Origin of the sequence: Pectobacterium sp. IFB5596 (assembly GCF_021432585.1) — a bacterium.
GTDB classification, from domain to species: Bacteria; Pseudomonadota; Gammaproteobacteria; order Enterobacterales; family Enterobacteriaceae; genus Pectobacterium; species Pectobacterium punjabense.
Genome location: NZ_LXFY01000012.1, coordinates 346,030 through 403,700 on the forward strand (window position 1 = coordinate 346,030; position 57,671 = coordinate 403,700).

General features: G+C 52.2%; 34 protein-coding genes (1 of these 34 running past the window's edge). 17 read left to right on the forward strand and 17 right to left on the reverse strand.

Features of this window, described 5'->3' with window-relative positions:
* Positions 1-925 carry the 5' portion of a tRNA preQ1(34) S-adenosylmethionine ribosyltransferase-isomerase QueA gene (queA, locus tag A6301_RS11350; protein ID WP_234257794.1) on the reverse strand. 143 nt of this gene lie to the left of the window's left edge, so the window shows 925 of its 1,068 coding nt (coding positions 1-925); it begins with the start codon at positions 923-925; its stop codon lies beyond the left edge, outside the window.
* 132 nt (positions 926-1,057) lie between these two features.
* On the opposite strand from queA, the gene A6301_RS11355 reads away from it, so the two are divergent.
* The 3 genes from A6301_RS11355 (at position 1,058) to A6301_RS11365 (ending at position 4,201) form a co-directional block, all read left to right on the forward strand.
* Positions 1,058-1,639 carry an ACP phosphodiesterase gene (locus A6301_RS11355; protein WP_107168819.1) on the forward strand — a complete coding sequence of 194 codons (582 nt, stop codon included), beginning with the start codon at positions 1,058-1,060 and terminating at the stop codon, positions 1,637-1,639.
* Between the two features lie 474 nt (positions 1,640-2,113).
* A complete protein-coding gene (locus A6301_RS11360; RefSeq protein WP_025918784.1) occupies positions 2,114-2,716 on the forward strand; it encodes a peroxiredoxin C in 603 nt (200 codons plus the stop codon).
* Between the two features lie 210 nt (positions 2,717-2,926).
* Positions 2,927-4,201 carry a mechanosensitive ion channel family protein gene (locus A6301_RS11365; RefSeq protein ID WP_234257795.1) on the forward strand — a complete coding sequence of 425 codons (1,275 nt, stop codon included), beginning with the start codon at positions 2,927-2,929 and terminating at the stop codon, positions 4,199-4,201.
* A 171-nt stretch (positions 4,202-4,372) separates the two neighbouring features.
* Here A6301_RS11365 and proY read toward each other — a convergent pair whose 3' ends face one another.
* The 6 genes from proY to phoB form a co-directional block, all read right to left on the reverse strand.
* Complete coding sequence (gene proY, locus A6301_RS11370; protein WP_205541479.1) at positions 4,373-5,749, reverse strand: proline-specific permease ProY; 1,377 nt, start codon at positions 5,747-5,749, stop codon at positions 4,373-4,375.
* Positions 5,750-5,890: 141 nt separating this feature from the next.
* Positions 5,891-7,210, reverse strand: a complete 1,320-nt coding sequence (brnQ, locus tag A6301_RS11375) for a branched-chain amino acid transport system II carrier protein (protein WP_205541477.1) — start codon at positions 7,208-7,210, stop codon at positions 5,891-5,893.
* A 482-nt stretch (positions 7,211-7,692) separates the two neighbouring features.
* Entirely contained in the window at positions 7,693-8,799 is a 1,107-nt protein-coding gene (locus A6301_RS11380; protein ID WP_107168815.1) for a cobalamin-independent methionine synthase II family protein, read from the reverse strand.
* A gap of 241 nt (positions 8,800-9,040) precedes the next feature.
* Positions 9,041-9,979: a PstS family phosphate ABC transporter substrate-binding protein gene (locus tag A6301_RS11385; protein ID WP_234257796.1), complete on the reverse strand. Its 939-nt coding sequence runs from the start codon at positions 9,977-9,979 to the stop codon at positions 9,041-9,043.
* 15 nt (positions 9,980-9,994) lie between these two features.
* Positions 9,995-11,317 (reverse strand): phosphate regulon sensor histidine kinase PhoR, encoded by a 1,323-nt coding sequence (gene phoR / locus A6301_RS11390; RefSeq protein WP_205541471.1) that lies wholly within the window; start codon positions 11,315-11,317, stop codon positions 9,995-9,997.
* Between the two features lie 27 nt (positions 11,318-11,344).
* On the reverse strand, positions 11,345-12,034 hold the full coding sequence (gene phoB, locus A6301_RS11395; RefSeq protein ID WP_005975981.1) for a phosphate response regulator transcription factor PhoB: 690 nt from the start codon (positions 12,032-12,034) through the stop codon (positions 11,345-11,347).
* 295 nt (positions 12,035-12,329) lie between these two features.
* On the opposite strand from phoB, the gene sbcD reads away from it, so the two are divergent.
* Entirely contained in the window at positions 12,330-13,556 is a 1,227-nt protein-coding gene (sbcD, locus tag A6301_RS11400; RefSeq protein ID WP_234257896.1) for an exonuclease subunit SbcD, read from the forward strand.
* Positions 13,553-17,236 carry an AAA family ATPase gene (locus A6301_RS11405; protein ID WP_234257797.1) on the forward strand — a complete coding sequence of 1,228 codons (3,684 nt, stop codon included), beginning with the start codon at positions 13,553-13,555 and terminating at the stop codon, positions 17,234-17,236. The genes sbcD and A6301_RS11405 overlap by 4 nt, the downstream gene beginning before the upstream one ends.
* An 18-nt stretch (positions 17,237-17,254) precedes the next feature.
* Here A6301_RS11405 and mak read toward each other — a convergent pair whose 3' ends face one another.
* Positions 17,255-18,166 (reverse strand): fructokinase, encoded by a 912-nt coding sequence (gene mak / locus A6301_RS11410; protein WP_234257798.1) that lies wholly within the window; start codon positions 18,164-18,166, stop codon positions 17,255-17,257.
* 289 nt (positions 18,167-18,455) lie between these two features.
* Here mak and rdgC point away from each other — a divergent pair, with 289 nt between their 5' ends.
* Positions 18,456-19,385 carry a recombination-associated protein RdgC gene (gene rdgC / locus A6301_RS11415; RefSeq protein WP_234257799.1) on the forward strand — a complete coding sequence of 310 codons (930 nt, stop codon included), beginning with the start codon at positions 18,456-18,458 and terminating at the stop codon, positions 19,383-19,385.
* Between the two features lie 92 nt (positions 19,386-19,477).
* Here the strand turns inward: rdgC and A6301_RS11420 are convergent, their stop codons facing one another.
* From A6301_RS11420 to A6301_RS11440, 5 genes are all read right to left on the reverse strand, one after another.
* The gene (locus tag A6301_RS11420) at positions 19,478-21,268 is read right to left on the reverse strand and encodes a methyl-accepting chemotaxis protein (RefSeq protein WP_107168808.1); all 1,791 of its coding nucleotides are present in this window, start codon (positions 21,266-21,268) and stop codon (positions 19,478-19,480) included.
* A 472-nt stretch (positions 21,269-21,740) separates the two neighbouring features.
* Complete coding sequence (gene ppnP, locus A6301_RS11425) at positions 21,741-22,025, reverse strand: pyrimidine/purine nucleoside phosphorylase (RefSeq protein WP_010298499.1); 285 nt, start codon at positions 22,023-22,025, stop codon at positions 21,741-21,743.
* A gap of 140 nt (positions 22,026-22,165) precedes the next feature.
* Complete coding sequence (aroL, locus tag A6301_RS11430; RefSeq protein WP_107168807.1) at positions 22,166-22,687, reverse strand: shikimate kinase AroL; 522 nt, start codon at positions 22,685-22,687, stop codon at positions 22,166-22,168.
* 259 nt (positions 22,688-22,946) lie between these two features.
* A complete protein-coding gene (locus tag A6301_RS11435; protein WP_205942468.1) occupies positions 22,947-23,996 on the reverse strand; it encodes a type II asparaginase in 1,050 nt (349 codons plus the stop codon).
* A 195-nt stretch (positions 23,997-24,191) separates the two neighbouring features.
* A complete protein-coding gene (locus A6301_RS11440; protein WP_234257800.1) occupies positions 24,192-25,838 on the reverse strand; it encodes a multidrug ABC transporter permease/ATP-binding protein in 1,647 nt (548 codons plus the stop codon).
* A 709-nt stretch (positions 25,839-26,547) separates the two neighbouring features.
* Between A6301_RS11440 and A6301_RS11445 the strand changes: the two genes are divergently transcribed.
* From A6301_RS11445 to A6301_RS11460, 4 genes are all read left to right on the forward strand, one after another.
* Positions 26,548-41,172: an Ig-like domain-containing protein gene (locus A6301_RS11445; RefSeq protein WP_234257801.1), complete on the forward strand. Its 14,625-nt coding sequence runs from the start codon at positions 26,548-26,550 to the stop codon at positions 41,170-41,172.
* Positions 41,173-41,308: 136 nt separating this feature from the next.
* Positions 41,309-42,721, forward strand: coding sequence for a TolC family outer membrane protein (locus A6301_RS11450; protein ID WP_234257802.1), 1,413 nt, complete (start codon positions 41,309-41,311; stop codon positions 42,719-42,721).
* Between the two features lie 39 nt (positions 42,722-42,760).
* Entirely contained in the window at positions 42,761-44,899 is a 2,139-nt protein-coding gene (locus A6301_RS11455; protein WP_107168803.1) for a type I secretion system permease/ATPase, read from the forward strand.
* 11 nt (positions 44,900-44,910) lie between these two features.
* Positions 44,911-46,080 (forward strand): HlyD family type I secretion periplasmic adaptor subunit, encoded by a 1,170-nt coding sequence (locus tag A6301_RS11460; RefSeq protein ID WP_107168802.1) that lies wholly within the window; start codon positions 44,911-44,913, stop codon positions 46,078-46,080.
* A gap of 93 nt (positions 46,081-46,173) precedes the next feature.
* Here the strand turns inward: A6301_RS11460 and A6301_RS11465 are convergent, their stop codons facing one another.
* Positions 46,174-47,382 (reverse strand): glycoside hydrolase family 28 protein, encoded by a 1,209-nt coding sequence (locus A6301_RS11465; RefSeq protein WP_234257803.1) that lies wholly within the window; start codon positions 47,380-47,382, stop codon positions 46,174-46,176.
* A 577-nt stretch (positions 47,383-47,959) separates the two neighbouring features.
* On the opposite strand from A6301_RS11465, the gene pelI reads away from it, so the two are divergent.
* Complete coding sequence (gene pelI, locus A6301_RS11470; RefSeq protein ID WP_107168800.1) at positions 47,960-49,003, forward strand: pectate lyase PelI; 1,044 nt, start codon at positions 47,960-47,962, stop codon at positions 49,001-49,003.
* Positions 49,004-49,091: 88 nt separating this feature from the next.
* Here pelI and uxuA read toward each other — a convergent pair whose 3' ends face one another.
* Positions 49,092-50,288, reverse strand: coding sequence for a mannonate dehydratase (gene uxuA, locus A6301_RS11475; RefSeq protein WP_107168799.1), 1,197 nt, complete (start codon positions 50,286-50,288; stop codon positions 49,092-49,094).
* 283 nt (positions 50,289-50,571) lie between these two features.
* A complete protein-coding gene (locus tag A6301_RS11480; protein WP_205541453.1) occupies positions 50,572-51,306 on the reverse strand; it encodes an FCD domain-containing protein in 735 nt (244 codons plus the stop codon).
* Between the two features lie 256 nt (positions 51,307-51,562).
* Between A6301_RS11480 and A6301_RS11485 the strand changes: the two genes are divergently transcribed.
* The 6 genes from A6301_RS11485 (at position 51,563) to A6301_RS11510 (ending at position 56,844) form a co-directional block, all read left to right on the forward strand.
* On the forward strand, positions 51,563-52,756 hold the full coding sequence (locus tag A6301_RS11485; protein ID WP_234257804.1) for a carboxylesterase: 1,194 nt from the start codon (positions 51,563-51,565) through the stop codon (positions 52,754-52,756).
* Positions 52,757-52,909: 153 nt separating this feature from the next.
* Positions 52,910-54,154 (forward strand): SpoIIE family protein phosphatase, encoded by a 1,245-nt coding sequence (locus A6301_RS11490; protein ID WP_234257805.1) that lies wholly within the window; start codon positions 52,910-52,912, stop codon positions 54,152-54,154.
* Positions 54,155-54,167: 13 nt separating this feature from the next.
* Positions 54,168-54,722, forward strand: coding sequence for a SiaB family protein kinase (locus A6301_RS11495; RefSeq protein ID WP_205541446.1), 555 nt, complete (start codon positions 54,168-54,170; stop codon positions 54,720-54,722).
* A gap of 1 nt (position 54,723) precedes the next feature.
* Positions 54,724-55,176, forward strand: a complete 453-nt coding sequence (locus A6301_RS11500; RefSeq protein WP_107168794.1) for a DUF1987 domain-containing protein — start codon at positions 54,724-54,726, stop codon at positions 55,174-55,176.
* Positions 55,163-55,870: a GGDEF domain-containing protein gene (locus tag A6301_RS11505; RefSeq protein ID WP_107168793.1), complete on the forward strand. Its 708-nt coding sequence runs from the start codon at positions 55,163-55,165 to the stop codon at positions 55,868-55,870. The genes A6301_RS11500 and A6301_RS11505 overlap by 14 nt, the downstream gene beginning before the upstream one ends.
* Positions 55,871-55,950: 80 nt before the next feature.
* Entirely contained in the window at positions 55,951-56,844 is an 894-nt protein-coding gene (locus A6301_RS11510) for a LysR family transcriptional regulator (protein WP_234257806.1), read from the forward strand.
* Here the strand turns inward: A6301_RS11510 and A6301_RS11515 are convergent.
* Positions 56,841-57,566 carry a sulfite exporter TauE/SafE family protein gene (locus A6301_RS11515; RefSeq protein ID WP_234257807.1) on the reverse strand — a complete coding sequence of 242 codons (726 nt, stop codon included), beginning with the start codon at positions 57,564-57,566 and terminating at the stop codon, positions 56,841-56,843. The genes A6301_RS11510 and A6301_RS11515 overlap by 4 nt on opposite strands.
* Positions 57,567-57,671 lie beyond the last annotated feature (105 nt).

Here is a 57,671-nt window from a genome sequence, read left to right on the forward strand (position 1 = left end):
TGATTAACGTCGATTCAGGCAAATGGAAATTAGTTACTAGCGCATCAATAACGCGGTAGTGATAACCCGGATAGATAAAAATTTTGGTATCGTCGAAAAATGGTGCAATCAGCGCATCCTGACTGGCCTGAGCGGCACTTTCCAGTGAACGTACCGAGGTGGTACCCACCGCGATCACGCGATTTCCCTGCGCCTTACATGCCAGAACAGCATCGACGACATCCTGCGGTACTTCAGCATATTCGGCGTGCATAATGTGATCTTCGATCGTATCGACGCGTACTGGCTGGAAAGTCCCGGCACCAACGTGCAACGTGACGAATGCCATTTCAATGCCTTTCTCGCGTAGCGCAGCTAACATCGGCTCATCAAAATGCAAACCTGCCGTCGGCGCCGCTACCGCCCCCGGACGCTGGCTATACACCGTCTGATATAGCTCACGGTCAGCGTCTTCATCAGGCCTATCGATGTAAGGTGGCAACGGCATATGGCCGATAGCATTCAGGATCGATAGAACATCGCGGGAGTCATCAAAATGCAGCTCAAATAGCGCATCGTGACGAGCCGCCATCGTGGCCTTGACGCTTTCATCATCGCCCAGCAACAGCTCCGTGCCCGGCTTTGGCGCTTTTGACGCGCGAACGTGCGCCAATACCCGACGTTCGTCCAGCACGCGTTCCACCAGCACTTCCAGTTTGCCGCCGCTGGCTTTACGACCAAACAGACGAGCAGGAATCACGCGCGTATTGTTGAACACCAGCAGATCGCCGGGATTCAGTTTATCCAGCAAATCGGTAAACACGCCGTGCGTCAGATTTCCCGTCGGCCCGTCCAGCGATAGCAGGCGGCACCCACTGCGTTCTGCTTGTGGATAATGGGCAATCAATGATTCAGGAAGTTCAAACGAAAAATCGGTAACACGCATGGCAATTCACTTAGCTGTTAATACATTAAAAATGGGCGGCCTAGTCTAGAGCCGCAAGCGCATGGCTGCAAGAAATAAGCATCTGAGTCGTGGAATGCATTATACCCAATAGAAAAGGTATATACTGTCACGATGAATTTTCTTGCACACCTTCATCTGGCCACGCTGGCCGACAGTTCCCTATTAGGTAATCTGATGGCGGACTTTGTTCGCGGCAACCCACAGGACAGCTACGCTGACGAGATTGTCGCGGGTATCCGACTGCATCGCCGCGTTGACTCGCTGACCGACAGCCTGCCAGAGGTCAAACAGGCACGTCAGTATTTCAGTGATGAATTTCGCCGCGTCGCTCCCATTACGCTAGATGTGCTGTGGGATCACTATCTTGCACGTCACTGGCTACAGCTGGTGCCCGATACGCCTTTACAGACCTTTATCGATGGCGCACAGTCACAAATCGAGCCTCATCTGGCACAAACTCCTGAACGCTTTCAGAACCTGAATCGCTATTTGTGGCCGGAACGTTGGATGACACGCTATGCGGAACTGCCGTTTATCGCCGATGTGCTGCACAGAATGTCAGTACGACGCCCGAAGCTGGCCGCGCTGTCCGGCTCGTTTCAGGACATCGAACAGCACTATCACCAATTTGAAATACTCTTCTGGCAATTTTATCCACGCATGATGCAATTAGCGAAAACGCAACGGCTGTGAGATCACAACTTTTCCGTTTTTCTACGCCACCTATACCTTAAATAATTCGAGTTGCGTGACAAAACGTGAGCGTTTTGAACAACGCTCTGCGTTGGTCCTTTAGGACAAGGCCATACGGCCTTGTAACGCGGCAACTGCGCGAGTCCCCAGGAGCTTACTCAGGTAAGTGACTGGGGCGAGTAAGGACAAATCGGCTTGGCCGATTTGAACGCCGCTTGCGGCGGCCCTTCAGGGCAAGGCTCAGAGATGAGCCGAGTATTGCCAACGCACAAGCAGCTTGAAGTATGACAGGGATATTGTCCTTTCGATTAAAAGGGTTAATATAATTTATTGAAAGGAAATAGCGATGAGTTCAATAGACAAAAGCTATCTCATTGATTGGTCTCTTTGCCTGTATTCACTCAGACAGAATCCCTATACTGATCGCTGTTTTTTATATCTTCCGATCATTAACCGCTATCTACAGGAGTAATTATGGTCCTGGTAACTCGTCAAGCCCCAGACTTTACCGCAGCTGCCGTTTTAGGCAGTGGCGAAATCGTCGAAAATTTCAACCTGAAGAAGCACATCAACGGTAAAGCAGCCGTGATTTTCTTCTGGCCGATGGACTTTACCTTCGTTTGCCCATCAGAACTGATTGCTTTCGATCACCGCTATGCCGAGTTCAAGAAACGTGGCGTAGAAGTGGTTGGTGTTTCTTTCGATTCCGAGTTTGTTCACAATGCATGGCGTAAAACCCCTGTAGACAAAGGCGGCATCGGTGAAGTGCAATATGCGATGGTTGCTGACATTAAGCGCGAAATCCAGAAGGCCTACGGCATTGAGCACCCAGAAGCCGGTGTTGCACTGCGTGGTTCTTTCCTGATCGACAAAAGCGGTGTGGTTCGCCATCAGGTCGTTAACGATCTACCGCTGGGTCGTAACATTGATGAAATGCTGCGTACCGTTGACGCACTGCAATTCCACGAAGAGCACGGCGAAGTCTGTCCGGCACAGTGGGAAAAAGGGAAATCAGGTATGGGCGCGTCACCAGATGGCGTAGCGAAATACCTGTCTGAAAACGCAGACAAGCTGTAATCCCTCATCGTTGCCCTCATGGGCAATGTGATAATCAAGCCAGTTGCTATGCGACTGGCTTTTTTTTCGCGATGTTTCTCTCATCGATCTTCTCACTGCTCTCCTTCGCGATCCCAAAAAATACAAAAGGTTGACTCGCTGCGCTAAATCCTTAGCCTTAACGTCACATCGTGTTAACGCACGACAGATTGATGGAATAAAGGAGAACACATGCAACAAAACCTCGCGCTGTGGCTAAGAGAAGCAGAGATACAACACGCTGGCATCATTGCATTACTGATTGTTCTTGGGCTGATATTGCTCATTTCTGCCGTCATTCACCTGATTTTGCATCAGGTTGTGTTGAAACGGATGGTTCTACGCTCACTCAATAAACCAGGAAAGAGCGAAGGACACGGGTGGAAGCAGGCGCTGACGCAGCACAACTTGTTTAACCGGCTCGCCTTCCTGCTGCAAGGGGTGATCCTGAATATTCAGGTCTTTGTGTGGCTGCCTTCGCAAAGTGAAACCCGTGAAGCGCTCATCATCTGCTCTCAAGTGTGGATCATGATTTTTGCGCTGCTGTCTCTGTTCTCGCTACTCGATGTGCTGCTCAATGTTTCCGCACGAACCAAAGTCGCCGCTCAATTGCCGCTGCGCGGTATCTTCCAGAGTCTGAAACTGATCGCCACCATCGTCATCAGTATCATGGTGGTATCACTGCTCATCGGGAAATCACCGCTGATTCTGATTAGTGGTTTAGGTGCCATGGCCGCCGTGCTGATGTTGGTGTTCAAAGATCCGATTATGGGACTCGTGGCAGGAATCCAGCTTTCCGCTAACGATATGTTGACACTGGGAGACTGGCTCGAAATGCCGAAATATGGCGCTGACGGTGCCGTTATCGACATCGGGCTGACAACGGTAAAAGTGAAAAACTGGGACAATACTGTCACCACCATTCCCACCTATTCGCTGGTGTCCGACTCCTTCAAAAACTGGCGTTCGATGTCGGAATCAGGGGGACGGCGCATAAAGCGTAGCATCAATATCGATACCACCAGCGTACATTTCATGACGGAAGACGAACAGGCGCGATTGCTGCGCAGCAAGTTACTATCGGCTTATATTCAGAATAAGAAGAGTGAGTTAGAGCAGCACAATGCACAGTCCGATTCTGACCTGACATCACCGCTGAACGGTCGTCGTCTAACCAATCTGGGGACGTTCCGCGCCTATCTTCAGGTTTACCTGCGTACCCATCCGGGGATTCATAAAGGAATGACGCTAATGGTACGGCAGCTTGCACCAACGTCTGAAGGGGTACCGCTGGAAATTTATGCGTTTACCAACACCACCGCCTGGGTCGACTATGAAAGTATTCAGTCTGACATTTTCGACCATATCTTTGCGATTCTGCCCGAGTTCGATCTCCGCATTCATCAGACACCAACTGGTCACGATATGCGAATGATGGCGCAGCAGATGACGGCTCCGAAAGCCTAGAAATAGGCTCAAAAAAAGCCATCCAACGGAAATAATGCCATCGTTTAAGCATAGAGATACACGGGGCGACCACAGGGGTGAGGTGTTCCTGCGGAAACCTCCCCCTGTGTTTCCCCTAATAACGGGCTGTGGTGACCAGCATTACTCCAACCGGAGCGCCAAGCGGCTAACTTAATTCTGTGCCGCTACCGCGTTCTGACGCTTCTTCTTCCAGACATAGCCCACTAAAAGCAGCACTATCCAGATAATACCGACATACAGCGACACGCGCGTGTCCGGGAAGTAGCCAATTAATCCGATGATGAAGAACAGGAAGATAATGCCGAACACAGAGGTCGCGATACCGCCGCGCAACGGGAACGCCAGCGCCTTCACTTCATCCGGGCTCAGACGGCGACGGAAGGCGATCTGGGAAAACAGAATCATGATCCACACCCACACCGTCGCAAAGGTAGCCAGTGAGGCAATCACCAGGAAAACCTTGCCGGGCATAATGTAGTTCAGGTACACCGCCACTAGCAGCGCCATCATCATCACGACCACCGTTACCCACGGAATGCCACGTTTGGAAATGCGGCTAAACACTTTCGGTGCATGCCCCTGCTCCGCCATCCCGTGTAGCATACGGCCGACGCCGAAGACGTCACTGTTAATCGCCGACAGCGACGCGGTAATCACAACAAAATTCAGAATACCTGCCGCCGCCGTAATACCCATATGCTGGAACGTTAACACAAACGGGCTACCGTTGGTGCCTACCTGATTCCACGGGTAAATCGACATAATGACGAATAGCGTACCGACATAGAACACCAGAATACGCCAGGGTACAGAGTTAATCGCGCGAGGGATGGATTTATGCGGGTCTTTGGCCTCACCGGCGGTGATCCCAATGATCTCCACGCCGCCATAAGCAAACATCACCAGCTGTAGCGATAGAATCATCCCCATTACACCATTACTGAAGAATCCGCCATTGCTCCATAGATTATGGATACCGGTAGGTTCTCCGCCGTTGCCAATCCCCCAAACGATAATGCCGATTCCAGCAACGATCATGATGATAATGGTGGCAACTTTGAAGAAAGAGAGCCAAAACTCCAGTTCACCAAACGCTTTTACATTCATCAGGTTGATGGCACCGATGATGAGCACCACGCTCAAGACCCACACCCAATGCGGCACCGCAGGGAACCAGACGCCCATGTAGATACCAAACGCGGTCACATCGGCAATGGCGACAATCAGCATCTCAAAGCAGTAGGTCCAGCCGGTGATATAGCCCGCCAGTGGACCGAGATAATCCTGCGCATAGCGAGAAAACGAGCTGGATTGCGGGTTATGCACCGACATTTCACCCAAGGCGCGCATGATGATATATGCGACAATCCCACCAATCAGGTAAGCCAGCAACACGCTGGGGCCAGCCATTTGGATCGCGCTAGCGGAGCCATAAAACAGGCCGGTTCCGATCGCCGAGCCAAGGGCGATAAAGCGGATATGCCGCGTGCTTAACCCACGCTTGAGCTTGGAAGATGGTTGTTCCATTGATAAGCAACCCTGTCTTAATAAGAGAAAAACATTACAAAAAGAAAAACCACAGGCAAATACCTGTGGTGCAGAAACCTAACGCCGTGCTGGAACAGTAGGATACCCCTACCGCCCCAGCGCTATCAGGTCTTAACGATATTATTGATGTACCGTAACTTCCTGACGACCACACAGTCTGTCGTAAATCACTGCAACCAGTAAAATCAGCAGCGACGGTGGCAACCAGGCCAATCCTTGCTCACTCAGTGGCAGATTGAGGCTCCACTCTGGCAACAGCGATTTGAAAGCCGATGATTTTACACCATCAATCATGCCAAATAACAGGCTGACTAGCATGACGGGAGCCACAATACGCGAAGCGCTATTCCACCAACGCAGCGTAAAACTCAGTAAAACCAGAATGATACACGGTGGGTAAATCGCCGTCAGTACAGGAATGGAAAGTTGGATTAAATGGCTCAAACCCAAGTTGGACACCACCATCGAGAACGTTCCCAACACAAATACCAGCGTGCGATAGGACAACGGCAGATATTGTGCAAAGAATTCAGCACACGCACAGGTCAATCCCACCGCCGTCACCAGACACGCGATAAAGATTAGCAACGCCAGGAAGCTGCTTCCCATGTTACCGAACGTGTGTTGCACATAAGCATGGAGGATCTCTGCCCCGTTCAGCGCCTGCGGCACCAGTTCGCCGCTGACAGAACCAAGCTGGAACAGGCTCAAATAGACCAACGTCAGGCCAATACCTGCAATTAACCCAGCCCACACGGTATAACGCGTCAGCAGTACTGAGCTTGTCACTCCACGTGAACGCGCCGCATTGACGATCACGATACCAAAGACCATTGCGCCCAGCGTATCCATCGTCAGATAGCCGTTAACGAAACCATTGGAAAACGGCAGATGCTCATATGCCTCTGTCGCGGGAATTGGCGTACCCGCAGGCCACAGCACTGCGGCAATACCCAATACCGCCAGAGCGATGATCTTCAACGGCGCCAGCACATGGCCGACCGTATCCAGCAGTTTGCCCGGATACAGAGAAATCGCGATGACAATAGCAAAATAAATCAGGCTATAAATCAACAGAGGAGACGCGCCATTACCAACCAAAGGAGCCAAGCCGACTTCAAACGAAACGGTTGCCGTACGCGGCGTCGCGAACAGTGGCCCAACAGCCAGATAGCACACGGTAGCCAAGACTACACCGGCCTTTTTACCAATCGGCGAGCTTAACGCATCAACGCCGCCGCCAACCCGAGCAAGCGCAATGACAGTTAGTACAGGTAGGCCAACCGCTGTCAGCAAGAAGCCGATTGCCGCAGTCCAAACATGCTCTCCTGCCTGCAATCCCACCATAGGCGGGAAAATAATATTTCCAGCCCCCACGAATAAAGCAAAGGTCATAAAACCTAATGCCACAATATCTTTGGAAGTTAAACGATGGCTCATAGTTATGTCGTGTTGCCTGTATCAAATCGATAAAAAGGAAATCGTGTCGTTTATCGCCGCCAGAAGCCATCCGCAAATGAGTAGCCCGAAGCATGATGCCAACACTCTGGCGACGCGAAAGATGGCGGTCATATACTAGGAGTTATTTTTTGAACAGCCATATTGGGTGCTAAGTAAACCGTTTATAGCGTAAAAAGACAAGCGGAGATCTAAAAACCAGAGTATCTATCCTTTCTATACTAAAAAATAAGGATATAAATTGGTTTATACTGATTTGCATGACACATGATTTGCGCATTTATCGATATTTCATTGCGATAAAACTGACAAAAAACGACATAAAATGCGTTGTTCGATCATAAAAAAAACATATTGCACAAAAACGTCGCAGATAGAAAGCGGGATAACAGCCACAAAAAAGGCCGGATCGTACGATCCAGCCTCGGTATATCCATTATAGGGATAAGGTTACTTCATCGGTGTCACCACACGCGATTAGCAATATCCACAACAAGCCTCAGCTTATTCCACTGCTGCTCTTCCGTCAGGCTGTTGCCCTCTTCCGTTGAAGCAAAGCCACACTGCGGGCTCAGGCAAATCTGGCTGAGATCGACATACTTTGCCGCTTCCGCGATGCGTGCCTGCACAACCTCAGCGTCTTCCAGCTCGCCGTTCTTCGTGGTGATCAGCCCTAGCACAACCTGCTGATGACCCGGTTTCACAAAACGCAGCGGTTCAAAGCCCCCCGCTCGCTCGGTATCGTATTCCAGGAAGAATGCATCGACGTTCACCTCACCAAACAGAATTTCTGCAACAGGTTCATACCCGCCTTCAGAAATCCAGGTCGAACGGAAATTGCCACGACAAACGTGTAAACCGATAACCAGATCGGCTGGTTTATCAGCCAGCGCTTTATTCAGGACATCGGCATAGGTCCGTGCCAGCTGTGCTGGATCTTCACCACGTTCTCGGATCTGGCGTTTTTGATCGTCAGAGCACAAATAGGCCCACACGGTGTCATCCAGTTGTAGGAAGCGGCAACCCGCATCATAAAATGCGTGGATCGCATCGCGCCAGGTTTGCGCCAAATCGTCAAAGTAGTCAGCCAGATCGGGATAAACTGTCGCATCAATCGCTTTTCGTCCGCCGCGGAAATGCATAACGCTTGGGCTAGGAATCGTCATTTTAGCAACTGCATCACCAGAAATGCTGTTCAGGTAGCGGAAATGATCGAGCATTGGGTGTTGGGGATTAAAACTCACTTTATCCACGACACGAATCGCATGGGATTTGGTCTGAATACCGTTGAATTGAATACCGTGATCGGCTTCGTAACGCTCTACACCGTGCAAGTCGGCAAAGAAGTCAAAGTGCCACCAGGCACGACGCAGCTCACCGTCCGTCACTATCTTCAAGCCCGCTTCACGCTGCTTGTCTACCACCCGCAGAATCTCACGATCTTCAATATTCCGCAGCGCGACATCATCAATCTCGCCCGCCTGATGCTGAAGACGAGCCTGCTTAATCGCAGCCGGACGCAAGAAACTGCCGACGATATCGGCACGGAAAGGGGATAAGGTATTCGCCATCTGTCGCTCCTGACATGTTACCAGCACCTATCTTTAGGAAAGAAACGTACTGGCAGATAGTTTCAATATGAAATATTTGCCCAGAGGGATAGTTACATTTAATCTTATTTAGCCATCTGGACGTCTAAATTTAAAGCTATCCTGTCACGTGGCGAATCACAGGGCAATAGAAGATTTTTCACATCACATGAATAAAATTCACGTAGCGTGAAAATAGCGCAAATTCATGATGGAAGAGACATTATTCAGGCAAGCCAATCTGCTGTCTCGCCTGACGACGCGTTTCTTCTGGCAGCGGCAAATAACCATCCTGATTCACCAGCGACTGCCCCGTTTCGGACAGCACACGGGCTAAAAATGCCGCTGTCAGCGCTTCCAGGGGTTGACTGGGCGCTTTGTTGACATAGACATAGAGATAACGGGTGTAGGGATACAAACCGCTGCGGATATTTTCCGTCGAAGGATAAATATAATCGGTGCCTTGAGCAGCTAATGGCAACATCTTCACGCCGCTAGTACGAAAGCCCACGCTGGCGTAACCAATCGCATCAGTTGATGCCGCAACCGCTTGTACCACGGACGCCGAACCGGGTAATTCATTAACTTGAGGAAGGAAATCGCCGCGGCATAGCGCTTTTTGTTTAAAGAACCCATAGGTTCCTGAGGCAGAATTTCGCCCATAGCGTAGTAACGTCCGTTTCTCCCAGCTACCGCGTAAGCCGAGGTCGCCCCACTGTTTTATCGGCTGCTGATTACCACAGCGCTGCGTAATCGAAAAGATAGCATCCAACTGTGACAAGTTTAATCCAGACAGAGGGTTATCCTGATTAACCAACACGACTAGCGCATCCATCGCCACAGGCACCGCCAGCGGTGGATAACCGTAGTGCTGAACAAACGCCTCAATTTCGCTAGCTTTCATCGCCCTGCTCATCGGCCCAAGCTGGGCTGCCCCCGACGCCAGAGACGTCGGCGCAGACGATGAGCCAGCAGCCTGAATCTGTAAATTCACGTTCGGATAATGCTGACTGAAATCCGCCGCCCAAAAAGCCATCAGATTTGCCAACGTGTCCGACCCCGCGCTGGAGAGATTACCCGCCAACATCTGGCGGGGCTGCGCGGAGCAAAGCGCACTGAGCAGCAGTAAAAAAGCGACCGCGATACGTGTGGCGACTATCATGAATAACGTTTTCCGTCAGGCTGAAGGTTTCGCCGTATTTTCAGCCACAGAGGCCGGGACAATCAACCGATTCGGCAACGTAAAGACAAAACGCGATCCCAGACCATCTTCACTCATGATCTCCAGACGGGAATCGTGGTGGCTAAGTGCATGCTTAACAATCGCCAGCCCCAACCCGCTGCCGCCGGTTTGCCGCGAACGCGCCTTATCCACGCGATAAAAACGTTCAGTCAGGCGCGGCAAGTGCTCAGCCGCAATCCCCGGCCCGTTATCGCTGACCTGAAATTGCGCACCTTGTGGGATCTTCTGCCAGCAGACTTCGATACGCGTTCCTGCTGGCGTATGGTTGACCGCGTTATACACCAGATTGGATACCGCACTGCGCAGTTGTTCTTCATTACCAAACACGCGGAGGTTTTCATTTACACGAAAGACGATCTCATGACGCCCCTGACTCAGGGTCTGCGCTTCACGCTGTAATACGCGCAGCATTAACGGAATATCGACTTTTTCATTCAAATCAATCGCCGTCGCAGCCTCAATCCGCGACAAGGTCAGCAGTTGTTTGACCAGCCCGTCCATGCGTCGAGTCTGTTCCTGCATCGTATTCAACGCCTTCCCACGTAGCGCAGCATCCAGCGTTTCTTCCTGCATCATTTCCAGATAGCCTTGCAACACCGTCAGTGGCGTACGCAGTTCATGGCTAACATTGGCAAAAAAGTTACGTCTGGCACCTTCGAGTTGATGCATTTGCGTAATGTCACGCACTACCATCAGAAGTTGCCCTTCGGAATACGGCATCACGCGGAATTCAACATGGTGGGAATTATTCAACTGCAACGTGAGAGGACGGCTAAAATCTTGCCCCTTCATGTAATTAGTGAATTCAGGATAGCGCAATAAGTTGAGGATATTCTGACCGTTATCCTCCGGCCAGCGGAAATTGAGTAGGTGCTGTGCCAGATGATTACACCAGAAGATCGTTCCCTCTTCGGTGGTGATCACTACGGCATCCGGCAATGATTCAGCGCCACTGCGAAACCGTTTGATCAAGAGCGCCAGTTCCCGGCGACGGCGTCGATTACGCAACTGCATCTGATAGAGCCCATAAAACAATGGCTCCCAGCTCCAGCGACCAGGCGGTGGCGTCATACTACGGTCAACCCACAGCCAATAAGAGAGTTTGAGCTGGTTATAAAAATTCCAGCAAAGTAAGCCTAATACGGCGACCAGCAGAAACCAGGGCAGATAGCCAAAAATCAGCCCCAGCAGTAAAGCGGGCAAACAAAAAAAAGCTAGCTCCAATGCCAGCCTTTTCCAGGATAAACGTTCTAGCACGTTAATGTTTCTCCGGTTACGATCACCTCAGTAACGCGTTGAAAAACGGTAGCCCGTTCCCCGAACGGTTTGCACCATTTTGTCATGTCCGCTGGTTTCCAGCGCTTTACGCAGGCGACGAATATGGACGTCGACAGTACGATCCTCAACATAAACGTTAGTGCCCCAAACGTGATTCAGCAACTGTTCCCGGCTATAAACACGTTCAGGATGCGTCATAAAGAAATGCAGCAGTTTAAATTCTGTCGGCCCCATGTCTAACGCGTGCTCTTCGGTCGTCACGCGATGGGAAGAAGGGTCAAGGCTCAGGCCACGCATTTCAATCACTTCTTCCACCGCCATCGGTGAAATTCGGCGCATCACGGCTTTGATACGCGCCACTAATTCTTTGGGTGAAAACGGTTTGGTAATGTAATCATCCGCCCCCACTTCAAGCCCACGCACGCGGTCTTCTTCTTCGCCACGCGCGGTCAACATCATTACCGGAATATCACGCGTCAGCGCTTCGCGCTTCATATGCTTGATGAATTGCAGGCCCGAACCGCCTGGCAGCATCCAGTCCAATAACACCAGCTCTGGGAACGGCTCTGACAGTTGCGTTACCGCACTGTCATAATCTTCGGCTTCCACTGGTTGATAACCATTTTGTTCCAGTACAAAGCAGACCATTTCACGAATTGGTGCTTCATCTTCCACGACTAATATGCGTTTTGCCATTGTTAATCCTGTCGTTAATCATCGTCGCTGTTAGCAGGCGAAAGGCATTATGCGTCAGTTTTATGACAGATTTATGAAAAACATACGGCTCCTCATCGCATGGTGTTACAGCGCGTACATCTGATTTTTCGAGCTGCTTTCCAAACTCTTGATTCCACCGCGACAGCCGTCATTCCTGCTATATATAATCACGGCATTACGGTGACAGAGCACCATCGCGATGACACACCATGTCACATAATGAACAATGACAACGTCATCCAACGCCACACGGCATGAATATCGAGAGAGCACGATGCGCATTATCCACACCGCCGATTGGCATTTAGGGCAATATTTTTATACCAAAAGCCGCGCAACTGAGCATCAGGCTTTTCTGCACTGGCTTATCGCCCAAGTGGAACTGCACCACGTCGATGCCATTATAGTCGCAGGCGATATTTTTGATAACGGCTCTCCTCCTAGCTATGCGCGGGAAATGTACTATAGCTTCGTGGTAGAACTACAGCGCACGGGCTGCCAGCTTGTCATTCTCGGCGGCAACCACGATTCCGCCGCGATGTTAAATGAATCCCGTGGCTTACTGGCCTGCCTGAATACGCGGGTCATCGCCTGCGCCAGCGACGAGCCCGCCCAACAGGTGCTCCTGCTGGAAAACCGTCAGCGGCAGCCCGGCGCCCTGCTCTGTGCCATTCCTTTTTTACGTCCGCGTGATGTGCTAACCAGCAAAGCCGGACAATCCGGTGATGAAAAACAGCTCGCGCTACAGGAAGCCATTACCGCGCACTACCAACAGTGTTACCAATTGGCTTGCCAAAAGCGAGACGAGCTTGGCCTACCGTTACCAATTATTGCAACCGGGCACCTGACGACGATTGGTGCAAGCGCCTCGGAATCCGTGCGCGATATCTACATTGGTACGCTCGATGCCTTCCCTGCTCAGGCTTTTCCCCCTGCGGATTATATCGCCCTCGGGCATATTCACCGCCCGCAGCGCGTGACCCAAAGTGAGCACATTCGCTACAGCGGTTCACCTATCCCGCTGAGTTTTGATGAGCTCGGCAGTGAGAAGTCCGTCTGTCTGGTCAGCTTCATACCCGATGCGCCACCGCAAATAGATCTACTTCCCATTCCCGTAACCCAGCCGATGCAGCTGATTAAAGGCAGCCTGAGTGATATTGAACAACAGCTGTCCGCCTTCCAGACCTATCAGGGCGATAAACCCGTGTGGCTGGATATTGAACTCAGTACGCAGGATTATCTGAGCGACATGCAAAAGCGTGTTCAGGCGATGACCGAAAATCTGCCCGTTGAGGTACTTCTGCTGCGCCGCACGCGCGAACAGCGTTTGCAGGCGATGACCCGACAGGACAAGGAAACGCTAAACGAATTGAGCGTGCATGACGTTTTTGAACGTCGTCTGGCCACGGAGACTGAAATGGAAGAGAGCCGCCAACAGCGTGTGCGCTCGCTGTTTACTCAGGTTATTGATGAATTGGAAAATAGCGAGCCTGCCAAATGAAAATCCTCAGTCTGCGTTTAAAGAATCTCAACGCGCTGAAAGGCGAATGGAAGATCGACTTCACTCAAGAGCCGTTTTCCAGCAACGGCTTGTTTGCGATTACCGGCCCAACAGGGGCAGGAAAAACCACGCTGCTGGATGCCATTTGTCTGGCGCTGTATCACGAAACACCACGGTTGGGTCAGCTTTCTGCGGGCAATAATGACCTGATGACTCGTAACACCGCCGAGTGTCTCGCCGAGGTCGAGTTTGAGGTTAAAGGCGTGGGATATCGTGCCTTCTGGAGCCAGCGTCGGGCGAGAAATGCACCGGATGGTAATTTACAAGCTCCCAAGGCCGAACTCGCTCTCATTGAAAGTGGCAAAATCCTGTGTGAAAAGCTGAATGATAAGAAAGACATGATCACACAGCTCACCGGGCTGGATTTTGGCCGCTTTACGCGATCCATGATGCTATCACAGGGGCAATTTGCCGCCTTTCTCAACGCAAAAGCCAGCGACAGAGCGGAACTGCTGGAGGAACTGACTGGCACAGACATTTATGGACTGATTTCCGAACGTGTCTATGAAAAATACCATCAGGCAAACATCGCGCTGAGCACGCTACAGGCGCGCGCATCGGGTATTCAGCTGTTAACCGATGAGCAGCGTCAGCAGGTAGAAACACAGCTTGCTGAGCTGCTCCAGCAGGAGCAACAGGGCAACGCCGAGCGTGAGCAAGTACTGACTATGCTGCGCTGGTTTGAGCAATTGACGCAGCGGCAGACGCAGCTAACCAGCACGCAGTTACAACACGCAAGCGCCGAATCAGCCATTCAGCAGGCCAAGCCGCAGCTCGATAAGTTAGCCAACAGCGAGCCGGCAGAAAAGCTAAGGCCACTACACCAGGAAAAAGAGCGCTATCGACAGGAGTCCCTTACACTCGCCCAGCAGATTGAACAACTAACTGAGAAACAGGGCGCAGAACAGTTGGCTTTGGCGACGCTACGCCAGCAGGAAGAAAAGGCGGAGCAGAACGCGAATGAGCATAAACGGGAACGTCAGAAACAAGAGTTGTTGATCAACGAACAGGTTGTGCCGCTTGACCATCGTATCGCTACACTGGAACAGCAAAAAACCCAGCAGCAGGACGAACTGGCAAAAACACAGCGTCGCCTGCAAGCCGACGAAAGCAAACAAACGCAGATAGCAGCGGAACAGCAGCAGGCAAAACAGCAGATTGAACAGATTCAATCTTATCGCCAGCAACACGCACATCATCAGCAGTGGGGAGAACAACTTCCTCTGTGGCGCACCCAGTTTCGGCAGTTGCGCCAGCTTAATGACGAGCAACAGAAGCTAAGCCAAAAACAGATACAGCACACCGAACAATCGACAGCGCTCCAGCAAGAAGCGGCAACACTGACGGCACAACAGCGCGAACAACAAACGGTCGTTGATGCCGCGCGCGAGTTGTTCACACTACACGATGGGACCCGGAAAAATCAGGAAACCCAGCAACCGCTTTCCGCGCTGCACCAGCGGTTTAATCAACTCAGCGCCCAGAGAACCGTACGCCAACAGCTCGCGACAATCAGCGACCAATACCAACGTCTTCACGCCCGTCAGCAGCAGCACCTCGCCAAACAAGATGAGATACAAGGGCATATCAGTCAGTCAGAAATCTTAAAGAAACAGCAACAGTCTGAACACGAGCAGCGCACTCAGCATCTCGACGATCTGGAAACGGTGTACCGTCAGGAAGAACGCATCGTTAAATTGGAAGCCGAAAGACAGCGACTACAGGCTGGCGATCCCTGTCCGTTGTGCGGTTCAACTGAACACCCGGCGATTGAACGCTATCAGGCATTACAACCATCTGAAACTCAAAATCGCCTGACGGCGTTACGCCAGGAGGTCAGTCAGTTAACAACGGCGCTGGCGAATACGACAGCACGGTTGACCTCACTAGAGCAGCAGCGGGAACAGCTGCAACAGGATATCGCTCAGAACGATGGCGAGCATCAAACGCTGTTGCAACAGTGGCAAGATGTCAGTGAGCGCTTACAAGTTAACTATACGCTGGAAGAGCAGGACAAGATTGCTGCCTGGTTTGCACAACGCGAGGTCGAAGAACAAGATATTCGCCAGCAGATTAGCGTGCGCGAACAGGAGCAAAAGCGGTGGCAGGAAAGTAAGGATTCACTGACCGCCTCAGAGACATTATTGCGAGAACTCGACCAAAAAATTGCACTAAACGCCCAGCAACAGACCTCGCTACGCGTCATGCAGGAAGAAACCGCCCAGTCGCTGCAAAACGTGCGGCAGCAGCTCACGCAGTTCGCTCAGGAAATCACGCAGACGCTGGCAAATGCAGGTCTCCTTTTGCCGGAAGATGGCGCTCAGGATAGCTGGCTGGTTCAGCGCGAGAGCGAATGGCAAGATTGGAAAACCAAAGAACAGGAGCAGTCTCGCTTAATCCCCCTGTTAGCCACACTGGAAAGCGATTTTCAGCATCTGAATCGCAGCGTGACTGAGGCAAAGCAGCTGCTACAAACGCAGCAACAGCAGTTGGAACAGCACAACAACGTACTCAAAACGAGCCAACAAGCACGGCTAGCGCTTTTCGGCGACAGGAAAACAGCGGATATTCGTGAACAGCTGCAACGAACCAGTCAGCAGTATGACGACACGCTCCGACTAGCCCTGTCAGCACGTCAACATGCTGAAACGACGTTGAGCCGCCTGACGGGAGAACTGACCCGCACGCAGCAGCAGTATGAGCAGAGCATGCATCAACGCGATAGTGCGACTGAACGATTCACTCAGGCTTTGCAGCAAAGTGCTTTTGCTGATGAAGCCGCCTTCCTGAATGCGCTGCTTGATGAACAGGAACGACAGACTTTGCAGGCATTGAAGGAGAAGCTGTATCAGAGCTTGCAGCAGGCAGCAGTGCTTCACCAGCAGGCTGAACAGGCATTACTTGAGCAACAACAAAAACGGCCTGACCCCCTACCAGAAGAAGCAACGCAGACATCGATACAACAGCAGCTCTCAGAACAAGATGAAACACTGAAAGCCAACCTCCGGCAGCAGGGTGAATGCCAACGTCAGCTATCTGACGATCGGCAACAGCGCCAGAATCAACACGCTCTGCTTAACGAGATCGCCAAAAGCCAGAAAATATGTGACGATTGGGATACGCTAAACTCGCTAATCGGCTCACAAAACGGGCATAAATTCCGCAAATTTGCTCAGGGGCTAACGTTGGATCATCTGATCTACCTCGCCAATCTCCAGCTTTCGCGCCTGCACGATCGTTATCAGCTAAAACGGAAACCCGGTGGTGAGCTGGAACTTCTGGTGATGGATACCTGGCAGGCAGATGCCGAGCGCGATACAAAAACGCTATCCGGTGGCGAGAGTTTTTTGGTGAGTCTATCACTGGCGTTGGCGCTATCCGATCTGGTCAGCCACAGAGCCAGCATCGACTCGCTGTTTCTGGACGAAGGCTTCGGTACGCTGGATGCCGAAACGCTGGATATCGCACTGGATGCGCTCGATAACCTCAACGCCTCCGGTAAAACCATCGGCGTCATCAGTCATGTCGAAGCCATGAAAGAACGCATTCCAGTACAGATCAAAGTGCAGAAGGTTAACGGACTGGGCGTCAGCCGATTGGCACCACAGTACGCCGTTTAGCCATCATTCGATCTGCAATTACTTCGTCTTCGGCCAAAGCCAGGCGGCTCCGCGAACCCCGCTGGAGTCGCCGTGTATCGCCTGACGTACAGGTGTTTCGCACTCACCGCCGAAGATCCACTGTTTAATCTTTTCCGGCACGGTCTGATAAAGACGAGACACATTGCTCATTCCGCCTCCCAGTACCACTACGTCAGGGTCAAGCAGGTTAATCACATGCGCCAGCGATTTTGCCAAACGGTGCTCATAGCGCTGTAATGCCAGCTCCGCAATGGGATCACCCTGCTCCGCTAAGGTAATGATTGCCTCGCCCTTGTGCGGCTGGCCACTCAGGCGTTGATAATCTACCGAAAATCCCGTACCGGAAATAAAGGATTCAATACAGCCGGACTTGCCACAGTAGCAGGGCACGGTCTGCCGATAACGCAGCTCATCTTCATCCATCCAGGGCAGCGGGTTATGCCCCCATTCACCCGCAATACCGTTACCGCCGACGTGAGCCTGACCGTTCAACGCAATGCCCGACCCACAGCCAGTGCCGATGATGACTGCAAAGACGGTCTGCTTCCCTGCCCCAGCACCGTCAACAGCCTCTGAAACAGCAAAACAGTTCGCGTCATTCGCAACCCGCACGGGTCGATTTAACAGCGTGGCAAGATCGAGATCCAGCGCCTGACCATTGAGCCAGGTAGAGTTGGCATTTTTTACCTTGCCGGTAAACGGCGACAGCGTACCGGGAATCCCCACGCCGACGCTGCCACGACAGCTAATCGCTTTTTCAGCCATCTCCACCAGCGTGGCGATAGTCCGCAGAGTTTCCGGGTAATCATTTCTTGGCGTCGGCATACGTTGCCGAAAACGTTCCTTTCCCTCGTCATCCAGCGCAATGACTTCCGTTTTCGTCCCGCCCAGATCGATACCGATTCTCATGATGTCTCCCCACGTGTGGTAAATAGGCCCGAGTAAATTTGCCACTGACCTGAAAACTTTCTTATTTATAGATAGATACCCTAAATAATTCGAGTAACACAGCCAACGCACATGCCGCTTGAAGTATGACGGGTATAACCAGAGAAACCAATCAGCTGCAACCCAAAGCGTGACGGGTATTCCTCTGAATTCGGGTATTTTATTCCACATTACGGCCTCGAATTCGTTATCATGCGCGCAACATTACAAACCCGCGTGCAAACCTGCGCGCCCAGTCAGGGATAACACCATGTTGTGGTTTAAAAACTTAATGATTTACCGCCTAAGCCGGGACAGCGTGCTGTCCAAAGATAACGTTTTGTCTGCGGACGAACTGGAAAAACGGCTCAGCGCTTTCGCGTTCACCCCGTGCGGCAGTCAGGATATGATGAAAACGGGTTGGGTATCGCCGATGGGATCGCATAGCGATGCCTTAACGCACGTCGTTAATGGGCAAATCGTTATCTGCACCCGTAAAGAAGAAAAAATCCTGCCTTCCCCTGTCATCAAGCAAACCCTTCAGGCCAAAATCGAGCGTCTGGAAGCAGAGCAGCACCGTAAGCTGAAAAAGACCGAAAAAGATTCACTGAAAGACGAAGTGCTGCATAGCCTGCTGCCACGTGCATTCAGCCGCTTCAGCCAGGTCTGGTTGTGGATCGATACGGTTAATGGCCTGATTATGGTCGATGCGGCCAGCGCCAAAAAAGCAGAAGATACGCTGGCGCTGCTGCGCAAAACATTGGGTTCCCTGCCTGTTGTACCACTGACGATGGAAAACCCTATCGAGTTGACGATGACCGAGTGGGTACGTTCCGGTGAACCGGCGGCAGGATTCGCGTTACAAGACGAAGCAGAGCTAAAAGCCATTCTGGAAGATGGCGGCGTTATCCGCTGTAAAAAACAAGATTTGGTCTGTGATGAAATTGCTGTGCATATTGAGGCAGGCAAACTGGTCACCAAGCTGGCACTGGACTGGCAGGAGCGCATTCAACTGGTCTTGTCTGACGATGGTTCAGTAAAACGGTTGAAGTTCTCCGATACGCTGAGGGAACAAAACGACGATATCGATCGGGAAGATTTTGCTCAGCGGTTTGATGCTGACTTCATTTTGATGACCAGCGAACTGGCAGCATTGATTGCGAATCTGATTGAAGCGTTGGGCGGTGAAGCCCAACGTTAATACGTTCGATCGTTAAGGCTACCGATGGTTAATACTGTCGGTGATTGCCCGCCACCGTTCTGGCGGGCAATACATTCCAGTATCGAATCCTGTTAGACCCGGAACGCCCCAACGACAGCGTTTAATTCTTCAGCCTGCGATTGCAGCGCCCCAGACGCAGCAGCAGATTCCTGCACCAGCGCGGCGTTCTGTTGCACCATCGAATCCAACTGCGCTACCGCTTTGTTGATCTCGTTGATACCACGCATTTGCTCATCCGCCGCATGCGTAATTTCAGACATCACCGAGCTCACCGTAGACACGCCACCAACAATTTCATTCATCGTGTCACTGGCCTGACGCACCTGCACCGAACCCGATGTCACACTGGAGACGGTCGATTCAATCAGCTCTTTAATTTCTTTTGCGGCCTGCGCACTGCGCTGTGCCAGACTGCGAACTTCACCCGCGACAACGGCAAAACCACGCCCCTGCTCACCCGCTCGTGCTGCTTCTACTGCGGCGTTAAGTGCCAGAATGTTAGTCTGGAATGCAATACCATCGATCACACCGATAATGTCGCCAATTTTACCCGACGCGACCACGATTTCTTCCATCGTGACAATCACATCAGATACCACTTTTCCGCCTGTGCCTGCATCTTTCGACAGCAGCAGCGCTTTAGCATTGACCTGCTGCGCCGATCCTGCTGACTGCGTCACCGCCGCAGAGATTTCTTCCAGCGATGCTGCCGTTTGCTGAATGCTCGACGCCGCAGACTCAGTACGCGCAGAGAGATCGTTGTTCCCCGCTGAGATTTCATCCGCTGCCACCTGAAGCGATGCGCTGATATCCCGGATCTGAATCATTACCTGACTGATCTTATCGACAAAAATATTAAATGAGCGGGCAATTTGCGACACTTCATCATGCCCTTCATCCGGCAGGCGTTGCGTCAGGTCGTTGTTGCCGTTACTGATATCATCCATTGCGTCACGGATTTGCAGCAAACGTTTGAGCGTTGACGTGATGATGACGCCGATAATCAACGTTCCCAATAGTGCAATAACAACCAGCGTAACAACCGATGTGGAGAGCAGTGAACGCATACCCGCAGTAGCTTCGGCTTTATCCAACGCCACCAGCATGTACCAGTTTGTGCCAGTAATAGGTTTTGCCACAACTAGCTTTGTCGACCCAGAAAAATCCACATCACGGGCGCTATCTGCTGAAAGAATGTCGCTCAGGTTAATCGCTGGGGCAATGTCAGTGATGTTTTTCAGCGTCAGTTTTTCATCTGGATGCGCAATGATCAGGCCACTACGCTCGATGAGAACACCAAAGCTATCTTTGGCTGGGTGAATCGCTTTTACGTTTTCAATCACGCTTTTCATCGTGACATCGCTGCCGACTACGCCTCTAACCGTACTTCCCTCCAGTACCGGAGCAACGAAAGAGACCACCAGTGTATTCGTCACTGCATCAACATAGGGGGCAGTCACTATCGGTTTGCCCTCTTTAACCGCCTGCTGATACCAAGGTCTGACAGTAGGGTTGTAATCAGCAGGAATACCGCCGGGATCGGCAAACTTAGCTGTGCCGTTGGCATAGCCCATGTACACATTCAGAAGCCCGCCGGATGCCGCAATCTGTTTAAACAGAGGAATCGGTTCCTCATCGGTAGTAACACGATTATGCAACGCAGAGATCATCAGCGTTTTAGAAGCAACCCAGTCGCTAATCGCTATACTGTGGCTAGTCGCTACTGCATCCAGCGTATTCTGGATCGATGCCTTATTCGCGTTATTGGCGATGGTGTAATTTAGAAAGGTATTGATAACAAGTGAAAGCACAACAATGGTCGAACAGGCCGCAAGAATGCGGGAGCGCGTCGTTTTCAGCATAAAATACTCTTTGCGTAGAATAGTTATACTATCCATAACGGCATCGAGAAATAAAACTTGAATGCGATCACACTATATAGCGGCTATTTATCTTAAATAGCTGATTTTCAATTAATACGTTCAACTACGCAGTCAAAATCAAAAGAGATACAAAACTAGAATCAAACCAACAAACCAGAATAAAAAACCAAATAAAAAATAATTAAAAGAATAAAAAACCAATCGTTTTGCATAACATAAAATTATTGGAAATAACCTACTCTATTGTATTTTAACGAATCAGGGATTATTCCTAATTATCACACCATTCTTTTGTATTATTAATTAATCAGCATAATTAAATAAAAAAATTCATATATCCGGTAGTGATAAACGAAACATCTGGCGAATAAAAAATAGCTGACAATAAAAAATCGGTTTCCCATTCATAATGGAAAACCGATTTTCATTTTATTGGTAAGGAGAAGTGAAATTACAGATATTTACACAAATAAGAGGTCGGTTCGACCACCTGTAAATTGAACTCGCTTTTTCCCGGAACAAAAAACGTTTCTCCTGGAGTGAAAACCTGCCAATCCGGTGAGCCCGGCAACAGCACTTTCAATGCTCCAGTGATGACCGTCATTTCTTCCGGTTGTCCGGTTCCAAACGTGTACTCACCTGCATCCATAACACCGACACTGGCGCGGCCAATGCTGTCGCCTTCAAAACCGATTGACTTGACCTTCCCTGCAAAATACTCATTTACATTCAGCATAGCGCGGCACCTATCGTCAAAAAATTCAGGAAATTCATCTTAAAAGGAGAGTCGAGCCACTGTCACGATCTATTCATTGAAAGTTAGTGCTCAGTAACACTGACTGACGATTATTTTACCAGTGACCTTCATTGACCGCCCTACGCAGCCGATGAACGTAGCGCTTTCAACACGCTTGCCACGATCGCTTCGGGTGCCTGCGATGCATCGATAACGTGATGCGAAACTCCACGATAAAGCGCATCACGCGCAGCCAGTACGTCAGCCATTTCTTCGGCAATAGGACGACCTGTCAGCGTAGGCCGCTGGTTATCCTGCGGGTTTTCCTCCAACCGCTGAGCCAACAATTCGGCATTCGCATGGAGGTAAATAACGATACCGCGATCGCGCATAAAACGCCGGTTAGCTTCAGCCAATACCATACCGCCACCTGTCGCAACGATACAACGGTTAGACGTCACCTGCTGAAGCGCCAGACTTTCACGCTGGCGGAAGCCATGCCATCCTTCCTGTGCAACAACATCAGCCACTGTCATATTGGTCGTTTGCTGCATAAACAGGTCGGTATCGACAAAGTCATATCCTAACGCCTGTGCCAATTGATGCCCTACCGTAGTCTTCCCACAGCCTCTGGCACCAACCATAAAAATGGGGTGTGTCATGTAATGACGAATCCTTCTTTTTTACTCACCTGTTCCGTCATATTTCAAGCTGCACGCACATTGATTGCTCTGCAACTCGAACGATTTCGGGTATCAAAGATAATGGGGTGATTACCTACTTTGTCGTGGACTGAATCATACCGATAAAATCGACAGAGAGGGAAGTGACTTCTCAGTGGGAACGAAAAGCTGAAATGAACAGAAGCAAAAAGCCCCGCGTTTAAAGGCGGGGCTATCACACTAAAAACCGCTCAGCCGATTAATAAGCGTGGAAGTAATCCTGAATCACGGTTGGGTTCGTCGTTTTCGTCAGTGCCAACATCAGCAGAATACGTGATTTTGCCGGGCTCAGAGAATCGGCAACCAGACCAGGTTGGCCTGCATCCGGTGGTACGATACCGCTGCCAGTACGGCTGGAGCGCACAACAACCACGCCTTTGCTTTCCGCTTTACGGATGCCAGCATCACCACGCGTGGATACGCTACCTGCCCCCATACCCGCATATACGATGCCTTTTACGCCATGTTTAATGGAGGCGTCATACATATATTCTGGATCGTCCTGATAGCCATAAATAATGTCGACAGCAGGCAATTTATCGATGTTGGTCACGTCAAACACAGAACGCGTGGTGTGAATTTTATCCAGACGCGTCTGGTAGTAAACTTTGTCACCGATAATCACGCCGAGATAACCTTCTTCTGGCGCTTTAAAGGTATCCAGCGTAGAAGCGTTGGTTTTGCTGATGAAACGGGCAGAACCGATACGATCGTTCAGCACCACCAGCACTCCACGGCCACGGGAGTTTTTATCCGCTGCCACTTTTACTGCGCCGTACAGGTTCATCGGGCCGTCAGCGCTGATTGCCGTTGCCGGACGCATTGCAGCGGCAAAGACTACCGGTTTGTCGCTTTTCACCGTCAGGTTCAGAAAATAAGGGGATTCATCGAGCGTATCCGTACCGTGCGTAATCACCACGCCATCGACATCGCTGCGTGCCAGCAGTTCGTTCACGCGTTTACTCAGCTTCAGCAGAACATCGCTGGTCATATTTTCACTACCGATGCTAGCAACCTGCTCACCTGAGATATTGGCAAGCGTTTTCAGCTCTGGTACTGCTTGAATCAGCGTCTCTACGCCCAACGCCCCTGCTTTATATCCAGTGGTTTGCGTATTGGCCGCTGCGGACCCCGCAATCGTACCGCCCGTTGCCAGAATGACAATGTTAGGTAAATTTTCTGCCGCATTCGCCAGAGACGAAAAACAAACAAAAACAACAACGAATAATGCGTTAAACATCCTTTTCATAACCTATACCAACTTATTGAGTTAAGTGGCAAATCAGAAACGTCAGGTATCTGATCTGTAAGTAAAAAACACTCACTCTGTTGGCAGCCTGCCAACATTGGCGCTTATAATGCCCCAGAATTCAACGAATTAATATATGCCAGTCAGACTTCACGCTAGCGGTCACAGCACGACGCGAGGCTGCCTAGATTGGCGCTAGCGGCTAATCTGTGCAACGGCATCCTGCGAGGCCTGTTCACGCGCTGTCCCCGTCAGTTCTGACAGCATACCCTGATGCATTTCAAGCAGGCGATCGGCGTGTTCAAAGTAGTGATCGTCATGGCTAATCGCCACAATCGTTTTCCCCAATGCACGCAACTGCGGTAACAGCTCAAGGTAGAATACGCGACGAAATTGCGGGTCCTGATCGGCAGCCCATTCATCTAGCAGTAAGATGTCCCGCTGTTCAGCGACAGCTAACAAGAGTGCCACACGCTTACGTTGTCCCTGTGAGAGCTGTAAATTCATCACCTGATGATTCTCCAGCGTCAATTTATGCCGCATATTTAAGCGATCAAGCCACCCATCAACCAGTGTCGTATCAGGCTCCGTTCCCTGCGGCCCTATCATCTGCCCGAACAGGTGGAAATCGGTGAAAATGGCAGAAAATAGCTTTTGATAGTCCCCTCGCGTTTCTGCCGTAACCGGACGGTCATCCAGCAATAACGTACCGGAAACGGGGGTATAAAGCCCAGTCAGCAGCATCGCCAGCGTAGATTTCCCACTCCCGTTCCCACCAATCAGAAACACCAGTTCACCACGCTTTATCAGCAGATTGATTGGCCCAATTTCAAATCTGGAATCGTCATAGCGAAATACCACATCACGCAGTTCCAGCGTGTGCCAGTCAGTTGGAGCTATCGCAGAAGAAAAAGATGCCTGATAGCCAGCCAGATCAAGACGTTTCAACTTATTAAACGCGACTTGTGCACTCAGTAACGTGGGTAGTGCGCCAACGGCTTGCAGCATCGGTGTCCGTAAAAAAAGCAGCGTGAGTGAATACGTCGCGGCAATATTGGTATCTGCCCAGCCGAGATTGTTTGCCATGAAAAAGACAGCACCAATCACGCCCAGCATCATAATATTTGACCAGTTCACTGCACTGAGATGGAAGGTATCGGCGCGAATCACATTCTGTCGATAATCCTGCGCATTGGCCTGATAAATGTCTTCATACAGTTTCTGTGCCCGTTCCCGATTGAGCGTCAGTTCCTTACGTCCGTTAATCACGGTTTCGTAATCTTTCTGGAGGCGGTCTTCCGCTTCCCGAACCTGAGTAAGATGACGGTAGACGCGCGACACCAGCATAAATCCGCCCCAAAGGGTTACCGCAATCCAGACGGACGTCACCACCAGCATTTTGGGAGAGAGCCACGCCAGATAAGCCGCTGAGCCGATCGTAAGCACAATGCCCTGAATCAACTCCGGCAGTCGTACAAACGCGATGGTGATATTACGGATATCACTGGACAAGCTGGCGAGTAACTGCGCACTGCCAATCTGCTCAATGCGCGCAATGTTAGTATCCAGAATACGCTTGATGAACTGCCCACGAAGACGATAAACGAAATGGTGTCCGAGCGTGGTCAACGCCAGTTGAGACACCAATGTCACGCCCATCAAAAGCAGCAGCAACCCCAGAAATTGCGGCAATACGCTTAATGATTGATTGACCGTTTCAATCAATTGCAGATTGATAAAAGCAATCAACCCAATACCCAATGCGGCACTCAGCAAACTTAAAATGATAACGGCAAGAAATGGCCAGCGATATTGTTGATAAACAATGCGGAGCAACTCCATAACAACCTAATCTCTATCATGAAAACCATTGCCCGCAGTGTAATAGGGATACCCGTGATATCAAGAATAATTCTCATATCCAACCCGATACCAAACTCAACATCCTCAAACACGAGCCCAGTGCCACCGATAGCCCCATTAGCAACCATGATTAATAATCATAATTTTTTATAATTTCCCATAGTTACCATCGATAACATTCATATCCCATCGCAAAAAAAACAACAAACACAAACTGATACAATAAATACAAATAAAATCACAATCTTCGCAGTGAGTACCTTGCCTTGTTTTACTCAAACTTGTGCAAAAAACGTCGCGCCGCAACATCCATAACGCTAAGTGATGGTAATTTAACATTATAATTATCGTGGTAATGGTTAAGTAAGGGTATGAGTCCGCTAAGCCATTTAATACGTAAGAATATTTTCATGATTTTTATTTTCAAAACATTTCAAAAAAATTGGATTTTTAGCTAAGCCACACCTATAAATATCAAGAATCGGACAAGTCTTATACCGTATACATTCCCCATGCAAAGGGGATGAAGCACGACTCAATTTAGCCATTCTTACTATTTTTTTCTAAACCAGGTCAGATTTAGCGCTCCTCTTTTTGGTTGCGCATATACCCGTACCTCTCCACACAGCACTCGATCTGCCGGGAGAAGTATTCAGACGATGGTTGCAGATAAGTAAGAGGCTATTTCATGTCAGATATGAATGTTATTGCGGGAAATGCAAATATCCTGTCACGTCATGGTGGTCAGTTCATCAGTGCGGTTCCTCAAGGAGCAACACACGTCGAACTGCTGGAAAGCAGCACTGTCCGGATTCATGGTACACCAGATATGGTGTCTCGCTATGAGCGTGTTGGCAACGATCTTATCTTGCACATGAAAGACGGTACCACCGTCCGTTATGAGAGCTTCTTCACCCTGGATGCTGCGGGCTATCACAGTGAGCTGGTTTTTGATGATGGAACTCGACTGATCCATGCCCAGTTCTCCGGCGCGGCAGCCGCAGAAGGCGCGGCGCTAGCCGGAGAAGCCATTGCCCTTACGCCAGAATACGCCGCACTGGGCGATATGACATCATTACTGATTGGCAGTACCGCCAGCACGCTATCAACAGCTACGCTGGGCAGCGTTCTGGGCGCTGTCGCTCTCGGCGGAGCCGCTGTCGCAGGGGTCGCCGTCGCCGTGGCATCGTCGAGTAATGACGACACCACCACACCGCCACCGCAGCCAGAACCTTTAACTATTGATGCCTTCGCTGGCAATAACGGGCTGAACCGTACAGAAATTGGCCTACCTCATATCCTCAGCGGGAAAACCACTGGCGTCAGCGCGGGGCAAATCGTCACCATCACGTTGAACGGCGTGGTTTACACTACGACTATTGCCGCCGACGGCAGTTGGCAATTTACTCTGCCAGCAGATGCGTTTACCGGACTGGAAGACGGCATTTATGCATTAAAAGTAAGCGTGCCAGGCGCGAATGGTATCATCCACGAAAAAACCCTCGATCTCACTATTGATACCCTGCCTCCGCATTTAACCGTCGATAAATTTACGGGAGATAACTACCTCACCGTAGGAGAACTGGCAAACGGTCAGATTCTTAACGGAACGGGTGAAGTGGGCCAGAATGTCACTATCTCGCTGAATGGCAAAACCTATAGCACCACTATTAATGCTGCGGGTAACTGGACATTAACCGTTCCTGCTGCGGACCTACGTGCGCTGAGCGAAGGCGAACATGCTCTGTCGTTCACGGTTACCGATAACGCCGGCAATATTACCGTGGTCAACCGCACCATTATTGTCGACACCACACCGCCGGAACTCTCTCTGTCACCGTTTACTGGAAACAATTTGCTCACCGCCGACGAACTGCAATCCTCACAGTTTGTCTCCGGTACGGCTTCTCTATCGGATGTAGGACAGACCGTGACAGTCACACTCAACGGCATCACCTACACGACCACCGTAGAGAGCGACGGCGCGTGGAGCGTTTTCATTCCTTCCGGCGATATCCAAACGCTGACCAACGGCACCTACAGTCTGGTAGCGTCGCTGACGGACAAAGCCGGCAACACCACCACACTACCGTCACAAACCATTACGGTAGACACCAGCGCCGAAGCGGTCAACATCAGCATCGTCTCAACAGATGATCGCTTGAATGCCGTGGAAGCGGGACAGCCACTGACGGTCAGCGGGACGACTGCTAACGTTGCCGCAGGTCAAACCGTTACCGTCAGTCTCAACGTCGCAGGGACGATACAAACCTATACCGCAACAACGGGGACAGACGGCACATGGTCGGTGAACATTCCCAGTGCCGATCTGCTTCAACTGTCAGACGGCAGTAACACCATTACTGCCAGCGTAGAAGGAATCAGTGGTAATACCGTTACCGTCAACCATACGCTAGATGTGCACATCAACACGCTTCCGTCCATCACACTGACCCCGCCGTTCAGCGACGGCGTCGTAAATGCAGCCGAAGCGGCGCAGGATCAGATAATCAGTGGAGAAACCGGAATTAGCGGCAGGGGTCAAACCGTCAGCCTGACGATTGGCGGGTATTACGTTGCCGGAACGGTAGATACCAACGGACACTGGACGGTTACGATCCCTAAAGACGTGCTGCAAAACCTGCCATCGGACAACGTTAGCGTACTGGAGGTTGTTGTCCGCGATATTGCAGGCAACGAAACCATTCTGACGCAGAATATCAGCGTGGATACTATTCCTCCCACGCTCACTGTCTCCGCTATCGCACAGGACAATATCCTCAACGGCGCGGAACTGGCGGTCGATCAAGTCATCAGTGGAACGGCATCACTGAGCGAAGCAGGCCGCCCAGTCACCGTTACGCTGAATAACAAACCCTACACCGCCACCGTCGGCAGCGACGGAAACTGGAGTGTCACTCTGCCAACGGCCGATCTAGTGGCTATCGCTGACGGTAGCCAGAATCTGACCGTTACGCTGACTGATGCCGCAGGCAACAGTACAACGGTTACCCGCCCGCTCACCATTGACAGCGGTACAACCACAGCCCCAACTATCAGCATCAATAACTTCGCAGACGACAACGTTATTGACGGCGCGGAAGCCAAAGTCAACCAGCAGTTAAGCGGAACAACAGTCAACGTTGAGGCTGGACAAGTTGTTACCATTAGCCTAAATGGAAAAACCTATCTTGCTACCGTGCAATCCGGGGGAGTTTGGAGCATCAATGTTTCAACTGCGGATATCGCCCTACTGGCAGACGGTGCACACAGTATTAGCGCCAGTGTAAGCAACAAAGCAGGCAACGGAGCAAGCGGAAGCCGAGATATCAGCGTCGATAAATCTGGTGACAGTATTGCCATCAACATCATCGCCAGCGATAACCTGTTAAACCGGGCAGAATCGCTCCAGCCGCTGGCGATCAGCGGCAATACCGCCAATGTTCCTGTGGGACAGACGGTTACCATTACGCTGAATGGGAAAAATTATACCACCACCGTTGCCATTGACGGCAGTTGGACGCTGCAAATCCCCAGTGCCGATCTTCAGCTTCTATCAGACGGCAATGCCACCGTCAGCGCCAGCGTCAATGTGGCTGGCGGTGCCGCAACGGATACGCAGACGCTCGGTGTACATATTCATACTCTGCCTCAACCGACAATTGATCCCCCGTTCGGCAATGGTTCCCTAAACGGTGCAGAGGCGCTGGTCAGCCAGACGATTACTGGTCACACGGGCATCAGCGGTACGGGACAAAGCGTCACCTTGTCTCTCGGCGGTAAGTCTTACACAGGAACGGTTGATACGGCAGGCAACTGGAAAGTCACTGTCCCAGCGGCCGATCTTCAGCAGCTACCAGAAGGTGACAACACGCTGCTGGTCACCGCACAGGATGCCGCAGGCAATCAGGCTGGCCATACGTTTGTCAGCCATACCGATTTCACAGCACCGACCCTGACTATCGGTACAATTGCGGGTGATGACACCATTAATCTGGTGGAATCACAAAGTAATCAGACCGTTAACGGCACCGCTTCGGTGAGCGAAGCGGGCCGCACCGTCATTATCGCTTTTGATGGACAATTTTATACCGGTATTGTTGGCAGCAATGGCAACTGGAGTATTAGTTTACCGACGGCCGCGCTACGCGGTATGGCAGATGGCAGCTACACGCTATCCGCTTCGCTCACTGATTCAGTCGGGAACACGACTAGCGTAGAGAAGTCCGTTACGCTTAGCGCCGATCCAGCATTCCAACCAACCATCTTCGTGGACGCTTTCATCGGTGAGAATAACACGATCACCGCAGCCGACCTTAAAGTCAGCCAGTGGTTAACGGGCTCTAGTTTGAATGTGGAAACGGGTCAGATTGCCACCATTCTCCTCAACAAAAAGTTCTACTTCGCCGCGATCCAGAACGACGGAAAGTGGAGTGTGGAAATTCCGGCTGAGCATATGGCAGAACTTAGCGAGGGAACGGTCTCTATCTCTGCGCAAGTTACTGATATGGCTGGTAACGAAGGGAACCATGAAATCTGGTCCGATGTCGATATTAGCAATGACAGTATCTCCATAAGCATTGTCGCACTTGATAATCAGCTCAATCGTCTCGAAGCATCACAGCCACTAACCATCTCAGGTTCTACGGTCAACGTCACTACGGGAGAAAGCGTTACCGTCACACTCAATGGCAAAACCTACACGGGTACGATTGCCGCAAACGGCAGTTGGAGCGTCACGATCGGCAGCAGCGATCTGCTCGCCTTACCGGATGGCACAGCGACCATTACCGCCAGCGTCGCCAACCCCGGCGATGTTCCTGTAACAGCCAGCCGCAATATTGATATCCACATTAATAATCTGCCACAGCCCACCATTGACCAGCCTTTCGGTGACGGAATACTCAATATCATCGAATCGACCAGCGGGCAGAACCTGACAGGGAAAACCGGAATCAGCGGAGGAGGCCAAAGCGTCATCGTCACGCTGAACGGCAAAACCTATACGGCTACGGTGGATAACCAGGGTAACTGGAGTACGACACTTCCAGCCACCGACCTGCAATCCCTGCTAACCGGCGTACAAACCATCCGCGTAGAAGCGACTGATTCCGCAGGCAACAGCATCGAGAACACCCGTGATATTACCGTCGATATGGTTCGTCCCCTTCTGACGCTGAAACCGCTGACCAGCGACGGTATCATCAACGCAGCCGAAAGTTTGAACGATCAATTGATCTCCGGTAATGCACTACAAGCGGATGCCGGACGCTCCGTTATTGTCACTATCAACAATAAAAATTATCAGGCGCAAATTCAGGCTGACGGCAGTTGGAGTACCCCTATTCCCGCCGCCGACCTCCAGGCATTAGCTGACGGAAGTTATACCGTTACGGCAACATTGACCGGGGCATCCGGTAACAGCACGACCAGCACAGGATCGTTAACGCTGGATGCCAATCCTGCCAACCTGCCTTTGCTCACCGTCAACGCCATCGCACTCAACAACATCATCGATGGTGGTGAAATCCACGTCGCACAAATCATTAGCGGTAGCAGTCTGAATGTCGAAGCGGGGCAGCGCGTTACCGTGACACTCGGCGATAATACCTACACGACAACAGTTGACAGCAACGGCCAATGGCGCGTCAGCGTGCCGTCTGTCGATCTTATCCATCTGGCACAAGGCCCCCATACCGTAACCATTGGCGTCAACGATCTCAGCGGTAACCCGGCAACGCTCAGCCAGACAATTACCGTGAATACCTCGTTGAGCGGTATCGCCATCGATACCGTCGCAGGCGATGACAAACTGAATCAAGCAGAAGCCGCGCAAGATCTCACCGTCAACGGCAGCAGCCAGAACGTGGCTGCTGGCACCGCCGTCACAATCATGCTGAACGGGAAAAGCTACAGTGGGGCGATACAATCAGACGGTTCCTGGAGCATCACCGTGTCTGCGGCGGATGTCAGCGTGCTGGCCGACGGTTCATCAACCCTAACCGTTACCACGGTAGACAACGCGGGGAATATATTAAGCGGTAGCCGTACCATTGATGTATTCACCCACAGTAGCCCGACACTGACGCTGAACACGCCATTCAGCGACGGTATACTCAATGCCGCAGAGGCTGGTGTTATCCAGACGCTCAGCGGTACAACCGGTATCGCCTCACCAGGGCAAACCGTCACCGCCGTACTCGGCGGCGTGACGTACACCGGGATCGTTGATGCGGCAGGTAACTGGACAATTTCTTTGCCTGTGAACAACCTGCAAAACCTGCCGAACGGCACCACAGCCTTGCAGGTTAATGTCAGCGACGCAGCCGGAAACAGCAGTACCTTAACCAGCAATGTTACCGTGGCTCGCACACCGCCTACATTGACGACGGCCAGTTTTGCCACCGACAACATTCTGAATAGCACCGAAGTACTGAGCGATCAGTCGCTAACCGGCACAGCCTCACCCTCCAGTGCGGGACAAACCGTGACGGCTACGCTGAACGGAAAAACCTACAGCGGTACCGTCGGCAATGACGGCACCTGGAGCATCAGTATTCCATCTGCCGATCTGAGCACCTTGTCCGATGGCAGTTACAGCATCGTGACACGTCTGACTGATGTCGCAGGCAATACAGCTACCACGACACAAACTATTGGCGTCGATGCCAACCCACTAAATGCACCCGTCATCACGATTGGTACCTTCGCTGGCAACAACATTATTGACGGTGCAGAAGCGCGAGTCAGCCAAATACTTAGCGGCACCAGTAAAAATGTGGAACAAGGCCAGACGGTGACGATTAGCCTCAATGGCAAGGCGTATACCGCACAGGTTCTGTCAAATGGAAACTGGAGCACCACGATCTCGGATACCGATATGGCGCTGCTGGTTAATGGCAGCCAGACCATTACCGCTAGCGTGAGTGATGCCTCCGGCAATACCGCCACCTCCAGCAGTACCGTCACGATTAATACCAATGCGAGCGGGCTGTCTATTGCGCCAATCACCGGGGATAACCAGCTGAATGTGCAGGAAGCGGCAAACGGCATTACGATTAGCGGCGGTGCCGTCAACGTGGCACCGGGCACGGATGTTAACGTCATATTGAACGGAAAAACCTATACGGCACAAGTGCAACCAGACGGTACCTGGAGTGCAGGTATTCCCTCCATCGACCTGAAAGCGTTGGGCGATGGTGTCATCACGGTGAATGTCACCGCTGTCGATCAGGCAGGTAATGCGCTCGCAGGTACTCAGCAGTTAGGTGTCAGTATCAATAACCCACCAGTCGCAGCGCTGAATATGCCATTTAGCAACGGCTACCTGAACCTGAGTGACGCACAGGCAGGACAGACGCTTTCCGGCACCACAGGCCTGCACGGGGCAGGTCAAACTGTCAGCATCACCGTTGGCACCACGGTCTATTCTGGTACAGTTGACAACAACGGTAGCTGGAGCCTTCAACTGCCACCATCCATGCTGACGACACAAGCAGACGGTCTCCTCACCATTTCCGTTACTGTTAGCGATGCAGCGGGCAACACCTCTACCGTTCAGGGCAGTGCGAACGTGGATTTGACGCCTCCGGTGTTGACCATCAACCCGATCGGCGTCGACGATATCATCAACATCGCAGAAAGCCTGCTACCGCTGCAAATCACAGGGACATCCCCCATCAACGACAGCGGTCGTCCCATCATTGTCAACGTGACTATCAATGGGCAGATCTATCAGGGGCTGGCACAGGCAGATGGTACCTGGAGTGTCACCGTACCCGCAGGTGATCTGCAAAACATGCCGAACGGCATCACGGCTATCACCGCCACCTTGACCGATGCCGCAGGCAATATCGGCACCGTCAGCCATTCGATTACGCTGGATACCGATCCGGCCAAAGCTCCGATCCTGACGATAGCCACACTCTCAACCGATGACTACCTCAACCTGGCAGAATCAGGCCAGCCGTTGACGATCAGCGGCAGCAGCCAGAATGTAGAGCAGGGCCAGCAGGTCACTATCACCCTAAACAGCCAAACCTACCTCGCCACCGTGGGGGCAGATGGCAGTTGGAGCACCACGGTTCCCGCTACGGACGTCGGCAACGTGCCTGACGGCAAGCAAACCGTGAGCGCCAGCGTGACCGACGTAAGCGGCAACCCGGGTTCAACCACCCACTCGATTACCGTCATCACCGATGCCGCCAACCTGCCAAGCATCACGATTGCGACACTGTCGGGTAACGACGTTATCAGCGCACAGAATAGCCAGTCCGATCTGCTCATCTCAGGTTCAACAACGAATGTTTCCGCAGGACAGCGCGTCACGGTGACGTTGGATAGCAAAACGTATCTGGCTACCGTTGGCGCCGATGGCAGTTGGAGCACGACGGTTCCCGCCAGTGATGTGCAAAACCTGCCGCAGGGCAGTCAGAATGTGACGGCAACAGTCAGTGATATTGCACAGAACCCGGCCACGACAACCCATCCGTTTACCGTCGATACCCTCCCACCGCTACTGTCCATCGACATGCTGGTTGATACCAGCGATATCGGGCTGGCGGATGCGCTGGCTGGGCTACCGCTGAGCGGCAAGGCCGAAGCCGGTCTTCAAGTCACCATAAAAGTCGGTACCGCTGTCTATAGTGTTGTTGCTGACAACAACGGCATCTGGCAAATCGCTATTGCGGCGAACGACCTGCTGGCGCTGGGCGACGGCGTGAAAACACTGGCAGCCAGCGTGACCGATGGTGCAGGCAATGCCAGTGCCACCAGTATCGATATCACGCTAAAAACACAGTCGCTTCCAACGCTGACGCTAGATTCTCTCTATGACAACAATGTTCTCACTAGTGCGGAACTGGCAACGGAAACCACCATTGGCGGCAGCTACACCAACCTGCCCGTCGGGACAGCGATTCAGGTCACGATAGGGGCTTACACCGTAACAGGTGTGACCCTCGCGGGAGGACTCTGGAGCGCCACTATTCCAGCCAATGCGCTTAGCATACTGGCAGATGGTAACGTTCAGGTCAGCGCAACGGTCACTGACAGCGCAGGCAATACCGGTAGTGCCAGCGGCGCTCTGGACGTTGTCATCCACACTAATTTCTCCATCAGTATCACTCCACCGTTTGTTGACGGGGTGCTCAATCAGGCAGAAAGCACTGTGGATCAACTGCTGACAGGCACAACGGGGCTCCTCGATCCTGGTCAGAGCGTGTCTGTCTCGATCACCAACGGCACGCTAACCCACACCTACAGCGCCACCGTTGCCGCCAATGGCCAGTGGAATGTGACATTGCTTGCTGCCGATTTGACTTCACTCGGTGACGGCACACACACCATCAACGTGACCGTGACTGACCACGCAGGCAATACGGGAACAGGCAGCGACACGTTCACCAGCGTGATTGTCGGCGTGCCTGTCGCTACACTGGACACGCCGTTCGGCGATGGCAAACTGAGTCTGGCGGATGCGCTACCGGGCGCGACACTATCTGGACAAACAGGGCTTACCAGTAATGTGGGGCAAACCGTGTCGGTCAGCATCAACGGCACGAACGTTCCTGCGACGGTCAATGCCGACGGCAGTTGGACGCTGTCTCTGGCTAGTCAGACGCTGATCGACCTGCCGGATGGTACGGTGAATTTCACCGTAATTGTGGCCGACTCTGCGGGTAACACCAGTACCACAACAGCCACGGCGAGTGTGCTGACCACCACCCTGCCTGCGGCAACATTGGATCTGCCGTTTGGTGACGGAATCCTTAACGCCACTGAAATTCAGGCCATTCAGACCTTAACCGGTAAAACCGGTATTACCAGCGCGGGTCAGGAAGTCATCGTTACCGTGACCAATAAAACTACGCTGGCAGACACCACCTTTACCGCCACCGCTGACGGGCTCGGTGGCTGGTCCAGAGAGCTGTCGCCTGCCGATTTAGCCATCTTCACCGAAGGCAATTACAGCATTAGCGTCAAGGTCACCGACTGGGTGGGTAACACCAATACCAGCACCTCGCTCGATGTCAGTTCAGCGCAGACGCTGCCAGCCCCTCTTATTGATGTCGTCCCCTTTGGTATCGATAATATTCTGAGCAGTGCCGAGGCAGCCTCTGCGCTCACCTTCTCTGGCCGTACGCAGGTTGGCGGTAGTGGACAAGGTGTAAAACTGGAGATTGACCTCAACGGTATTCGCTACACCGCAACAGTGGATAATGCGGGCAACTGGTCCGTTACACTGCCGCCGAATGCGTTGAACTCATTGGTCGACGGCCAGCATACCATCACGGTAACCGCCGTTGATGCGGCGGGCAACGTAGGCTCAGCACCGATCGCCTTTACCAGCGATCTCACTCCACCAGCCATTACGCTGAATACGCCGTTTGACGATGGTTATCTGAGTATCGCTGAAGCTGCAACGCTGGCGGGCAGAACGTTAAGCGGTAACGCAGGTGACGCGGTGAGTGTGAACGTCACATTTGGAGGGCAACCGCTTGTCGTACAGTTGATGAGTGGAGGCATGTGGACCGCAACGCTCACGCCCGCTCAACTTGCCGATCTTGCCGACGGTACACACAATATCAGCATTACGGCAGCGGACAGTCTGGGTAACAGCGCCACGTTGAATTCTCAGGCCATTCTCGCCGTGAAAGTTGCCCCCACTGTCTCCATTACTGCTTTCGCTGGTCTGGACGGCCTTGACTATACCGAAAGCCGGACGACACAGACGGTCAGCGGCACCTCGACCGGGCTGGAGGTCGGGCAAAACGTGACAGTCAGGCTGAATAGTATCGACTACATCACGAAAGTGCTCGCCGATGGTACATGGAGCGTTAATCTCCCCTCTTCTGCATTACAAGCCCTGATGAACACGGCGTATACCATTACCGCCGATGCGACAGATAAAGCGGGCAATCCGGCAGCGCAAGCCAGTGAAGGATTCAATGTCAACTTGACGCCACCGCCAATGACGATGGTGATCGACCCCATCGCAGGTGACGATATTATCAACGCGGCTGAGATAAACGGTAATGTCACCATATCCGGACAAGTTACTAATATTCCGCCCATGACCCCAATAACCGTGTTAATTGGGGGAATCCCGCTCTTCACCACGACCAATGCCAGTGGCGTATGGGAAATCACCATTTCCGCCAGTACTTACTTCACAACAAACGGTGATACTAGTGTCACGGCAAGCGTGACGGCAGCCCCGACAATAAACAGCACCAAAACGGTACTGGTCGATACGGTAGCCCCTACACTGGACATCGTCACCTTTGCCTCGGACAACGTGCTCAACGCCACGGAAATGAGTACGGCACAGGCGATTACCGGTACAGCATCGGTCGAAGATGCCGGGCAAATCGTTTCGATTAGCCTGAATGGAAAAACCTACAGCGCGCAGGTTTCCGCAACAGGTGCCTGGAGTGTCAATGTTCCCGCCGCCGATTTGTCACAGTTAGCCGATGGCAGTTACACCATTACGGCAACCCTCGCCGATAAAGCGGGAAATACCACAACGGATACGCAGGTCGTTACCGTCGATACCACCATTCCGCTACTCAGCGTCACGCTGTTCGATGACAATATTCTGACGCTGGCTGAGGCGCTAGCTGGCGGAGCGATTAAAGGGACAGGCGAAATAGGTGCCACCGTGACGCTAACCGCAGGGCCGTTAGTCGGCACGACCACCGTCGGCCCTGACGGAACCTGGACGATCCCCGTGCTGTCTGTTGATTTGCAAAGCCTAACAGACGGTGCACAGGTCATCGGCGTAACGCTGACCGATACCTCCGGCAACACCACACACGTTGATGCCACGCTGGACGTCGCGCTGAACCAGACGCTCGGTGCCGGTATCAATAATATCTTCGGTAACGATGGCATCCTCAACCTGGCTGAATCACTGGTGACGCAGGTCATCAGCGGTAACGCAACGGGCAACTACCTGGGGGCGAAAGTCCAGGTCACCGTGCTGGGCAATACGGTGGAAGGCACCGTGGGCGCCAACGGTGCCTGGAGCGTCGCGCTTGCTCCAAATCTGTTTACCGGCCTGAGTAACGGCTTGTTGGCAGTTAACGTTGATATTGTCGACTCGCACGGCAACGTGAAAAACCAGTTGATCAACATCGACGTATTGAAATCCCTACCAGTCATTGATTCTGTTTTGGCCTTCACCGATGGCGCGCTGAATGCGGCCGATGTCGTGACTAGCCAGATTATCAGCGGTATCGTTAGCGGCGGCAGCGTGGCACTAGGGGCGACGGTCAGTGTGACGCTGGGTACCAAGCTTTACACTGGGATTACCGTCGGTGCAGGCGGAGCCTGGAGCCTGTCAGTGCCTGCCCTCGACTTGCAGGCCTTGCAGGATGGCACCCTGGCACTGGGTGTTACCGTCACCGATCATGCGGGCAACACCGCCAACCAGATCGTTAACGTGCCAACGATCATCAAAAATCTACCGAGCATTACGCTTAATCCGGTCTTTGGCGATAGTCTGCTGAATCTGAGCGACCTGCTGGTCAATCAAACCCTGAGCGGCACGGCCACCGGTCTGGCAGGCAGAACCATTACGCTGAGCATTGCGGGTTCACAAATCGCCACGGCCGCTGTCGGCACAGATGGCAAATGGAGCGTTGCCGTCACCCCAAGCGTGCTGGGCATCCTGCAAGGTCTGGGTAGCGGTGATTTCACCGTAGCCGCGACCGCGACAGACAGCGTAGGCAATACCGCCAACGGCAGTGCCGGCATCAAGTTCGATTTTGCCCAGCCAGTGATTACGCTGAACCCGGTCTTTGGCGGCGATGGCTTCCTTAATGCAGCAGAAGCTGTGGTAGCACAAATAATCGGCGGCACCGTCACCAATGCCGGTGTGGGATCGCAGGTTACCGTGACTCTGGGCAGTAAAACGTTCCTGTCGACCGTCGGCGCGGGCGGCGTGTTCAGCCTGACGCTGCAACCATCCGATCTTAGCGCACTGGTAGATGGCAGCGCGACGCTTGGCGTCTCCGTCACCAACGCCTCCGGCAACATTGGCACGGTCAATAATGCCATCAACATCATTGCCAAAAACTTGCCAACGATTAGTCTTGGTTCGTTGTTTGGTGGCGATGGTTTCCTCAATGCCGCAGAGGCCGCGCTGACACAGACGATTAGCGGCACCACCACCAATGCGATTGCAGGATCGTCGGTGGTGATTCGCATCGGATCGCTGACGTTGAACGCCACCGTTGGTAATGACGGCACCTGGACCACCAGCGTAACGCCATTGCAACTGTCCAGCCTGACCAACGGCAATCTCACCGTCAGTGCGACGGTGACCGATCCGGCAGGCAACAGCAATGGCATCAGTACCGGACTCAATGTCTCCATATTGCCGCCAACCATCACCCTTAATCCGTTGTTCAACGGTGGCGTACTGGATCTCACCAGCCTGTTGAGCGCACAAACCATCAGTGGGACAACGGCCAATGTGGCAGCCGGTACAGCGATCAACGTCACGTTAGGCAGTAAAACCTATACCACGACGATTGGCGCGAACGGCGGTTGGAGCCTGCCGATCCCAAGCCTCGACCTGAAAGCCCTCACCGATGGCGTGACTAACGTTAGCGTCCGGCTGGTAGATGCGGCGGGTAACGTAGGTCAGAGTACGGGGGCCTTGAACGTGGCGATTAACGCCCAGCCAACGCTGACGCTCAATTCACTCTTTGGCGGTGACGGCCTGCTGAATGCAGTCGAGGCTGCGGCGGGGCAGATTATCAGCGGCACCAGTACCAATGCGGTAGGTTCGACCATCCAGATCTCGTTGGGAGCCAAGACCTACTCTGCCGTGGTGCAAAGCAATGGCAACTGGTCTGTGAGTCTGCCTTCACTCGATCTCAACAATTTGACTGACGGCACGCTCTCCCTCAGCGCCTCTCTGACCAACGCGGCAGGAAAAAGTGCCAGTGCCGGGGTTTCGGTCGGCGTGGGCGTCCACGCGTTGCCAACGGTCAACCTGGGCTCTCTGTTTGGCGGGGACGGCTACCTGAATCTGGCCGAAGCGGGCATCAACCAGATCATCAGCGGAACAACGACCAACGCAGCTGGCGGTAGCGTCACACTGACCGTAGGTGGACTGGTGCTCAATGCAGCCGTCGCCAGCAATGGTACCTGGAGCATCAGCGTGCCGAGCGCCAATTTGCTCAACATCGCCGATGGCAATTTGACCGTGGGCGTCACCGTCGCTGACCGCTATGGAAACACCAACAGCACCAGCAGCAACGTCATCGTGAAAACGCACCAGTTGCCGCAGTTGGGTATTGATGCGGTCGGGTCACTGATTGGCAACACCGTCGGCCTGTTGGCAAATGGCATCACCGTCAGCGGGACATCTCGCTATGTGCAACAAGGTGCCAAGGTGACCGTCACCCTGCTCGGCCAAACGCTACAAGGCACCGTGGGTGCCGATGGCAAGTGGAGCGCGAATTTCAGCAGCTCACTATTGGGTATCAACGTTTTCAACGTGGGGGCAATCTTGACCGCGCTGTTGGGAACAGCGGTAGAAGCTTCTGTTACCGATCAGGCAGGTAACTTCACCGGGGTATCCGCCGGATTAACGTCCGGTATCTCACTCGGCTTACCGCTGATGAGCATGATGGCGCTGGATACGGACGATAGCAGCCTTGCTCAGGTGTCCTCGCTGTCCAGTGAACAGCTTGATACTGGGGAAAGTACCGATGTGCAATCCCTCCATGTCAGCTCGAAAATGGCGGCGGCCATGCTCAGCGAGACACAAACCATCGACAATAACGCCAGCACTGAAGTTGAAAACAGCGTGTATGCCATTGGCGGCGTTGTCATCAATCTGGCTGACGGCAACGTGCAGACCGGGGCAGAGATCACAGGCAGCGAGGGCGATGACCTTATCACCCTCTCAAGTCTCGATTTCACACACATCGACGGCGGTGACGGCATCGATACCCTGCTTCTCGATGGCACCTCGCTCAATCTGGATCTCACCGCGCTGGGGCTGAAAATCGACAACGTAGAGATCTTCGATTTAGGCCAAAACGGCACCAACAGCATCACGTTGGATCTTGACCGCGCCCTGAATGTCACCGATCGCCCCGAAGATGACCTGCTGATTGTCGGAGGAGAAGGCAGCAAGGTGAACCTGATCCCCGGCGATGGTGCCTGGAGCACGGTAGGACAGCGCGACATTGACGGGCAACACTTTGATGTCTACCACCATTCATCGCTGGATAGCGCCAACAGCCTGGGAGATGTACTGGTGCAGCAAGGCCTGCTCGTCAATATGGTGTAACGGTGTTAACGCCTCCCCCTACCAAGGGGGAGGCGTTGAGAGGAGGTCAGTTAGGGAAAAACAACCACTGTTACTAACAGGCTGGCCGCCCTTTTAAAGGAACTAAAACAGACAGTAATGAAAACAGGGGCAATTGATGCACAAACCATTTTTTATCAGGGGCATGTTTTTTCCGCGCAATCGCGCTTTTTTTACTCACACACCGCGTTATGTGCTGGCACTCGGGCTAGCCTGTGCGGGCTTTTCCTCCCTCTATAGCCCACCGACATTCGCTCAGGCCGTCGCATTTGACTGGTCCGCCGCACCGACAGAACAACAGGTCAACAGCCTGGATCTCAAACAGGCTATTCTCCGTGCATTTGCCCGCAACCCACAAATCGCCCAGGCTGCCGCACAAATTCGCGTTGGCGACGCCGATCTGCGCGTGGCGCAAAGCGCCTGGTTCCCGCAAATCGGCCTGAGTGGCAATGTCGGCCGTTCAGATCAAAGTGATACCAGCGGCACGATGAGCAACAGCGCCACTGCGGGCATCACGCTGAAACAGCTCCTGTACGATTTCGGCAAGACAGGCGGCAGTATTGATGAGCAACACAGCCTGTCCGATGCCTATCGCTACCAGCTCTACGGTGTCATGACCACAGTCGGCCAGCAAACCCTGCTCACCTACCTGAAAGTCAAACGCTATCAGGAACTAAACCAGGCAGCGGAGCGCAATATCGTCTCACTTAGCGTGGTCAAAGATACCGCCACGCTCCGCTCCGAGGCGGGTCTCAGTACGCAATCCGACATCCTGCAAGCCGAAACCCGCATCGCAGGCATGAGGGCGACGCTGGAACAATATCGTGCGCTGGAGCGCTCTTCGCTGGCGCAGCTCAGCGTGTTGACTGGCGTAATCCCCACTACCCTGCCCGATCTGCCACGGGCGCTGCTGCAACAAAAGATTACGCTCAAAGCGCTGCCCTACCAACAGAGTAATGCGGTACTGAGCGCCCAGTCCAAACAGGAAGCCTCGCGCCACCGCATTCGTCAGGCGGAAGCCCAGCACTGGCCGACTATTGCCGTGCAGGCAGGGCGTACCCGCTATAAAACCGACCGGCGTAATTACTGGGACGATCAGCTACAGCTGGTTGTGGAAGCCCCGCTGTATCAGGGCGGTGCCGTCAGCGCACGCGTTGATGCGGCATCAGGTACACGAGAGGCCGCACAGGCCGAAGTCGAAGCAGCAAAGCTGGATATGAACCAGAAAGCGGCAACGGCCTACGCCGATCTCATCGGTGCGCAGCAGCGTGAAAAAGCCAGCCAGCAGCAAATCACCAGCGCAACCTACACCCGCAACGTTTATCAGGATGAATACAAACTCAGCAAACGCAGCCTGAACGACCTGCTTAGCGTTGAACAAGACGTGCTACAGGCCGACACCTCACGCATCGGTGCGTTATACGACGGTTGGGAGGCTGCGGTTAACTACGCCGCCGCCGTCGATAATCTGCTGGATATGCTGGGCATTGAACGTTATCAAGCCAGTGGCGAGACGCTACCGTCGCTGTAAGCCGGCTCGCCTGTCGGGTAAGAACATGCAGGAATATCAATGACACAAGTAACCAACACTGAGATCTGGATTGCCGCCATGGCGCGTGCCGCTGCACACTACGGGCAGGTGGTCGATATCCCGTCAGTACGCCAGCAAATGCGCTGGTACGAACAGCTCCCCATCGCCCGCCAGTTAGAACAAATCAGCCACCTGATGGGATTAACCATCAGCCTGCGGCACACGGAGAAAATCCGCTGGCGCAACAAGATGTTACCGGTACTGGCGGAAACTGACGACGGCAGCGTCATCGTCATCGAATCATTGAATGACGAGGGGATCGCCACCTACTGGCTGAATGACGGCGGTGATCTTCGGCGTGAAGCCGAACTGGCTGAACTCATTAAACACAGCCAGGGCATTATCGTGCTGGTCGGCATAGCCGAGCGTGGCCGCGATACCCGCATTGATGATTTCGTCAAGCCGTACCGCAAACACTGGTTCTGGCAGCACTTTCGCGGCGCAAAACGGCAGATCGGAGAAATCTCTCTTGCGTCTATCGTGGGTAACGTTCTGGCGCTGGCGGGGATTTTGTTCTCCATGCAGGTGTATGACCGCGTCATTCCGGCACAGTCGATCCCCACGCTGTGGGTGCTGTTTTTCGGCGTGCTGCTGGCTGCCGCATTAGAATATGCTATCCGTCTGTCACGCACCGTCGTCTCCGATTTGATGGGCAAAAGCATCGATTTGCACGTATCGGGTATGCTGTTTGCCCGCGCGCTGGCGATTAAAAATGAGGCCAGGCCAAAATCCACCGGCTCGTTTATTTCACAACTGCGGGAAATCGATCAGGTACGTGAATTGCTGACCTCTACGACCGTCGGCGCAGCAGCCGACATGCCGTTTGTCTTTCTGTTTCTCGGCATCATGGCGATGATCGGCGGTCCACTGGTGCTGATCCCGATGCTGGCGATCCCGCTGATTGTGATCCCCGGCCTGATGCTGCAATGGCCAATGGCGAAGCTCGCCAAGGAAGGCATGCGCGAAAGCGCCTTACGCAATGCGGTGCTGGTCGAGTCCATTGAAGGTATTGAGGATATCAAAGCGTTACAGGCTGAACCCTACTTCCAGCGCCAGTGGGAACAGACACACGACGTCAGCGCAGCTATCGGGATGAAGCAACGCGTCTGGGGGGCACGGCTCAGCGGCTGGGCGTCGACCGTCCAGCAGCTAACCTATGCCGGGATGCTAGTATTCGGAAGCTATCTGGTGCTCGCGGGCGATATCACCACCGGTACGCTCGTAGCCTGTAGTCTGCTGTCTTCACGTACTATCGCCCCGCTCATGCAGCTCACAATGGTCTTTTCCCGCTGGCAGCACGCCAAAACCGCCATGACCGGGCTGGATGACATTCTGCAAAAGCCGCTGGATCGGCCAGAAGACGGAAAAATGGCGCACTGCCCAATCCTGCAAGGGCATTTCCAGCTCCACAACGTACAGTACAGCTACGATCCTGAACAGGGCGACACCGCCTTGCAGATCGGGAAACTGGACATCAAGCCGGGTGAAAAAGTGGCGCTGCTGGGTAAGGTCGGTGCGGGTAAATCCACCCTGCTCAAGCTGCTTGCCAGCCAGGCAACCGCGACGCGTGGCAAGGTCATCATTGATGGCGTCGACATCAGCCAGATCGATCCGGCAGACGTTCGCCGCCAGTTGGGTTTTCTGTCGCAGGATTCCCGCCTGTTCTTCGGCAGCCTGCGGCAAAACCTGATGCTCGGCAACCCGCATGCCACCGAACAGGAGCTGTTACAGGCGCTGCGCATTAGCGGCGCGCTCAGCCTGATCCAACAGGACGCCGCCAGTCTGGATCGCATTATTCATGAAGGCGGTCGCGGCTTATCCGGCGGGCAGCGGCAAATGATCCTGCTCAGCCGGATGCTGCTACGTAATCCTCAGATTGTGCTGCTCGATGAACCGACCGCATCCATGGACGAGCAGTTGGAAGGCCACGTTATTCACCAGTTAAGCAGCTGGCTCACGGGTCGCACGCTGGTGCTGGTGACGCACCGCCCGGCGTTGCTCAGGCTGGTTGACCGCGTGATCGTCATGGATGGTGGGCGCATCGTGGCAGACGGCCCGCGTGACCAGATTTTGAAGGCCATCAGCAAACCGGCAGAGAGCGCACAGAGCGTGGCGTAAGGAGAAACACAATGAGCAGCATCACCATCCATGATGACCTGAAACGCCAGGGTCGACGCGTTTCCGTCATTATCTGGCTCAGCCTGCTAGGGCTGGTCGTGTTTTTTGTCTGGGCCACCTTTGCCGTGCTGGATGAAGTGTCAGTCGGAACCGGCAAGGTGACACCCTCGACTCGCGCCCAGGTGATTGAAAGTCTGGACGGCGGGATCATCGGTCAGCTGTATGTACAACAGGGTAATGTTGTCGAAAAGGGACAGGTGTTGGCGCAGTTGGACATCAACCGCTTTCAGTCCGTCTACGGCGAAGCCTTCTCCCGTGTACAGACGTTACAGGCGTCTGCTGAACGCCTGCACGCCGAACTCAGCGGTGCACCGCTAAAATTCAGCGCGGAAACCCTGAAAGAGCCCGCGCTGGCAGCACGTGAACGTCAGCTTTATGAATCACGCCTGCGCAATCGCGATGAAACCATCGCCAACCTGCAACAGTCGATGCGACTGGTCGAGCAGGAGCTGCGCATGACGGAGCCGCTGGTGCAGCGCGGGGCCGCCAGCGCCGTCGAGGTCATTCGGTTACGCCGCCAGATTAGCGAAATCCGTGGCAAAATCGACGAAGCCAGCAACCAGTATGCGGTGCGGGCAAGGGAAGAACAGGTTAAAAACAACGCCGATTTGGAAGCACAAAGGGAAGTGGTCAGCGGAAAAGCCGACCAGCTCAAGCGTGCCACTATCACATCACCCGTGCGCGGCATTGTGAAAGACATTCAGGTCACAACTGTCGGCGGCGTGCTGCAACCGGGCGGCAAGCTGATGGAGATCGTACCGCTGGAAGATCAATTGCTGATCGAAACCCGCATCAACCCACGCGATATTGCCTATATCCGACCGGGTTTACCGGCCACGGTAAAAATTACCGCCTATGATTCGTCCATCTACGGCAACTTAACGGGCGAAGTCGAAAGCGTGTCGCCGGATACCCTTCAGGACGAAGTCAGGCGCGACCAGTTTTATTATCGGGTCTATGTGCGAACCACACAGGCGGAGTTGGCCAACAAAGCTGGGGAAAAATTCCCTATCGTGCCCGGTATGGTCGCCAGCGTGGAGATAAGAACGGGCCAGAAAAGCGTGCTGGACTATCTGATTAAACCGCTGAACAAGGTTAATGAAGCACTGCGTGAACGTTAAACTCACGCATGGTAGAACGAGCGTAATTGACAAACAACAGCGCCACCGGTTTCCCGTGCGGCGCTGTAATGACAAAACAACGTAGTAATCAAACTACTTCTTAACGGTAACGTTCTTGATTTGCCATGTGCTGTCGCTCGTCAGTTTGACATTCTTCATCGTCACTTCTATCGGCTTTTTGGCATTCTCACCGTTCAGCACCACAACGCCCTTGGTTTCAGACGTCACATCTTTAAACGTAATGTCACTCCAGTCTGGGACATTGCTTCCTTCTTTTTTCTCATACACCGTATCAATCACGATCGGTTTCGCCACATTTTTCATCACGACATTGCTATACCGAACACCATTAACTACACCGGCAGCGGATTTGTCGCTTTTAATGCGTAAGCCGTTGGTCGTGCCGTTCATCTTCAAATCATCGACCGTGACGTTATAAACCCCCATGGTTTCACTGCCGATCGACATACCATGTCCAGTGCCAAAGTCGTTATGAAGGATGGAGATATTGCGCGTCTCCGCCCGACCTTTATAGGCTTTGATCGCGACGTTATCGTCACCCGTCGAAATATTGCTGTAGGCGATGGTGATATTTTTTGATGACATCGGATCGATACCGTCGGTATTTCTGGCGGTAGATGGCGTTTTGATCGTGGTTTTCCACGCGGTGAAACCATCACCATCGCTGAACACCACATGGAAATTCGGGGAATTAATGAGAGAAATGTTATACAGCGTAAAATTCTTACTCTTATTAATCTGAATCAGACGAGGGGTATTCTGTTTTAATTTTTTCACTTTGGCATCGGCAGCCAGTTCCCACCAGCTCACCTTTTTGTCCTGAAGTTTCACGCCCCCTTGCCCATCAATGGTGCCCGGACCATAGATTCCGCTGTTTGTCGTACTGATAGCGGTAATAAAGGCATCACAGCCTTTACCGTTTTTATCAACCACACCACAGGACGACGGCGCGTTTTCAAAAGACTTGGCGTTATTCACAGCCCGTAGGGTCACCCCTTTGTCGATTACCAAGCTGACGCCCGAAGGCAGCGAAAGTGGACCGCTGAGAAAGACGGAAGAACTTCCCGCGCTCAATCTTACCGCTTTTCCTTGATCACAATTATTCATTGCTTTTTGAATAACACTGGTTGCCGTACTGCTGTCCGCTTTAAGCACCGTACAAGAAGACGGTGCTTTCGGCTCGCTCACCGTTCGTGAGTCAGAAGCAAATGCCGATGCGCTAAACAGGCCGATAAGGCCCAGTGATAATGATAAAACTCGCTTGCCTGATTGATATTCCATGTCAAACCTTACCTTATAGATATCCGCAACGTTATTGTGGCTAAAAAGGAACTCCATTTCCCTTTGGATTAATAAGAAAAATAAAACGCCTTTATAGAAACTAAAAATTGTCGAACATGCATATGTAGATTAATAAAAAGTCCATTTACATAAAAATTTGCCTATTTTTTAGAAAAGGCATTCTTTTTCATGCGTGATTAAATTATCACCAGAAAATTAAATGAAGTATCAACAGAACGTGGAAACAAACCGAATCCCGTCACGCCACACAGGCAGCGAGTGGTAACATTTTATCTCTCTTCACGACATTCATTTTTCTTATTCTTTAATAAGAACCTTCCTAATATCGATTAATTCATCGAGAATAATTAAATTAAATATAATAAACAAATAGCAAAATTAAATATAAAATAATAACAGACTAAATTAAATAACCTGATTAACCTCAACAATTTCGACGAATTATTATTCACTTTATATTCCTTGCTATATACTTCCTCTCGATGCGCAAGGACTCCCTCTTTATTTATTCCAAATAAAGAGAAAAAATATCCGTTTAATTTACAAGGAAAAACACATGTTTAAGTATTTAACACCGATATTTTTATGTACGGCTGCTTTTTCTTTTCAGGCTCAAGCTGATGACACCATGCTGATGCTGCTGAAAAAAGACAATGCCACCTATTTAAGCTGGTCTACCGATGCAGGTAATTTAGTTCGTCAGGATGTGTATCGCAGTACCAGTAATAATCAGGCTGGCAGCGAAAAAATCGCAGAGCTCAATTCTACCGATAGAACCTTTACCGATTTAACCGCCAATCCGAATTCGGAATACTGGTATTGGGTGGATACCGTTAGCGGCAATAATAGTGTCCTGAAATCTAATGCCGCTTCAACGGCACCAGCACCACTGCGCGCCGCCTCACTGAAGGCAGCCAGTTCAGAATGTAAAGCGGGAGCGGTAATTAAAGATAAAACCGTCGACTGCGGTGGTATTACTCTAGGTCTGAGTTGTAGTGGAGACAGTGATAAACAGCCTCCTGTTATCACGCTGGAAAATGCGACCATCAAGAACTTGCGTATCTCTGAAAAAGGCGGTTCTGACGGTATCCACTGTAAATCAGGCAACTGCCGTATTGAAAACGTGATCTGGGAAGACGTTTGTGAAGATGCAGCAACCAACCTGGGTAAAACCATGACCATCGTCGGCGGTATTGCACATAACACCACCAATGGCCCTGGCGGCAAGCCGGACAAAGTGCTGCAACAGAATGCCAAAAACAGCCACACGATCGTACAGGGTAACTTCACCCTGACTGGCCAACACGGCAAACTGTGGCGTTCTTGCGGTGACTGTACCAACAACGGTGGCCCACGCAACCTCACTATCATCAGCGCAACCGTTAACGGCACCATCGACAGTATCGCTGGTGTAAACCGCAACTTTGGTGATGTCGCTGAAATCCGCGATCTGCGTATTAAAAACTATAAAGCTGGCACTCCTAAAGTATGTGAAGAGTTTAAAGGCATCGAAAAAGGGAAAGGAAAGACTGAGAAATATGGCGAATTCTGGGATAGCAAGAACTGCAAAGTCAGCCGTTCAAGCGTAAAAGCCCTGTAACTCAGCCAGTAGAACGCACTCCTCTGGGGTTCTTTCGCATCAAATGCCAACAGACCGTGCTTATTCCAGCACGGTCTGTTTCATTTCATCAGCCCTGCTGCAATTCGGTAAACCGTGTGCGCTTCAGCGCCAGCTCAACACCGCGCAGTTCCGCCAACCCTTTCAAACGACCGATTGCCGAATAGCCAGGATTGGTTTTCTTTTTCAGATCGTCCAGCATCTGATGCCCGTGATCTGGGCGCATAGGGATTGGCCGGCGATCGCCCGCCTTCTGACGCCGCAGTTCCTCGGCCAGTATGGCGTCGATGATCGCCACCATGTCCACATCTCCCTGCAAATGCGCCCCTTCATGGAACGAGTTAGGATTGTCTTCACGGCAGGTGGCGCGCAGATGGGTGAAATGCACGCGATCGGCAAACGTTTCCAGCATGTTAACCAGATCGTTATCTATCCGCACGCCGTAAGAACCCGTGCAAAAGGTAAAGCCGTTATGGAGGCTGTCGACCGTCTGTTTCAGCCAACGCATGTCGTCAATGGTAGACATCACACGCGGCAGCCCAAGGATCGGACGCGGTGGATCGTCAGGGTGAATAGCAAGGCGAATACCGGCAGCTTCCGCGACGGGCACAATTTCACGCAGGAAATGACCAAGGTGCTCGCGCAGTTTGGCATGGTCGATACCATCATATTCCGCCAGACGTCCACGGAATTGCTCCAGCGTATAGCCCTCTTCAGATCCCGGCAGGCCTGCAATAATATTGCCGGTCAGACGTGCAATATCCTCTTCGCTCATACCACGGTAGTAGTCAGCAGCCTGTGCTTGCTCATTCGCCGTATAATCTTTTTCGGCACCATTACGTTGCAGGATATGTAATTCAAAGGCCGCAAAGGCAATATGATCGAAACGTAGCGCTTTTGAACCATCCGGCAGCACATATTCCAGATCGGTTCGCGTCCAGTCCAGTACAGGCATGAAGTTATAACACACCGTATCAATGCCACACTGCGCCAGATTTCGCAGCGATTGCTGATAGTTAGCAATATGCTGTCGATAATTCCCCGTTTGGGTTTTGATCTCTTCATGAACCGGCACACTTTCGACCACCGACCACACCAGCCCTTTCGCCTTCAGTTCGGCTTTGCGCTTTTCAATCTCCTCAACCGACCAGATTTCGCCATTGGGGATGTGGTGCAATGCCGTCACCACGCCGGTTGCTCCCGCTTGTCGAACATCATCCAGTGAAACAGGATCGTTCGGACCGTACCAACGCCAGGTTTGTTCCATACCGAGTTACCCTTTTTTGCCAAGTGAGATGGTTGTTTTCGTCACTTTTTTCATCAATAAATGAGAGAAAGCCTACCTCACCGGGGCAGACTGTCAAACGAAACGTGCAAATTGATTGACCAATTACACAAAAAATCCGTTTTTTGGACTAATATCTTGCATAAATAGGCGATGGAAATGAAAAGTACGTCAGGGATGGATTATTTGGTCTGACATCTTTCTCTCCGTACATCGGTATGATGTCAGAGAGAAAATCCACACAGAAAAGAGGATAACGGGGAAATTAAGATTCCAGGCGGGAGGGAACGGACTCGAACAGGTAGCCGTCAAAGGCCGGATCGTCCACATTCGAGATTTCCAGCAGTTTAATTTTTACGTTCTCCAAATGCTGCCACATCGCCTGACGCGCCATGTTCACATCACGACGGGACACGGCTCGCAGGATCTGTTCATGATCGTCCAACCACTGGCGTTGATAGCTGAAATCATCAGTATGGGAGTGGATTCCCTGCCACATTGGGCTGCGCTTACGTGCTTGCCAAACCTCATACACCATATTGGCTAAGACGCTGTTTTGAGTAGACTGCGCCAGCAGGCAATGAAATTGCTCATCAGCGCTTTCATCCACGCTCCCGTTCTCAAGTGATGTCCTTTCTTGTTCAATGGCTTGTCGCATTTTCACAATGTCACTTTTAGTCGCTTGCATCGCAGCAAATGCGGCTACCTCACCTTCCAGCAGTTGACGCGCCTGCATCAGCTCGAAGGGGCCATAGCCGCTGTCTACCACGCTATCTTTTCCCTGCGTAGTCGGGAGTTGCATGACATAAACGCCAGAACCTTTGCGCACTTCAATCAGCTTTTCCAACTCCAGCATAATCAGGGCTTCACGCACCACGCTACGGCTAACGTTGTAGGTTTCAGCAATATCACGCTCAGGAGGCAAGCGATCGCCAATCTGATAGTTTCCTTTCAGAATTTCCGTGCGAAGATTGTCGCCAATCTGCTGATATAAACGCATACCGCCATCCCTTTATTCAACATCGGCCATCGCAATATTGGCCTGACCAAAAAACAGAAAAAACGCCTGATTTGTCCGAAGTATAACATGAAGCCCCACGTCGCAAACCCTAAAGGCAGCAGGTTACCTTTTCAATGCGCTTCACCGCGCCGCACGTTGAGCGCCATGCTTGCCAAATAATTTCAGATATAGTGTTGTCGAACCGCCATATCCCGTTCGCTATCACGTTGATGTTGCCAGCAGGCAAGGAGAATAAATGACAATAAACGTATTCCGGTTCGTTTCGTTGCCAATCTGGAGACGGGTGATGGTAGGTTTATTCGCCCTCGCGGGCGTGCTTTTTATCGTGGGATGCAACAGCAATCCACGTGATATTACGCCATTAGGACAACCGTCATTCGAGCGCTATCAGCAGGAAACAACACGCTGGGTAGAGCAGCATCGCGCCGTCCAAACCACAGATAAGCAGTTGGAATTACGCTGGAATACGCCCAGTGAAACCCGTCCTGCGGGTCAACCGCGTAAGGCGATTTTATTGGTCCACGGACTGGGAGATTCCCCCGGTTCGTTCATTGACATCACGCCGAAATTGGTCGAACAGGGATTTCTGGTCAGAACCGTTTTACTACCAGGGCACGGCACGCGCCCCTCCGATCTACTGCACGTCACCGTTGATGACTGGCGCAAAGTGGTCGCCGAGCAGGCAGCCATCCTCAGTAAAGACGTTGATGAAGTCTATCTGGGCGGCTTTTCCACCGGCGGCAATCTGGTACTCGAATACGCATCACAACATCCTGAAATAAAAGGCCTGGTGCTGTTTTCACCCGCGATTAAATCCAACGAAAAATACGATTTTATGACACCGCTGCTATCCGTGTTTACCGACTGGCTGATGCCACCGCGTCCCGGCTACCCTGAACAACTGGCGACTCGCTATATGCGCGTGCCGACCAACGGTTTCGCCCAATATTACTATTCCAGCAGCGGTGTTCGTTCACAGCTGGCCAAAAAACCTTATGACAAGCCAGTGTTAATCGTTCTGGCGGAGCATGATTCTGTCGTCGATACGACTTATATTGCCAACATGTTCGATACCCAGTTTACCAACCCACGCAGTCGTCTAATCTGGTATGGCGATCGCCCTGCGGGTATCCATTCTTCACGCATGTTAGTGCGTACTGGCTCCTTGCCTGAATGGCGTATCAGCCAACTCTCACATATGTCGCTCCTATTTTCACCAGAAAATACGGAATACGGCAAAACAGGCTCAATCATTATTTGCGCCAACGGACAAACCAATAACGACTTGAAGGCCTGCGAGGATCGCAGCACGCTGTGGTATTCCGACTGGGGATATATCGAAAACGGTAAAACCCACGTACGCCTGACCTTCAACCCGTATTTCGACTGGCAAAACCAGATCATGCTCAACGTATTGGACGCGCAATAGCACAAATGTCTCCCTAAATACGTCGAGTTGCGGGACAAAACGTTAACGTTTTGAACAACGCACCTACGGCTTGAAGTATGGCGGGCATTGTCATCATTTGGTCATCAAGGGCGGGTATTTTGACGTAAAGATAAATCCGCCCAAAGATTAACCATGATCGCCATGCCCGTTCCTTGCGCCCGACCACTCCTCCGGGGTACACCGGTGGCGCGAGATCTTTGTATTCCTCTGCCGGATGTTTCTCCTGACACCGACAATGCCACCGTATTGCAGTTGTTCAGTAAAAATAAAGAATGGGTCAGCCTGCCTGTCGTCGAGGATGGACGCCCTTTTGGCTTAATCAACCGCCACATTTTTCTCTCCCAAATGTCCCGTCCTTTTTATCGCGAACTGTATGACAAAAAGAGCTGCATCGCGTTTATGGATAAAAACCCGCTGATTATCGATGCGCTGGCGTCGTTAAACGACGTCGCCGATCAAACGGTGATCACCGGTGACAAATCGCTAACGGACGGCTTTATGATCACCGAAAATGGGCGTTATATCGGTATCGGACTCGGCATTGATCTGATCAAGGCCGTATCGGATATGCACTTACGCCAACATCAGCAGATTATGCAAAGCATCGAATATGCCAGCGTGATTCAGGCCGCGATGCTGACAACCTCAACGCAGGCGATGTCTCGTTCTCTGGCCGATTGGTGCTTAGCCTGGGAGCCACGGGACTGTGTCGGTGGTGATTGCTATGCCTTTAAAACCTATCAAAACGGCTGGCTTGCCGCCGTCGCAGACTGTACCGGGCACGGAGTACCTGGCGCATTTATGACCTTAATTTTCGCTTCTGCATTGGAACAGGCGCTGACCCAGCACGGCCCCATGCTGCCCGCGCAGTTATTACAGGCGATCAATCGCCATATCAAAGACACGCTGGGACAACGTGACGAAGCTCGCCAGCTTTCTACCTCTAATGACGGCTGCGACGCGATGCTGGTGTTCTGCGACATGACGCGCAACACGCTGACATTTTCCGGCGCACGGATGCCTGCATTTATGCTGCAAAACCAGACCGGGCAACTGACGCCGCTCCAGTGCGATCGAATGGGTATCGGCTATACCGAAACGCCTTATGACTACCAGTGGTCAAGCTACGAACTGCCGCTGCATGACAATGATATGTTTTTCACCACCACGGATGGGTTGACGGATCAAATTGGCGGAGAACGCAGGATTATGTTTGGGAAACGGCGGTTACAAGAACATCTCCAGCACTATCAAAACCAGCCAATGCGTGAATTGGCTAACCAACTGCTATCAGCACACAAGATCTACCAGGGCGATCAGACCCGACGAGATGATTTAACTTTTTGGGGCTTCCGACATTGTTCGACTTTTGTTTAATCAGGTAGGCAGAATGATGCCAGACATCAAATACACCGAGTTCTTTTCGCCCTCTCCTCAGCATGACATCACGCTGTATTACGTGGGCTATTTTTCACAAAATATCATCAGTTCACTGGCTGAAACCATGAGGCTACAACTGGAGAAAAAGCAGCTTCCCGCCGGTATCCGTCGCCGACTGTTCTCTACATTCGTGGAAATGGTACAAAACATCACTCGCTATTCCGCTGCACAGTTAACCGCGTTCGATCACCCCATTGAGGTACGTCATGGCTCCGTGTGCTTGGGTTACGAAAATGGGAAATACTTCCTGTTATGCGCCAACCCGGTAAGCCCCGACGATGTAGAGAAGCTACGGGGGCGTCTTGAACCGCTGCGCGGTATGACGCTTGATGAAATCCGACTCGCCTACAAAGTCTCTCTGCGCGATGAAACCCCATCATCAAGCAAAGGCGCGGATATGGGTCTGTTGACCGTCGCACGTGATGCCAGTGAGCCACTCCAGTTTACGTTTCGGGCCGACGCATCAACGGGGCTATCTACGTTTTATCTGAAGGCAATCATTTGACATGAAAAATATAACGACCATAAGCAACCTCCATATTTCGGGGACATCCTGTACCCCGACTGTTGATTTTCACTTTGACACACACCGTCTTTATCTTTCTGGCGAATCTTATCCTGAGAATGCAGCGGCGTTTTATCGCCCGCTGCTCACTGAGATTCAGGCATATCTACACAGACTGACAGTCTGCGCGGAAACCATGTCACCCGATGAGGTACTGCCGAGTATCGAAATACATGTATCCCTGATTTACTTCAACAGCTCCAGCACCAAAATGCTGTTCAGTTTGTTCAACCTGCTGAATCAGGCTGCGGAACAGACATTATCGATTGCGCTGTATTGGTATTACGACAAAGACGATGATATTGCAGAAGAATTTGGTGAAGAACTCCACATCGATTTCCCTGCCCTGACCTTTCACAGCACGATTTTGAGTGATAATCATGAGCACAATTGACTTGTTTACACCGGAATACGACATTTTGCTCGCCGCACGTAACATCGCTAACCAGCAGGAGAGGCCTGCTGAAGTCTATCGCGATACGCTGCTGGCATTAACCGACCATTACCAGCGGCTGGTACGAGAGTCGCATCGCCTTATTTCACGCAGCGATAGGGCGGAGAAAGAGCTGAATCGCCTAAATGCACAGCTCAACAAGTTGGCGGTCGAACTGGAATACAAAGCCAGCCACGATCCGTTGACCAGCGTGTATAACCGCGGTGCGATTATTGAACGCATAAACCATGCACTGGAACGCAACCAGGCGGCGCTCATCGTGTTGGATATCGATCACTTCAAGCAGGTGAATGATACCTATGGCCACCCGACTGGCGATGCCGTGATTTGCGATCTGGTGTCACGTGTGCAACACGTCCTGAGTACCACAAACAGCATTGGTCGCGTGGGTGGCGAAGAGTTCACCATTCTGCTGGAAGGGCATACGCTCATGCAGGCCGTCGCCCTCGCCAGCCAACTCCATCACGATCTCAACAGGATGCCGCTCAGCGTACTCCCACAGCAGCGCGTCACCGCCAGTTTTGGCGTCAGTTGGGCGCCACAGAAGACCAGCTTCGATGCGCTATACGGTGCAGCGGACGCCGCGCTCTATCAGGCCAAAGAAAAAGGAAGAAACAGAGTGGAGTTTCAATAAGCCGCAGTCTGAGCGATTGCCGTCGCTCTGGCTCACGGCCATAATAGTGGGTATCGGCTCATCCGAGACAGATTCCTCCTATGCGATTCGATTTAACCGATCTCCGACTGTTTCTCAATATTCAGAAAGCAGGCAGTATTACCGGCGGCGCAGCGGCGTCCTGCTTGACTGTACAAGCGGCCAGCGAGCGAGTTCGAGGGATGGAAGAAGAACTGGGTGTAGCGCTATTGCTGCGATCAAAGGCAGGCGTTTCGCTCACCGACGCAGGGTTTTCGCTGGCACACCATGCCCACATAATCCTGCGGCAGGTAGAACATATGCGCAGCGAATTACACCAATATGGCAGAGGGCTACGCGGCCATATACCGCTATTGTGCAATTCTGCGGCACTGAATGAATATTTACCGATTCTGCTGGGCCGCTATCTCGTTGTCTGTCCGCAAATATCCGTCGCGGTGGATGAAAAACTCAGCCGCGATATCGTCGATGCCATCCGCAACCAAACTGCCGACCTCGGCATTGTCGCCGATTCCATTGCACTCGACGGGCTAGAAACCCGACCATTTCGCAGGGACGAACTGGTCGTCGTCGTTCCAAAAAATAGCGCATGGACTGGGAAGAAACGACTAAGCCTTTCTGACATCGCTGACGCCGAATTTATCGGGCTTAGCGAAGGTGCCGCATTGCAGGAACACATCGATGAACATGCCAGAAAGTTGGGGAAACGCCTGAATTATCGCGTACGTCTTGCCAGTTTCGATGCCGTCACGCAGGTAATTCACAGCGGTATTGGCATTGGTATTCTTCCGCGACATGCCGCACAGCGCATGATGGAGCGGCTAGAGATTCACACCATTCCGCTGTCAGACGAGTGGGCGACGCGCAATCTGGTTATCTGCGTTCGCCAGTTTTCCGCGCTGCCCGGCTATGTTCAGGATTTTGTCGCGTTCATTACCGCAGAGCATGCGGATTAGGCCAGCCCGCGTGCCGCCATGTATCCACCCAGCGCCATCAGCCCGATAAAGAAGCAGCGCCGGAAAACCTGCTCGCTAATCGCGTGGCGCAGGCGTTGTCCTATAATCATACCCAGCAGCGCAGGAATCAGCGCCAGCAAAGACTGCCAGAGATCGATATTCTGTAATCCCATTCCCCGCGTGAGTTGTAACGCCAGCCCCAGCGTAGAGACGGTAAACGCCAGCCCCAGCGCCTGCACCAGATCGTTTTTATTGAGCCGCAGGCATTGCAGATAAGGCACAGCGGGAATCACAAAAACGCCTGTTGCCGCCGTGATTGCGCCAGTGAGGTAGCCCACCAGCGGTGAGAGCCAGATTTCATGACGCCCCGGCTGCGGTAAGGTCGTCGCCACAATGCCCCACAGGCCATAAACCACCAAAATGCCGCCGAGCGCTGCGTTCGTCCATGACGACGATGACGTTAGTGCGGGTAGTCCGTTCCATAAGGTTCCAACCATAATGCCAACAAATAGCGTCCAAAACCGCTTAATCAGGCTGAGAAAGGCGGGGCCGCAGGCAAGTTGCCAGATGTTGGTCACCAGTGACGGAACGATCAGCAACCCAGCCGCACTGGCGGCGGGCATCGCTAGCGTTAACAGACCCATAGCGATCGTCGGTAACCCCAGGCCAATCACGCCTTTCACCACACCAGCCAGCAGGAACACCACCATCATCGTCGTCATTTATCGCCTCAGTTTGTTGCGCCATAGGAAGAACTCTACGCAGGAATAGTCCAATGAGGGCACTACTGGTGTCTATGCGGATTGTATTGAGGTTGATTCAGGGAA

What these genes read in the sequence shown, in the direction of transcription:
- aroL (WP_107168807.1), bottom strand. Translation starts at nt 22,687, where the DNA reads ATGACACACCCCATTTTTATGGTTGGTGCCAGAGGCTGTGGGAAGACT.
- A6301_RS11500 (WP_107168794.1), top strand. Translation starts at nt 54,724, where the DNA reads ATGAAAAATATAACGACCATAAGCAACCTCCATATTTCGGGGACATCC.
- ppnP (WP_010298499.1), bottom strand. Translation starts at nt 22,025, where the DNA reads ATGCTGAATGTAAATGAGTATTTTGCAGGGAAGGTCAAGTCAATCGGT.
- brnQ (WP_205541477.1), bottom strand. Translation starts at nt 7,210, where the DNA reads ATGAGCCATCGTTTAACTTCCAAAGATATTGTGGCATTAGGTTTTATG.
- A6301_RS11450 (WP_234257802.1), top strand. Translation starts at nt 41,309, where the DNA reads ATGCACAAACCATTTTTTATCAGGGGCATGTTTTTTCCGCGCAATCGC.
- A6301_RS11360 (WP_025918784.1), top strand. Translation starts at nt 2,114, where the DNA reads ATGGTCCTGGTAACTCGTCAAGCCCCAGACTTTACCGCAGCTGCCGTT.
- A6301_RS11365 (WP_234257795.1), top strand. Translation starts at nt 2,927, where the DNA reads ATGCAACAAAACCTCGCGCTGTGGCTAAGAGAAGCAGAGATACAACAC.
- A6301_RS11465 (WP_234257803.1), bottom strand. Translation starts at nt 47,382, where the DNA reads ATGGAATATCAATCAGGCAAGCGAGTTTTATCATTATCACTGGGCCTT.
- A6301_RS11480 (WP_205541453.1), bottom strand. Translation starts at nt 51,306, where the DNA reads ATGCGTTTATATCAGCAGATTGGCGACAATCTTCGCACGGAAATTCTG.
- A6301_RS11485 (WP_234257804.1), top strand. Translation starts at nt 51,563, where the DNA reads ATGACAATAAACGTATTCCGGTTCGTTTCGTTGCCAATCTGGAGACGG.
- proY (WP_205541479.1), bottom strand. Translation starts at nt 5,749, where the DNA reads ATGGAACAACCATCTTCCAAGCTCAAGCGTGGGTTAAGCACGCGGCAT.
- phoB (WP_005975981.1), bottom strand. Translation starts at nt 12,034, where the DNA reads ATGGCAAAACGCATATTAGTCGTGGAAGATGAAGCACCAATTCGTGAA.
- A6301_RS11460 (WP_107168802.1), top strand. Translation starts at nt 44,911, where the DNA reads ATGAGCAGCATCACCATCCATGATGACCTGAAACGCCAGGGTCGACGC.
- A6301_RS11385 (WP_234257796.1), bottom strand. Translation starts at nt 9,979, where the DNA reads ATGATAGTCGCCACACGTATCGCGGTCGCTTTTTTACTGCTGCTCAGT.
- A6301_RS11420 (WP_107168808.1), bottom strand. Translation starts at nt 21,268, where the DNA reads ATGCTGAAAACGACGCGCTCCCGCATTCTTGCGGCCTGTTCGACCATT.
- mak (WP_234257798.1), bottom strand. Translation starts at nt 18,166, where the DNA reads ATGAGAATCGGTATCGATCTGGGCGGGACGAAAACGGAAGTCATTGCG.
- rdgC (WP_234257799.1), top strand. Translation starts at nt 18,456, where the DNA reads ATGTTGTGGTTTAAAAACTTAATGATTTACCGCCTAAGCCGGGACAGC.
- sbcD (WP_234257896.1), top strand. Translation starts at nt 12,330, where the DNA reads ATGCGCATTATCCACACCGCCGATTGGCATTTAGGGCAATATTTTTAT.
- A6301_RS11380 (WP_107168815.1), bottom strand. Translation starts at nt 8,799, where the DNA reads ATGGCGAATACCTTATCCCCTTTCCGTGCCGATATCGTCGGCAGTTTC.
- A6301_RS11405 (WP_234257797.1), top strand. Translation starts at nt 13,553, where the DNA reads ATGAAAATCCTCAGTCTGCGTTTAAAGAATCTCAACGCGCTGAAAGGC.
- uxuA (WP_107168799.1), bottom strand. Translation starts at nt 50,288, where the DNA reads ATGGAACAAACCTGGCGTTGGTACGGTCCGAACGATCCTGTTTCACTG.
- A6301_RS11490 (WP_234257805.1), top strand. Translation starts at nt 52,910, where the DNA reads ATGATCGCCATGCCCGTTCCTTGCGCCCGACCACTCCTCCGGGGTACA.
- A6301_RS11495 (WP_205541446.1), top strand. Translation starts at nt 54,168, where the DNA reads ATGATGCCAGACATCAAATACACCGAGTTCTTTTCGCCCTCTCCTCAG.
- A6301_RS11515 (WP_234257807.1), bottom strand. Translation starts at nt 57,566, where the DNA reads ATGACGACGATGATGGTGGTGTTCCTGCTGGCTGGTGTGGTGAAAGGC.
- A6301_RS11505 (WP_107168793.1), top strand. Translation starts at nt 55,163, where the DNA reads ATGAGCACAATTGACTTGTTTACACCGGAATACGACATTTTGCTCGCC.
- A6301_RS11355 (WP_107168819.1), top strand. Translation starts at nt 1,058, where the DNA reads ATGAATTTTCTTGCACACCTTCATCTGGCCACGCTGGCCGACAGTTCC.
- pelI (WP_107168800.1), top strand. Translation starts at nt 47,960, where the DNA reads ATGTTTAAGTATTTAACACCGATATTTTTATGTACGGCTGCTTTTTCT.
- A6301_RS11510 (WP_234257806.1), top strand. Translation starts at nt 55,951, where the DNA reads ATGCGATTCGATTTAACCGATCTCCGACTGTTTCTCAATATTCAGAAA.
- A6301_RS11440 (WP_234257800.1), bottom strand. Translation starts at nt 25,838, where the DNA reads ATGGAGTTGCTCCGCATTGTTTATCAACAATATCGCTGGCCATTTCTT.
- A6301_RS11455 (WP_107168803.1), top strand. Translation starts at nt 42,761, where the DNA reads ATGACACAAGTAACCAACACTGAGATCTGGATTGCCGCCATGGCGCGT.
- A6301_RS11445 (WP_234257801.1), top strand. Translation starts at nt 26,548, where the DNA reads ATGTCAGATATGAATGTTATTGCGGGAAATGCAAATATCCTGTCACGT.
- A6301_RS11435 (WP_205942468.1), bottom strand. Translation starts at nt 23,996, where the DNA reads ATGAAAAGGATGTTTAACGCATTATTCGTTGTTGTTTTTGTTTGTTTT.